This is a genomic window from Polaribacter sp. Z014 (assembly GCF_023555435.1).
Classification (GTDB): Bacteria; Bacteroidota; Bacteroidia; order Flavobacteriales; family Flavobacteriaceae; genus Polaribacter.
On sequence record NZ_JALCZP010000005.1, the window covers coordinates 57,672 to 115,342 of the forward strand.

Annotated in this window: 54 protein-coding genes (2 of these 54 cut by a window edge); 23 read left to right on the forward strand and 31 right to left on the reverse strand. The window is 30.7% G+C overall.

The annotated features are described in order from the left end of the window. Together MPF19_RS08495 and MPF19_RS08500 are read right to left on the reverse strand one after the other, a co-directional pair. Positions 1–109, reverse strand: the 5' portion of a protein-coding gene (locus MPF19_RS08495) for a DUF8845 family protein (RefSeq protein ID WP_203394395.1). It extends 506 nt beyond the left edge of the window; 109 of the gene's 615 nt are visible here — the first part of the coding sequence; it begins with the start codon at positions 107–109; its stop codon lies off the left edge, out of view. A 4-nt stretch (positions 110–113) separates the two neighbouring features. Continuing rightward, a complete protein-coding gene (locus tag MPF19_RS08500; protein ID WP_249987763.1) occupies positions 114–608 on the reverse strand; it encodes an RNA polymerase sigma factor in 495 nt (164 codons plus the stop codon). Between the two features lie 119 nt (positions 609–727). Between MPF19_RS08500 and MPF19_RS08505 the strand changes: the two genes are divergently transcribed. From MPF19_RS08505 to MPF19_RS08525, 5 genes are all read left to right on the forward strand, one after another. Next, a complete protein-coding gene (locus MPF19_RS08505; protein WP_249987765.1) occupies positions 728–1,621 on the forward strand; it encodes a MerR family transcriptional regulator in 894 nt (297 codons plus the stop codon). Positions 1,622–1,682: 61 nt separating this feature from the next. Next, positions 1,683–3,149, forward strand: a complete 1,467-nt coding sequence (gene crtID, locus MPF19_RS08510) for a bifunctional phytoene desaturase/3,4-desaturase (protein ID WP_249987766.1) — start codon at positions 1,683–1,685, stop codon at positions 3,147–3,149. A gap of 1 nt (position 3,150) precedes the next feature. Beyond that, the gene (locus tag MPF19_RS08515; RefSeq protein ID WP_203394399.1) at positions 3,151–3,996 is read left to right on the forward strand and encodes a phytoene/squalene synthase family protein; all 846 of its coding nucleotides are present in this window, start codon (positions 3,151–3,153) and stop codon (positions 3,994–3,996) included. Then, complete coding sequence (locus MPF19_RS08520) at positions 3,996–4,442, forward strand: sterol desaturase family protein (RefSeq protein ID WP_203394400.1); 447 nt, start codon at positions 3,996–3,998, stop codon at positions 4,440–4,442. The genes MPF19_RS08515 and MPF19_RS08520 overlap by 1 nt, the downstream gene beginning before the upstream one ends. Then, positions 4,442–5,119 carry a lycopene cyclase domain-containing protein gene (locus MPF19_RS08525; RefSeq protein ID WP_249987768.1) on the forward strand — a complete coding sequence of 226 codons (678 nt, stop codon included), beginning with the start codon at positions 4,442–4,444 and terminating at the stop codon, positions 5,117–5,119. Before MPF19_RS08520 ends, MPF19_RS08525 begins: the two co-directional genes overlap by 1 nt. Positions 5,120–5,131: 12 nt before the next feature. On the opposite strand, the gene MPF19_RS08530 is transcribed toward MPF19_RS08525, so the two are convergent. Next, positions 5,132–6,097, reverse strand: a complete 966-nt coding sequence (locus MPF19_RS08530) for a D-2-hydroxyacid dehydrogenase (RefSeq protein ID WP_249987769.1) — start codon at positions 6,095–6,097, stop codon at positions 5,132–5,134. Between the two features lie 7 nt (positions 6,098–6,104). Beyond that, a complete protein-coding gene (mqo, locus tag MPF19_RS08535) occupies positions 6,105–7,466 on the reverse strand; it encodes a malate dehydrogenase (quinone) (RefSeq protein WP_249987770.1) in 1,362 nt (453 codons plus the stop codon). Between the two features lie 389 nt (positions 7,467–7,855). Between mqo and MPF19_RS08540 the strand changes: the two genes are divergently transcribed. Continuing rightward, entirely contained in the window at positions 7,856–11,857 is a 4,002-nt protein-coding gene (locus MPF19_RS08540; RefSeq protein WP_249987772.1) for an Ig-like domain-containing protein, read from the forward strand. Between the two features lie 608 nt (positions 11,858–12,465). Here the strand turns inward: MPF19_RS08540 and MPF19_RS08545 are convergent. The 3 genes from MPF19_RS08545 to MPF19_RS08555 are packed head-to-tail and all read right to left on the reverse strand — an operon-like array spanning position 12,466 to position 14,767. Next, the gene (locus MPF19_RS08545) at positions 12,466–13,377 is read right to left on the reverse strand and encodes an alpha/beta hydrolase (RefSeq protein WP_249987773.1); all 912 of its coding nucleotides are present in this window, start codon (positions 13,375–13,377) and stop codon (positions 12,466–12,468) included. Between the two features lie 10 nt (positions 13,378–13,387). Continuing rightward, a complete protein-coding gene (locus tag MPF19_RS08550; RefSeq protein ID WP_249987774.1) occupies positions 13,388–14,116 on the reverse strand; it encodes an esterase family protein in 729 nt (242 codons plus the stop codon). A gap of 30 nt (positions 14,117–14,146) precedes the next feature. Further along, a complete protein-coding gene (locus tag MPF19_RS08555) occupies positions 14,147–14,767 on the reverse strand; it encodes a GDSL-type esterase/lipase family protein (RefSeq protein ID WP_249987775.1) in 621 nt (206 codons plus the stop codon). A 308-nt stretch (positions 14,768–15,075) separates the two neighbouring features. Between MPF19_RS08555 and MPF19_RS08560 the strand changes: the two genes are divergently transcribed. Beyond that, positions 15,076–15,864, forward strand: a complete 789-nt coding sequence (locus MPF19_RS08560; protein ID WP_249987777.1) for a metallophosphoesterase family protein — start codon at positions 15,076–15,078, stop codon at positions 15,862–15,864. A 6-nt stretch (positions 15,865–15,870) separates the two neighbouring features. Next, positions 15,871–16,467: a hypothetical protein gene (locus MPF19_RS08565; protein ID WP_203394407.1), complete on the forward strand. Its 597-nt coding sequence runs from the start codon at positions 15,871–15,873 to the stop codon at positions 16,465–16,467. A 106-nt stretch (positions 16,468–16,573) separates the two neighbouring features. On the opposite strand, the gene argH is transcribed toward MPF19_RS08565, so the two are convergent. The 12 genes from argH to MPF19_RS08625 all read right to left on the reverse strand — a co-directional run bounded on the left by argH (position 16,574) and on the right by MPF19_RS08625 (position 30,256). Further along, entirely contained in the window at positions 16,574–17,848 is a 1,275-nt protein-coding gene (gene argH / locus MPF19_RS08570; protein ID WP_249987779.1) for an argininosuccinate lyase, read from the reverse strand. Between the two features lie 146 nt (positions 17,849–17,994). After that, positions 17,995–19,062, reverse strand: a complete 1,068-nt coding sequence (locus tag MPF19_RS08575) for a M20 family metallo-hydrolase (protein WP_203394439.1) — start codon at positions 19,060–19,062, stop codon at positions 17,995–17,997. A gap of 2 nt (positions 19,063–19,064) precedes the next feature. Beyond that, a complete protein-coding gene (gene argB / locus MPF19_RS08580) occupies positions 19,065–19,841 on the reverse strand; it encodes an acetylglutamate kinase (protein ID WP_203394409.1) in 777 nt (258 codons plus the stop codon). Positions 19,842–19,927: 86 nt separating this feature from the next. Next, on the reverse strand, positions 19,928–20,866 hold the full coding sequence (locus tag MPF19_RS08585; protein ID WP_249987781.1) for an N-acetylornithine carbamoyltransferase: 939 nt from the start codon (positions 20,864–20,866) through the stop codon (positions 19,928–19,930). Between the two features lie 45 nt (positions 20,867–20,911). Further along, positions 20,912–21,676 (reverse strand): glutamate 5-kinase, encoded by a 765-nt coding sequence (gene proB, locus MPF19_RS08590; protein ID WP_249987782.1) that lies wholly within the window; start codon positions 21,674–21,676, stop codon positions 20,912–20,914. A gap of 103 nt (positions 21,677–21,779) precedes the next feature. After that, entirely contained in the window at positions 21,780–22,976 is a 1,197-nt protein-coding gene (locus MPF19_RS08595; RefSeq protein WP_249987784.1) for a glutamate-5-semialdehyde dehydrogenase, read from the reverse strand. 90 nt (positions 22,977–23,066) lie between these two features. Next, entirely contained in the window at positions 23,067–24,197 is a 1,131-nt protein-coding gene (locus MPF19_RS08600; RefSeq protein ID WP_203394413.1) for an aspartate aminotransferase family protein, read from the reverse strand. Between the two features lie 4 nt (positions 24,198–24,201). Beyond that, positions 24,202–24,993: a pyrroline-5-carboxylate reductase gene (gene proC / locus MPF19_RS08605; RefSeq protein WP_249987786.1), complete on the reverse strand. Its 792-nt coding sequence runs from the start codon at positions 24,991–24,993 to the stop codon at positions 24,202–24,204. A 247-nt stretch (positions 24,994–25,240) separates the two neighbouring features. Next, complete coding sequence (gene argC / locus MPF19_RS08610) at positions 25,241–26,224, reverse strand: N-acetyl-gamma-glutamyl-phosphate reductase (RefSeq protein WP_203394415.1); 984 nt, start codon at positions 26,222–26,224, stop codon at positions 25,241–25,243. 108 nt (positions 26,225–26,332) lie between these two features. Beyond that, positions 26,333–27,508 carry an argininosuccinate synthase gene (locus MPF19_RS08615; RefSeq protein ID WP_249987788.1) on the reverse strand — a complete coding sequence of 392 codons (1,176 nt, stop codon included), beginning with the start codon at positions 27,506–27,508 and terminating at the stop codon, positions 26,333–26,335. Beyond that, positions 27,505–28,122 (reverse strand): GNAT family N-acetyltransferase, encoded by a 618-nt coding sequence (locus tag MPF19_RS08620; RefSeq protein ID WP_203394417.1) that lies wholly within the window; start codon positions 28,120–28,122, stop codon positions 27,505–27,507. The genes MPF19_RS08615 and MPF19_RS08620 overlap by 4 nt, the downstream gene beginning before the upstream one ends. A 646-nt stretch (positions 28,123–28,768) precedes the next feature. Continuing rightward, positions 28,769–30,256, reverse strand: coding sequence for an NAD(P)H-hydrate dehydratase (locus MPF19_RS08625; protein WP_249987790.1), 1,488 nt, complete (start codon positions 30,254–30,256; stop codon positions 28,769–28,771). A gap of 214 nt (positions 30,257–30,470) precedes the next feature. Here MPF19_RS08625 and MPF19_RS08630 point away from each other — a divergent pair, with 214 nt between their 5' ends. From MPF19_RS08630 to MPF19_RS08690, 13 genes are all read left to right on the forward strand, one after another. After that, a complete protein-coding gene (locus MPF19_RS08630) occupies positions 30,471–30,884 on the forward strand; it encodes a DUF2141 domain-containing protein (RefSeq protein ID WP_249987791.1) in 414 nt (137 codons plus the stop codon). A 29-nt stretch (positions 30,885–30,913) separates the two neighbouring features. Further along, entirely contained in the window at positions 30,914–32,275 is a 1,362-nt protein-coding gene (locus MPF19_RS08635; protein WP_249987792.1) for a 2TM domain-containing protein, read from the forward strand. Continuing rightward, complete coding sequence (locus MPF19_RS08640; protein WP_249987793.1) at positions 32,275–32,598, forward strand: 2TM domain-containing protein; 324 nt, start codon at positions 32,275–32,277, stop codon at positions 32,596–32,598. The genes MPF19_RS08635 and MPF19_RS08640 overlap by 1 nt, the downstream gene beginning before the upstream one ends. Before the next feature lie 2 nt (positions 32,599–32,600). Further along, positions 32,601–32,888: a 2TM domain-containing protein gene (locus tag MPF19_RS08645; RefSeq protein ID WP_203394422.1), complete on the forward strand. Its 288-nt coding sequence runs from the start codon at positions 32,601–32,603 to the stop codon at positions 32,886–32,888. Positions 32,889–32,892: 4 nt separating this feature from the next. Beyond that, positions 32,893–33,204, forward strand: coding sequence for a 2TM domain-containing protein (locus tag MPF19_RS08650; RefSeq protein ID WP_249987794.1), 312 nt, complete (start codon positions 32,893–32,895; stop codon positions 33,202–33,204). 163 nt (positions 33,205–33,367) lie between these two features. Further along, positions 33,368–34,123 (forward strand): LytR/AlgR family response regulator transcription factor, encoded by a 756-nt coding sequence (locus MPF19_RS08655; RefSeq protein WP_249987795.1) that lies wholly within the window; start codon positions 33,368–33,370, stop codon positions 34,121–34,123. A 166-nt stretch (positions 34,124–34,289) separates the two neighbouring features. Then, positions 34,290–35,312, forward strand: coding sequence for a PDDEXK nuclease domain-containing protein (locus tag MPF19_RS08660; RefSeq protein ID WP_249987796.1), 1,023 nt, complete (start codon positions 34,290–34,292; stop codon positions 35,310–35,312). Positions 35,313–35,585: 273 nt separating this feature from the next. Next, entirely contained in the window at positions 35,586–36,614 is a 1,029-nt protein-coding gene (locus MPF19_RS08665; RefSeq protein ID WP_249987797.1) for a DHH family phosphoesterase, read from the forward strand. A 43-nt stretch (positions 36,615–36,657) separates the two neighbouring features. Beyond that, entirely contained in the window at positions 36,658–37,839 is a 1,182-nt protein-coding gene (locus MPF19_RS08670; RefSeq protein ID WP_249987798.1) for a winged helix-turn-helix domain-containing protein, read from the forward strand. A 377-nt stretch (positions 37,840–38,216) separates the two neighbouring features. Then, positions 38,217–39,788 (forward strand): helicase HerA-like domain-containing protein, encoded by a 1,572-nt coding sequence (locus MPF19_RS08675; protein ID WP_249987800.1) that lies wholly within the window; start codon positions 38,217–38,219, stop codon positions 39,786–39,788. A 43-nt stretch (positions 39,789–39,831) separates the two neighbouring features. Beyond that, positions 39,832–40,398 carry a hypothetical protein gene (locus MPF19_RS08680; RefSeq protein ID WP_203394429.1) on the forward strand — a complete coding sequence of 189 codons (567 nt, stop codon included), beginning with the start codon at positions 39,832–39,834 and terminating at the stop codon, positions 40,396–40,398. 208 nt (positions 40,399–40,606) lie between these two features. Then, complete coding sequence (locus MPF19_RS08685) at positions 40,607–40,975, forward strand: cupin domain-containing protein (RefSeq protein ID WP_249987801.1); 369 nt, start codon at positions 40,607–40,609, stop codon at positions 40,973–40,975. Positions 40,976–41,083: 108 nt separating this feature from the next. Beyond that, positions 41,084–41,590: a GNAT family N-acetyltransferase gene (locus MPF19_RS08690; RefSeq protein WP_249987802.1), complete on the forward strand. Its 507-nt coding sequence runs from the start codon at positions 41,084–41,086 to the stop codon at positions 41,588–41,590. Positions 41,591–41,820: 230 nt separating this feature from the next. Here MPF19_RS08690 and folD read toward each other — a convergent pair whose 3' ends face one another. The 11 genes from folD to msrB all read right to left on the reverse strand — a co-directional run bounded on the left by folD (position 41,821) and on the right by msrB (position 53,120). Next, positions 41,821–42,696 (reverse strand): bifunctional methylenetetrahydrofolate dehydrogenase/methenyltetrahydrofolate cyclohydrolase FolD, encoded by an 876-nt coding sequence (folD, locus tag MPF19_RS08695; RefSeq protein ID WP_203394432.1) that lies wholly within the window; start codon positions 42,694–42,696, stop codon positions 41,821–41,823. A gap of 79 nt (positions 42,697–42,775) precedes the next feature. Further along, entirely contained in the window at positions 42,776–43,036 is a 261-nt protein-coding gene (locus MPF19_RS08700) for a four helix bundle protein (protein WP_502925148.1), read from the reverse strand. A 151-nt stretch (positions 43,037–43,187) separates the two neighbouring features. Then, the gene (gene ffh, locus MPF19_RS08705) at positions 43,188–44,516 is read right to left on the reverse strand and encodes a signal recognition particle protein (RefSeq protein ID WP_203394433.1); all 1,329 of its coding nucleotides are present in this window, start codon (positions 44,514–44,516) and stop codon (positions 43,188–43,190) included. Between the two features lie 234 nt (positions 44,517–44,750). Then, positions 44,751–45,293 (reverse strand): DinB family protein, encoded by a 543-nt coding sequence (locus tag MPF19_RS08710; protein ID WP_249987803.1) that lies wholly within the window; start codon positions 45,291–45,293, stop codon positions 44,751–44,753. A gap of 262 nt (positions 45,294–45,555) precedes the next feature. Then, a complete protein-coding gene (locus tag MPF19_RS08715; RefSeq protein ID WP_249987806.1) occupies positions 45,556–47,652 on the reverse strand; it encodes a hypothetical protein in 2,097 nt (698 codons plus the stop codon). A gap of 17 nt (positions 47,653–47,669) precedes the next feature. After that, positions 47,670–49,193 (reverse strand): phage tail-like protein, encoded by a 1,524-nt coding sequence (locus MPF19_RS08720; RefSeq protein ID WP_249987808.1) that lies wholly within the window; start codon positions 49,191–49,193, stop codon positions 47,670–47,672. A 145-nt stretch (positions 49,194–49,338) separates the two neighbouring features. Beyond that, the gene (locus MPF19_RS08725) at positions 49,339–50,034 is read right to left on the reverse strand and encodes a hypothetical protein (RefSeq protein WP_249987810.1); all 696 of its coding nucleotides are present in this window, start codon (positions 50,032–50,034) and stop codon (positions 49,339–49,341) included. Positions 50,035–50,148: 114 nt separating this feature from the next. After that, the gene (locus MPF19_RS08730) at positions 50,149–51,282 is read right to left on the reverse strand and encodes a hypothetical protein (protein WP_249987812.1); all 1,134 of its coding nucleotides are present in this window, start codon (positions 51,280–51,282) and stop codon (positions 50,149–50,151) included. A gap of 3 nt (positions 51,283–51,285) precedes the next feature. Further along, positions 51,286–51,999, reverse strand: a complete 714-nt coding sequence (locus MPF19_RS08735) for a hypothetical protein (RefSeq protein ID WP_249987813.1) — start codon at positions 51,997–51,999, stop codon at positions 51,286–51,288. Position 52,000: 1 nt separating this feature from the next. Further along, positions 52,001–52,528: a T9SS type A sorting domain-containing protein gene (locus MPF19_RS08740; RefSeq protein ID WP_249987815.1), complete on the reverse strand. Its 528-nt coding sequence runs from the start codon at positions 52,526–52,528 to the stop codon at positions 52,001–52,003. Between the two features lie 112 nt (positions 52,529–52,640). Further along, the gene (gene msrB, locus MPF19_RS08745; RefSeq protein WP_249987817.1) at positions 52,641–53,120 is read right to left on the reverse strand and encodes a peptide-methionine (R)-S-oxide reductase MsrB; all 480 of its coding nucleotides are present in this window, start codon (positions 53,118–53,120) and stop codon (positions 52,641–52,643) included. A gap of 187 nt (positions 53,121–53,307) precedes the next feature. On the opposite strand from msrB, the gene MPF19_RS08750 reads away from it, so the two are divergent. Continuing rightward, on the forward strand, positions 53,308–54,120 hold the full coding sequence (locus MPF19_RS08750) for a M48 family metallopeptidase (protein ID WP_203392116.1): 813 nt from the start codon (positions 53,308–53,310) through the stop codon (positions 54,118–54,120). Positions 54,121–54,204: 84 nt separating this feature from the next. Continuing rightward, positions 54,205–55,512, forward strand: a complete 1,308-nt coding sequence (locus MPF19_RS08755) for an MFS transporter (protein ID WP_249987819.1) — start codon at positions 54,205–54,207, stop codon at positions 55,510–55,512. Between the two features lie 54 nt (positions 55,513–55,566). On the opposite strand, the gene MPF19_RS08760 is transcribed toward MPF19_RS08755, so the two are convergent. Beyond that, on the reverse strand, positions 55,567–57,671 hold the 3' portion of the coding sequence (locus MPF19_RS08760; RefSeq protein WP_249987822.1) for a TonB-dependent receptor. 109 nt of this gene lie beyond the right edge of the window; only the last 2,105 of its 2,214 coding nucleotides appear in the window; the start codon falls outside the window, past its right edge; it ends in the stop codon at positions 55,567–55,569.

Here is a 57,671-nt window from a genome sequence, read left to right on the forward strand (position 1 = left end):
TAGATGACGACTTAGATTTTGTCATTTTATAGATATCAACAGAAGAAAATTTATTTTCTTCTTCAGGTTGATTTTTCCAAGTTGTTTTATATTTTTCTAATAAATCCATGCTGTTATGGGTTTAAGATGTTTTTTAATTTTTCTTTTGCTCTGTTCATTTTTACCCTTGCATTTACAGAAGATATTCCTAACGTTACAGAAATCTCTTTATAAGGTTTGTCTTCCAAATACAAGAAAATGAGTGCTTTGTCAATATCATTTAACTGATGAATAGCTTTGTACAACGCTTTTAACTGTATTTCTTCTGTATCATCATAATGGGTTGCTTTAATTTTGTAAGCAAAATCAGTAATGTCTTGTGTTTTAACTCTTCTAGTAGACTTTCTATACAACGAAATTGCCGTATTTAAAGCTACTCTATACATCCAAGTACTAAATTTAGAATCTCCTCTAAACTTCGGATAGTTTTTCCATAGCTGAATAGTTATCTCTTGAAATAAATCATTATGCGCACTTTGGTTTGTAGTATAAATTCTACAAATTTTATGTGCTATATTTTGATTTTGTTCAAAATCCGCTAAAAAATTCTTTTCTAAAACTTTCTGCACTTGTTAGTTTTGGTTAGTTACTTATAAGTAGCTTAAATGTATGAATTGTTACAATTTTTATAAAATATATTTTATTCTTTCTTTTTTATCTAACTTTGTTGAACTTTAAATAAAATAGATTGAACAATATTAAGCAAAATTTTACTATCAAGGACCTAGAAAATATTTCTGGGATAAAAGCACATACCATTCGTATTTGGGAAAAAAGGTATAATTTATTGGTGCCTAAAAGAACGGATACAAACATTCGCTTTTATACTAATGAAAACTTACAGAAACTTCTAAATATTGTTTTGTTAAATAATAATAATTTTAAGATTTCTAAGATAGCTAAAATGTCTGAGGAAGAGCTTGTTTTACAATCTAGAGAATTGGCTTTTACAATTTCAATAAATGATGAAGCTATTAATTCTTTAAAATTAGCGATGTTTCAGTTTGATAAACTATTGTTTAACAATACTTATAACAAGCTTCTGCAAAAAAAAACATTTAAACAAATTTTTAAAGAAGTGTTTGTGCCTTTTCTAAATCATGTAGGTGTACTGTGGCAAACAGATACTTTAAAGCCAGCTCATGAGCATTTTATTTCGAATTTAATAACTCAAAAAATTTTAATAAACACAGAAAAAATTCAATATAACATAACTAACTCTTCAAAAACCTATGTACTGTTTCTTCCGGAAAATGAAATTCATGAAATAGGACTTTTATATTTAAATTACGAACTAGTTTTAAGAGGGTTTCAAACCGTATATTTAGGCCAAAGTTTACCTTTAAATAATTTAGATTATTTTTTAGAGAGTGAAAATGAAATTTGTTTTGTAACCGCATTAACTATAAGACCTTATGATGACTTAATTGAAGCGTATTTTAATGAAATTAATACGATTACTAACACTTATGGTAAAACATTTATAGCGGTAGGGCAAAAGGTAAACAAGGTAAAAGAGCTTGCATTAAATTCAAAAATACATCTATACGATTCTATTTCAGATTTGTTAAAAGTCTTATAATATTTAATTGTGGTTGTATTTTTGTTTAATAATAATGTATATTTGTTAAACAAAATAAATAGTGATGAAGAAAATATATATCATTGGTTCAGGTTTTTCAGCTTTGTCGGCTTCGTGCTATTTGGCAAAAGAAGGTTACAATGTTACTGTTTTAGAGAAAAATGACACTTTAGGAGGTAGAGCAAGACAATATAAAAAAGACGGTTTTACTTTTGATATTGGTCCGTCTTGGTATTGGATGCCAGATGTTTTTGAACGTTTTTTTGCTGATTTTGGTAAAAAACCATCTGATTATTATATTTTAGATAAATTAAATCCAGGGTACGAAGTTTATTTTGGAGAGAATTCTTCCATGAAAATTTCTAGTGAATTAAAGGAAATTTACGAACTCTTTGAAAATGAAGAAAAAGGAAGTGCAAAACATTTAAAAACCTTTTTAGATTCTGCAAAATCTAATTACGATACAGCTATAAAAGACTTGGTATATCAACCAGGAGTTTCGCCTTTAGAATTGGTAAACACGACAACAATTGCAAGGGTTTCTCAGTTTTTTTCAACCATAAGAAAACAAGTTAGAAAAAATATAAAAAGTACTAAGCTAATTAAGATTTTAGAGTTTCCGGTATTGTTTTTAGGAGCAAAACCCAATAATACCCCGGCATTTTATAATTTTATGAATTATGCAGATTTCGGACTTGGAACTTGGCATCCGAGAGGAGGAATGTATACTGTTATTGAAGGTATGGTTTCTTTAGCAGAAAGTTTAGGAGTAACCTTTAAAACGAATGCTAATGTTGATAAAATTATAACGGATACTTCTAATAATGTTACTGGTTTATTGGTAAATGGAAAAGAAATTAAAACTGATTTAGTTTTAAGTGGTGCAGATTATCATCATACTGAAACTTTGTTAGATAAAAATGTTAGACAATATTCTGAGAATTATTGGGATAAAAAAACATTTGCTCCATCCTCTTTATTGTTTTATGTTGGTTTTAATAAAAAAATAGAAAATGTAAGTCATCACACGCTGTTTTTTGATACCGATTTTGATGCACATGCAAAAGAGATTTATGATACTCCACAGTGGCCAACAGATCCTCTTTTTTATGCAAATTTTACGTCTATTACAGATAAAACTTCTGCGCCCGAAGGAAAAGAAGCTGGTTTTTTCTTAATTCCTTTAGCTCCCGGAATTGAAGATACGGAGGGGTTGAGGGAAGAATATTTTCATAAAATTATGGATAGATTTGAGAAATTAACAAATCAAGAAGTAAAAAAACATGTGTTGTTTAAAAAATCATTTTGTGTCAATGATTTTAAAAGTGAATACAATTCTTATAAAGGAAATGCCTACGGAATGGCAAATACACTTTTGCAAACTGCATTTTTAAGACCAAAAATAAAAAGTAGTAAAGTAAATAATTTGTATTTTACAGGACAATTAACCGTTCCGGGTCCAGGAGTGCCTCCAGCTTTAATATCAGGAAAAATTGCATCAGCATTAATTTTTAAAAATCAACAATAATATGAAAGAATTATTTGACAGTGTTTCTAATGATTGTAGTAAGTTGGTTACTAAAAAATATAGTACTTCCTTTTCTTTGGCTGTAAATATGTTATCTCCAAAAATTAGAACAGATATTTATAATATTTATGGTTTTGTACGTTTTGCAGATGAAATTGTAGATACTTTTCATGATTATAATAAAGAACTATTAATGGAGCATTTTGAAAGAGATTATTATCTTTCAAAGGAACACGGAATTAGTTTAAATCCTATTTTAAATTCTTTTCAACAAACGGTAAATAGATATAAAATTCCGGATGAAATGGTACAAGCATTTCTAAAGAGTATGAAAGCAGATTTATATAAAACTGAATACCAAACCAAAGAAGAATATGATGCTTATATTTATGGCTCTGCGGATGTTGTTGGTTTAATGTGCTTAAAAGTTTTTGTTGATGGTGACGATAAAAGGTTTGAAGAATTAAAGGATGCTGCAATGCGTTTGGGTTCTGCTTTTCAAAAAGTAAATTTTTTACGTGATTTAAAAGATGATTATGAAGTCTTAAATCGTTCTTATTTTCCAAATATTGATTTAGGTCAATTAGATGCTGCTTCAAAGCAATTGATCATTGATGAAATTGAAGCCGATTTTGATTTTGCTTACAAAAACGGAATTCTTAAACTACCTGTAGAGGCTAAATTTGGGGTTTATATGGCTTATAGATATTACAGAAGATTATTAAAAAAGTTAAAGAAAGTTCCATCAGAAAAAATTATGGATACTAGAATACGTATTTCAGACCCAATGAAGATTAATTTACTAGCAAGAAGTTATGTGAAATATAAATTAAATATTATAAAATAATGTTTGCAATTATAACACTTGGCGTTTTTTTATTAATGGAAGGGGTAACTTGGTGTACGCACAAATTTGTGATGCACGGTTTTGGATGGTATCTACACGAAGATCACCATCAACCAAAATATAATGGTGTTTTTGAGAAAAACGACGCATTTTTTGTGGTTTTTGCAACACCTAGTATTTTGCTTTTTTACTTTGGAACTTATACCCAATACACTTATTTATTTTTTATAGGATTGGGAATTTTGTTTTACGGAATTGCATATTTTTTAGTACATGATGTTTTAATTCATCAACGTTTTAAATGGTTTAAACACACCAATAATCGTTATCTAAAAGGATTGAGAAAAGCTCATAAAATTCATCATAAACATTTAGGAAAAGAAGAAGGAGAGTGTTTTGGAATGTTATTTGTTCCTTTTAAATATTTTAAAAAACCAAAAATATAGTGTATTTATATCTGCTTTTAAATCTTGGTTCTATTAGTATTCCGTTATTGTATTCTTTCGAAAAAAAAATGCGATTTATTAAACATTGGAAAGCGGTTTTTCTTTCTTTAATACTTATTTCTATCGTTTTTTTAATTTGGGATGCTATTTTTACAGCCAACGGAGTTTGGGGGTTTAATCCAGATTATCACTTAAATTTCTTGCTTTTTGGAATGCCAATTGATGAATGGATGTTCTTTATCTGTATTCCGTATGCAAGTTTATTTATTCATTATTCACTGGAGTATTTTAAACCTAAATTGTTAATTTCAGAAAAGTTTACGAAGTCTATTACACTCTTTTTTATTGTAATTTTACTGCCAGTAATTTTTCTGAATACAGACAAAGCATATACTTTTGTAAATTACATCTTTCTGCTTTTTGTTTTGGTGATTGGTTTTTTCTTCGGATTAAAACAATTGCAAAGATTCTATATTTCTTTCCTTATCATTTTAATTCCTTTTTTTATTGTAAATGGAGTTCTAACAGGTACAGGAATTGATGAGCCTATCGTATGGTATAACAATGCAGAAAATCTTGGTATTCGTTTGTTAACAATACCTATTGAAGATGTGGGCTATGCTTTTACTATGATTTTTGGTAATGTTTTATTGATTGAAAAGTTTAAGAAAATCTAAAAAATACTACTTCTAAGAATTCACCACATTTACGGGGTTTCCATTTAAAAATGCTTCTAAATTTAGCACTGCAGTTTGCATTAATCTGGTACGAGCTTCTTTCGGTGCCCAAGCAATATGTGGTGTTATAATGCAGTTTTTTGCATTTAATAATGGATTATTTTCTAACATAGGTTCTGCAGAAATTACGTCTACCGCAGCGCTTGCTACTTTACCTGAATTAAGTGCGTTCTTAAGGTCTTCTTCAACTACTAATCCACCTCTAGAGGTGTTAATAATTAATACGCCATCCTTCATCTTTGCAATATTATTTTTATTAATTATTCCATCTGTGCTTTCCGTAAGCGGACAGTGTAAGCTAATAATGTCTGCTTTTTCAAACAAATGATCTAATGGAACATAACGGCAATTGGCTGTTTCAAGTTCAGGATATTTAGTTCTGCTATGTACCAAAATATGTAATCCAAAAGCTTCTGCTAATTTTGCAGTTGCTTGTCCGATACTACCAAAACCAATAATCCCAATAGTTTTTCCAACCAATTCTATTAAAGGTGTTTCTATAAATGAAAAATCAGCACTATTTATCCATTTTCTATTTTGAACAGCTGTATTATGTTTTCCTATATTATGGCACATTTCTAGCAATAAGCCCATGGTAAATTGTGCAACCGATCGGGTGCTATATGCAGGAATATTTGTTACTGTTATTCCTAATTCTTTCGCATAACTTACATCAACTACATTATAACCAGTAGCTAAAACTCCTATATAGGTAACGTGTGGCACTTTCTGAAGAATACTTTTTGTTAAGGGCGTTTTATTGGTAAACACAACCGTTGCTTTGCCAATAGCTTTAATAATAGTTTCTTCATCTAAACTAATTCTATCATATATTTTTAAAGAACCAAACTGTTCTATTCCTTGCCAATTAAGATCGCCAGGGTTTAATGTATATCCATCTAAAACTACTATATTCATAACTTTTTTAACTTTTAAAACTTCTATTAAATACTTCCTTCATTACGGAATATGAAGTAGAAGCTCCTGGAGAAGCACCTAAAAGGGCTGCAATTTTTTTATCTTCAGAAACTATAATTTCCGTTCCAAATTCTAGTTTACCAAATCCTTTTTTATTGCGTTTTATAATTTGAACACGTTGTCCTGCAACAACCGTTTTCCAATCATCATTATCTGCTTCAGGGTAGAAAGCTCTTAACTCATCCATTCTATCTTTAAAGGATAAACGGACTTGTTGAATAAGATATTTTACAAGCGGTAAGTTTTGGTATCCGGCACCTAATAGACTCATAATATTATCAAATTCTACAGACCTTGGCAAATCAAACATAGAACCATGTTTTAAAAACTTTGTTGTAAAACCAGCAAAAGGGCCAAATAACAATTCTTTTCTTCCGTTTATCATTCTAGAATCCATGTGAGGTACAGACATTGGTGGAGCACCACGTCCGGCTTTTCCATAGGCTTTTGCATGATGTCTTTCTATAATTTCTGGATTGGTGCAACGCAACCAAAGGCCACTAATAGGGAAACCTCCATATCCTTTCGCTTCTTTAATATTCGCTTTTTCTAGTAGAGGTAATGATCCGCCTCCAGCACCTATAAAAAGGTAATTGGATGCCAACATCCAATGTTTACCTACATTTTGTCCTTTTATACTCACTACCCAACGGTCTCTTTTAGACTTTTGAATGTTGTACACATTGCTATGATTCAATAATTCTACGTGCTCTTGTTTTTTTAAATAACGAAATATTTGTTCTGCTATTTCACCAAAATTAACATCATATCCCTTTTTAAAATAGGTGGCTGCAACACTTTCTTTTGCAGAACGCCCCTCCATCATTAATGGTAGCCATTCTTTTACTTGTTCGTTATCTTTAGAAAAAAGCATGTCCTTAAAATTAGGGTGTTCTTTCATAGTAGTATAGCGTTTCTCTAAAAAAGCAATGTCTTTTTTACCTCTAACAAAACTAAGAAGAGGAACTTCACTAATGCATTTTGATAGATTGTTGATATATCCTTTTTCTGCACAGTCTTTCCAGAAATTATAAGTTTCTGTAAATTGTTGAGAAATACTAATTGCTTTATCAATATTTACAACACCTTTTTTTTCTGGAGTATAATTTAGTTCACAATTTCCAGAATGTCCGGTTCCAGCATTGTTCCAAGCTTCAGAACTTTCTGAGGCCATTGTAGGTAATTTCTCTATAATGGTTATTTTCTTTCCTGGAAATTTTTCATATAATAATATGGCTAATGTGGCAGTCATAATACCTCCTCCAATTAGTACAAATTCGGAGTGTTTTACAGATACAATTTTTGGCATTTTTCTATTTTTGAGGATGCAAAGATACTTTTTTATCTATTTTTTTTCACCTCATTTTTAATGATAATTTGGCAATTTTTGGGTGATTAATTTAGCTAATGTGTAAAGAATAAATAGCCTAAGTTTTTTTAGAATTAAAGACTTATAAATATTAGGTTTTACGAATTAAGAAAACCTTAGTTTTCGTTAGTTAATAACTTATATATCGTTTATAATAAAATTACACCGTAAATATTAAGAATTCCATATTAATTTAACCATATGTTTCTTAATTAAACTGTTCTGTGGTAATCTGATTTCATAGTTTATAATACATTTAACAACACTTAACCCAATTCTTAATTATTATGAAAAAAAAAAATACGAGATCAAAACTATTTCTGTTAGTAATGAGTATCATTACTTTTTCCTTAACGGGATTTAGTCAATCTGTTAGTATTGACGGAGATTCACCTCTGCGTAAATGGGACAAAATTGTAACAGTACTTACATTACCAAATACCATAACAGAATCAACAACAAGTTTTAGAAATAACCGGATGGATGTCATTTTTACGGCACCCGATGGTAGTGAATTACATGTTCCAGGTTTTTTTGCAGCAGATGGAGATGCTGCCAACACAAATGCTAAAACAGGAAATCAATATAAGGCATATTTAAGACCAAATATTATTGGTAATTGGTCGTATCAAGTACTTTTTTATACAGGTACAGATGTAGCTATAAAAACGGTGGAAGAATTGCCAGCACCCTTACATAATATAAGTGGTACTTTAGGGAACGTAATTATTTCTAACGCAAGCTTACCAGATTTAAAAGTAAAAGGAAGATTACAATACCAAACTACAGGTACAAGTAATGAACGTCGTTATTTAAAATGGGCTGAAACAGGGGAATACTTTTTAAAATTTGGACCTGATTCTCCAGAAAACTTATTAAACTATGATGATTTTGATCATGATGTAGTTAACAAAAATACTTGTGGCCTTTGTACGGAACATTCCTATAATCCACATGCAAGCGACTGGAATACAGGAGACCCAACTTGGGATAATGGAAAAGGTAAAAATTTAATTGGTGCTGTAAATTATTTAAGAGACCAACAAATGAATGCAATGTCTATGTCTTTATATGGTGGTGATGATAAAAATATTTTTCCTTGGGTTACTTCAACAAGTAAATACGAATATGATGTTTCTAAATTAGAACAATGGGAAATTGTATTTGATCATGCAGAAAAAAATGGGCTAATGCTACATTTTAAATTAGCCGAAGCAGAAAACTGGAGTAAATTAGATTTAAGTCAGTTAAAAATATACTATCGTGAAATGGTTGCAAGATTTGGTCATCATTTGGCTATTGAATGGAATATTTCAGAAGAGTTTGGAGGTAAAGACAATACCGATGCTTCTGTGGCAATTCCAAGAATTGATTGGTTGGCAAGTATAGATCCTTGGCAATCTCACAGAGTTTTTCATACATATCCAGGTAAACATGAATTGTATTACAATTACTTACTAAGTAACAATGCTAAAATTACAGGAGCTTCTATCCAAAGTTCCAAAGGAAGTGATTATGATGATGCTTATGACGGGAAATCAGGTTATAAAACATGGATAAATAATTCAAAGAACAATGGCACTCCATGGGTAGTTTCTAGTGATGAGCAAAACTCTGGTAGCATAGGAATGTTTACTACAGCAGATATCAATAATAATGAAGTAATTCCACAGGCCAGAAAAAAGATTTTGTGGAAAGGTTTAATTGCTGGTGGAGCAGGTGTTATGTGGTATGGAGGATCTCAAGGAGATTTTAAAACAGAAAATTTTGAAAGATTTTCAACAATGTTTGGTTGGACTAAAATAGCTGTTCAACAATTCTTTAAAGGGAACGGAATTGAATATTGGAAAATGGAAAACAATGATGCATTAGCCAGCGGTAATTTGAATAGATGCTTAGCCGAAATAGGAAAAACATACGTTATTTATTTAGAAAACGGAGGAACAACAAACATCGATTTAACGGGACAATCTGGTACATTTGATGTAAAATGGTTCAATCCAAGATCTGGAGGTAATTTAGAAGAAGGATCAGTAACAACAGTTACTGGCGGCGGAAATGAAAGTATTGGTACACCTCCAAGCAGCGCCACTTCAGACTGGGTAGCCTTAGTTCAATTACCTAATAATACAAATATAACGGTTGTTGGGTTTAGTATTATTCCAGAAAGTAAAGAACTTCATAAAAACACAACTTTGGCCTTAGGAAAAATATTTACTCCGGCAAATGCAACTAATAAAACAGTTGTTTGGACCTCTAGTGATGATTTAATTGCTATAGTTGATAATGAGGGAGTTGTAACTGCAATAGCAGAAGGTACTGCTACTATTACAGGGATTACTGAAAGTGGTAGTTTTTCTGATACTTCTGTAATAACTGTAGTGTATTACCCTGTTACAGGTTTTGAAATTACTACCGCTGCGGCTAGTGTAATTATAGGAGAAACAATAAATATTTCTACTGCATTTACGCCTGCAAATGTATCTAACCAAACAATAACTTGGAGTTCTAGTGATGAAACTGTGGCAACTGTAAATGAAGGTGGAGAAGTTAAAACCATTAAAGAAGGAGCTACAACAATTACTGCAAATACGCAAGATGGTAGTTTTTCTGATACTGTTTTGGTTACGGTTGAATTAAAGCCGGTAGCTGATTTTGGTTGCTCTTTTGAAGAAGAAAACGGACTTTTAGTTATAGAGGCAGAAAGTGCTATAAATTATGTTGCCGCAGGTTTTAAATTAGAAACAGGAACTGTTGGTACTACTTCTCCTACAGGAACCGGATATTTAAGATATGTTGGCCCAAATCACTTTAATAGTCAAGTAGAGGAAAATATGATAGGGTATAAAATAAAAATTAATACTCCTGGTACATACCGTTTTCAGTGGAGAAATGTGAGAGACCCTCAAGCAACTTCGGGAGATGCTGCTAACGATGCTTGGGCTTTTATTAAAGGAGATGGAGTTCGTTTCTTTGGGAAAAAAGCAGGTACGGAATATACTTTAACCAAACCTACAAAAATGTGGGTGCAAAAATCAGATTTTGTTTATGATACAAATGGCGAAACAAATGTTAATGGAGCTACGGTAAATAGTATGACCATTTGGGCTGCTTTTGATACTGCTGGAGAATATACATTTGAATATGGAGGTAGATCTAAAGGACATAGTGTAGATAGATTGGTTTTATACCAGGCCAGTCAAGGTGCTGCTGCTAAAAATATTCTTACTCCAGAATCTGTACAAATAGGAGAAGATTGTGGTTCGGGAACTGATTGTAAAACAATTACTATGAATGCTTTAGATTTTCCTATTACTTTGATAGATGGTTTTGTTCAAGCGTACAAAGACAATGGAAACAATGCAATGGCTATTAATGCTGCACAGCATAAAAATATTTTTGCAGCAGTAAATAAAGCTTTCTCAGGAGAAGATGGTACTTACAACCTTACCATAACTACATTGGCGGAATTAGATGGTGAATCTACTTATGTGTTAAAAGTTGGAGGTGCTGAAGTTGGAACGTATCAAAACCCAGAAACAACTGTAGATTATACTCCCACAACTAAAACATGGGAAGATGTGGCTGTAAAAAATGGTGATATTATTCAAGTAGAATTTAGTTCTCATTCTAATGGAAAAATCCCTGAAAATGGAGGTTTTGCATTCTCTAGAGGAAGATGGACTAAAGTTGAATTTTCAACTTGTGATGCTGTAGTAGATCCGCCACAAACACAAGAAGTAGTTCATTTTAAAGATTTTCCAGAGGACTTTGGTAATGCGTCAAATACCTATTCTTTTAATTTTACGTATACAGCAAATGAAACAAGAGACATTAATGTTACTATAAAAACACCTGATAATTTAAATCTACCGAGTAATGCAAAAACGGTAAGTGTTAGTCCAGGGGTTGATCAAAATGTAACAATAGCAGTAACTTTACCTACTAAATTAGAAGCAGCTGAAAAATACAAATTTGTTGTTGCCATGCGTCCAACAGGAGGTAAATATGCTGACAACCTTTTTCAAGAAATAAAGTTTGCAAATGTTATAGAGGGAAGTGTATTATCTGTAGCCGATCAGTATTCAAGCAAAGACATTAGTGTATTTCCAAACCCTATTGGTAATAACGATTTAATAATTAAATTGAATACAATTAATGATACAGTGACTTATCAGATTTCAGATATTATTGGAAGAATTATTTTGTCGGATACATCTACTGCTGATAAAATTATTATTCCTTCTAAATATTTTAAATCTAAAAACTTATACATTTTAAGAGTTAAAGATTCTAAGGGAAAACAGTTTGTTAAGAAACTTTTCAAATAGTTTTATTTTAATATTGATGATCAATTGGTTGAGGTTGTTAATGTTTTTATAATCACTAGGATGAAAAAACCACCATAAGAGATGTACTTATGGTGGTTTTTTTTTGATCTAAAGTTGTAACTTTTGGGGTATGGGTAGAAATTGTAAATACAGTATTGCTAGTTTTACTAATAATACTAACGTTGGTATATTAAAATTAGTAGTATATCTTATATTTAAGGAATATTTTCTATCGTAATTATTGATAAATTATTATCAAATAGCAAATAGGTTTGGGAGTTAATTGAACCGTAACGGGTTGTAAATAAGATAAGTAATGTTAAATTATTTTTTTCTTAATAAAAGATAGAAAATCTAATTATATCCTTAGCTGTGATTCTATTTTATATTGAATTAGTAAGGAAAAAGAAATGAAAATAATCAGTCATTTTGATGTTTATTTGTTACAAGAAGGTATAAAATTAATCGACTTTTATTTATTTAAAACTTCTTTAATTTTTAGTTTGTACTTGATAACAATCAATGTAACTCTATTTAAACTAGAAACCCAATAGCATTCTAATTGAGAGAGTCATAGAGACTATATTTTAGAAAAAACAGTTTAAGACCTAAATACTTTTCAACCAATCAGACATTCTATCTAACCAAGTATGTAAATATCCTTCTTGGTTAATAGCTAAAGAAAATCCGTGTTTTCCTGTCGGATAAATATGCATTTCTACTTTTACCCCTTTGTCATTTAATGCTTTGTAAATCTGTAAACTATTCTCTACAGGAACTGCTGGGTCATTAGAAGCATGCACTAAAAAAGTAGGAGGAGTGTTTTCTGTAACATGTAATTCGTTTGAATATTGTACTATTAATTCTTTAGAAGGATTTTTACCCAATAAGTTTTTACGAGAACCTTTGTGGGTATAATCATCTTTCATAGTAACTACAGGATAAATTAAAGCCATAAAGTCTGGTCTTGCAGAAATGGTATCAAGAGCTTCTTCTTTAAAATCGTTGGGTGTATTAAATTGAGTTCCTAAAGTGGATGCTAAATGTCCTCCTGCAGAAAAACCTATTACACCAATTTTATTTGGATTAATTCCCATCTTTTTAGCATTAAAACGAACCCATCTTATAGCTCTTTGCGCATCTTGCAATGGTGCTTTATTTGAGGTGATTAAAGATTTAGAGTTTGGTAGTCTGTATTTTAGAACAAAAGCAGTAATACCCTTACTATTAAACCATTTGGCCATATCTGTTCCTTCCCAATCATAGGCTAAAAAATTATATCCTCCTCCAGGACAAATAATAATGGCTTTATCTGTTGCGTTGTTTTTTGCAGGTGCATACACTTCTAATGTAGGCTTTTTAACTTTAAAAATTTTAATGATAGCTCCTTGTTCTAAGGATTCTTTTTCTGAAGTTTCTATGCTATTAGGTATGGTTTTCCAAAGAGGGATAATTTCATTTTGCGCTAGTAATTTTCCAAAGGATATCATCATAAAGAAAAAAATAAGTCTTAGTTTCATAATTTTAATTTTAAAAATAAATGTTTACCATTGTTCTCCAATAGCAAGCTCTGTGTGCTTCTTCTTGCCATTCAAATAAGTGGTGTGGAATTCCTTTTTCCTGTAAAATATTAGATAATTTGTAATTACTTTCTAAAAAAGAATCTTCTTTTCCGATGGCTAATATAATATCTATTTTACTTAATTGCTCAATTAAATTTGGGTCGTTTAAATTTTTTAAGTATTGGTTAGGCATATTAAAATAGACAAAATCATTATGAAAGCCACTTAATAAATCTTTAAAGTATCCACTAGATTTTGTTAAATCGTACCGACCACTCATTCCTACAACTTTAGTAAATAAATTAGGATGACGCATGGCAATATTTACGGCATGATAGGCGCCTAAACTGCAACCGGCAGAAATAACATTTTTATTTGAATTGATTAAATTAGCGAGAGGTAACACTTCTTCTATAACATAGTTTTCATACTGAATATGCCTGTAAATACGATATCCTGGGTCTTTAAAACTATTATAAAAAGATTCTAAATCTACACTATCTACACAAAAAACTTGTAAATTTCCATTTTTGATTTTCTGCTCTAAAGAAGCTATAATTTTCCAGTTTTCATAATCATAAAACCGTCCCATTCTCGGAGGGAAAAACAGCACTTTTGGGCCTGCATACCCAAATACAAGCAATTCCATTTCTTTTTCAAGATTAGGACTATACCATTTATGATATTCTCTTTTCACTGAAAATTAATTTTCCATCAAGGTACTCTTTTAATACATTTTTTCGAATATTTTTTGAGGAAAAATTTTAGGATACATTAGAAGTGTTTTTGTTAACAGTTTGTAACCTTTGGCATTAAAGTGTAGTCCATCTTCTTCAAAATATTTGCTATTGGGTTTTCCTTTTTTATCTAATAAAGCATCATAAATATTCACAAAATGAAAATTATCATCTTTAGACATTAATTTTTCTATGTTGTTATTTGTATAATGAATACTTTCTAGTAAATGGTTTCTTGCTACACTAGGTTTTATAGAAATATAGGAGCATTTTATATTGCCATATTTAGTTCTAATTTTTAATAATATATTTTCTAAAAATAAGAGAACTTCTTCCGGATGTCTTCCATCACTTAAATCGTTATCACCGGCATAAATTACAATAGCATCTATTTCTTCTATGTTTTCAAAAATACGATCAAAAAACCAAGTACAAGCCGCTAAAGTAGAGCCGCCAAAACCTAAGTTAACAGGATTATGCTCTCTAAAAATAGTGGTTAAATCATCCCATAAGGTTAGGGTAGAGCTTCCATAAAAAATTGTTTTGGGATCATATTCTAATTCTTGAATATGATTTTCTAATCGTTCTAAATCTGGATGATACCAAAACATGTATATTTTTTTTAGGGGTTAAGAGTTAAAGATAAGGGATAAAATTAAAATGTGAGTAATTTTCTAAAAATAAAAACAATGTAGTAAGTTAATCTCTACCTATGTACAACGATAATTAATATAAATCACTAAGATAAAATGTTGTTTTATCAATTTTATTTTTCAAGTTTTACTGCTTGTTGTTTGATTATTAAGATGTAAAATTAGTACTAAAAAGTTTATTTTTATTTATTGTAAGTTCCTACTTTTTTATCGTCTATAAAATGAATAATTTTGCTTATAACTTCTTAAAATAGAGATAAAATTAAATGAAACCTTTAAAAATTATAGTATTATTTGCTATTGCATTTACTTTTTTTAACTGCGATAATCTTTTTGAATATAGCGTTTATGATGCAAATGTAAAAACAGCGAAAAGAAACACGACTGAAAAAAATTTAAAATTATTAGAGAATATTAAATTGGAGTCTCAAGACTTTAAATTCGCTTTCGTTACAGATGTTCATTATTATTACAACAACCTTAGTGCTGTTGTAGACGATATTAACAAAAGAGATGATATTACATTTGTTATTTTTGGAGGTGATATTGCAGATCAAGCATTATTAAAAGAGTTTGATATTTTTTATGATATCATGGAAAAACTTAAAAAACCTTACTTAACGGTTATAGGAAATCATGATTATAATGCAAATGGAAGTATTGTTTACCAAGAAATGTTTGGTGATCTTAATTATTCCTTCGTGTTTAATAATAACAAGTTTGTTCTTTTTGATGATATCATTTGGGAAAGTAATAAAGATCCAGATTTTGATTGGTTAGCATCAGAATTAAGCGATCATGCTAAGTATAACCAAGTATTTCAAATTGCCCATATTCCTTTTACAAGCCTGCATTTTAAAGGTGAGATGAGAGATAAATATGAGGCTATATTAAAAGATAATAATGTTTCATTAGTTATAAACGGACATAATCATAGCTATTTTTATGAAGAAGGTAAGCCCACTTATTTAACAGTGCCTTCGCTTAAAGAACCTGAATATGGTATTATAAGCGTAAAAGATGATACTTTTAATATTGAAATGATAGAATTATAAATTGAGATGAAGATTAAAAACGTATTAATAGTATCCCTTGTATTTTTAGTTTTTACTAAGTTAAATGCACAAGAAGCCAATTTAAGTAAAGAGAAGTCTTGGTATGTACCAGATTATGTGAAAATGCAATTTGGCGGGAATATTGGGCTTGTCTCTGTTGGGGCAGGGTATCAGTTATTCAATAAAGTATTGTATTCAGAATTATTATATGGGTATGTTCCGTCATCCGTATCTAAAGCAGATAGAATACATTTAATTACAATAAAAAATACTTTTCCTATTTTTAGAAAAGAAATAGGAAAAAATTTAACGATAACTCCTATAGCTGGTTTTACTACCACTTATGATATAGGAACCATGTCTTTTACTACGCTACCTGGCATATATCCTGAAGGATATTATGTACCGAATGCTTTTCATTTTACATTGTATGGAGGTGGTTTAATTCATAAAGATTTTAAGAAATCAAAAATAATAAAAGGGTTAGATTTTTATATTGAAATAGGAACAGTAGAAACGTATTTATGGTATACAATTACATCAAAAGATGTTGGTGTAAATGATGTATTTAGTGCAGATGTAGGAGTGAATTTCTATTTTTAAGAAATAAAATATTTAAAGATTCCATAAATAAAAAGCCTTGTCTACAATTTGTAAACAAGGCTTTTTATTTTTAGATAGTCAATTTTAATTGTATAGAACAATATTTTTACTTCGGATATTTCTCACGAATCTTATCTAAACTCAAATTATGAATACTTCCAACATGCGTATGTTGTTTTCCTAAATCTGGTTTGTAAGTTCCTGCTTGAACTTGTCCGCCAATTTTTTGATAGGCTTCTCTAAAAGACATACCTTCAACTACTAGATTATTGATGCTATCTACCGTAAATAAATACTGATATTTTTCATCATTTAAATCAATGTCTTTTACAATTACTTGTTGAATAGAGTAGTTAAAGATGTCTAAAATATCTTTTACATCCTCAAAAGCATTGATGATGTTTTCTTTTAATAATTGAAAATCTCTGTGATAACCCGTTGGTAAATTATTTGTAATCATTACCATTTCTGTATGTAGAGCCTGAATTTTATTACATTTTCCACGAATCAACTCAAAAACATCTGGATTTTTCTTGTGTGGCATAATGCTACTTCCGGTTGTTAATTCATCAGGAAAAGTGATAAAACCAAAATTTTGACTCATATACAAACAAACGTCCATAGCAAAACGAGACATGGTGTTACACAATCCACCTAAGGCGGAAGCAATAGAACGTTCACTTTTTCCTCTACTTAACTGTGCAGCCACTACGTTGTATTTCATGGTTGCAAATTCTAATTCTTTGGTCGTTAATTCTCTGTCAATAGGAAAAGAAGAACCATAACCAGCAGCAGAGCCTAAAGGATTTTGGTCTACAACTCTAGATACCGCATTTAACATATAAACATCGTCAATTAATAATTCTGCATACGCAGAAAACCACAATCCGAAAGATGATGGCATGGCAACTTGTAAATGCGTATACCCTGGTAATAAGCTTTCTTTATGTGTTTCAGCTAAACCTAAAAGGGTATCAAATAACGTTTTAGTTTTATCATTTATAACAGCTAAATTTTCTTTATAATACAATTGAAGTGCAACTAAAACTTGGTCGTTTCTAGAACGAGCTGTATGAATTTTCTTACCAACTTCACCTAATTTATTAGTAAGTTCCCATTCAATTTTAGAGTGTACATCTTCAAAAGATTCTTCTATTACAAAGGTTCCTTTTTCAATATCGTCTGCTAATTCTTGCAATCCTCTTTTTAAATCTTTCAATTCATCGGCAGTAATAATGCCAATAGATTCTAGCATTATTGCGTGCGCTAAAGAAGCTTGAACATCATATTTTGCAATATGCATGTCAATTTCTCTATCGTTACCCACTGTAAATTTTTCTATTTGTTGATCTATTGAAAATCCTTTATCCCAAAGTTTCATATTTTTCTATTTATCCTGCAAGGTCTTAAAGACCTTGTAGGTATTATTACATTATTAATTTAAAGACTTACAAGAATTTTGAAACCTCGCAAGATATTTTTTATACCTACAAGGTTTTAGAAACCTTGCAGGAAAAACATTATTATTTATACAATTACACGTTTTAATAATTCTACATAAATTTGAATTCCCTCTTCAATTTCTGCCAAATATATAAATTCATTTGCAGAATGAGAGCGAGTACTATCACCAGGGCCTAATTTTAGAGATTCGCAACTTAAACAAGCTTGATCTGATATTGTAGGAGAACCATATGTTTCTCTGCCCATGGCAATTCCAGCTTTTACTAAATCGTGATCTATAGAAATAGAAGAGGAATTTAGTTTTAAACCTCTAGGAGTAATTGTGGTACAAGGTGATTTTTCTTGTAAAATATCTGCAATTTCTTGATTAGAATATGCGTCGTTTACTCGTACATCAATTACTAAATTGGTATGTGCAGGTACAACATTGTGCTGAGAACCAGCAGAAATTTGAGTTACCGTCATTTTTACATCACCTAAAGCTTCTGAAGTTTTTTTAAATTTAAAATCTTTAAACCATTGTAAAACTTCAATGGTATTGTATATTGAATTGTTATCATTTGGATGTGCCGCATGACTTGGAGTTCCTGCTACATCAGCATCAAAAACAACCAAACCTTTTTCTGCAACGGCTAAATTCATTAATGTAGGTTCTCCAACAATAGCCACATCTATATGCGGAATTATTTTTAACATGCTATTTAACCCGTCCGGACCAGAATCTTCTTCTTCTGCAGATGCTACAATAACCAAATTATATTTTAGATTTTCTTGTGCATAAAAATTGGTAAAGGTTGCCATTAAAGACACTAAACATCCACCGGCGTCATTAGATCCTAAACCATATAATTTTCCATCTTCTACTATAGCTTTAAACGGATCGTTTGTATAGGCTGTATTTGGATGCACCGTATCATGATGAGAATTTAACAATAAAGTTGGTTTGCTATCATCAAAATATTTGTTGGTTGCCCAAACGTTATTTTTTGTTCTTATATACGGAATGTTTTCTTCTATAAACCATCCTTCAATCAATTTTGCTGTCTTGTCTTCTTCTCTAGAAAATGATTGGGTTTCAATCAGATTTTTTAAAAGAGAGATTGCTTTTTCTGTTAATTTTTCAATACTCATCATTATAATGTAATTGTTGTAAAATTATTGTTTTCTTTTGTCAACATAGAAGTATTACCAATATTAACTCTTGTTACTCCATTATTTAAAGCATCAAAACAATTGTCTAATTTAGGAATCATTCCGTCAGTAATAATTTTAGCATCTAATAACTCTTTATAAGAATTTGTATTGATGCTTTTTATAACAGAATTTTTATCGTTAAAATCTTTTAAAACTCCATTTAATTCAAAACAATAATAAATTGATGTTTCATAGATTTCACTCATTCCAACTGCAATGGTACTTGCTATGGTATCTGCATTGGTGTTTAATAATTGTCCATTTCCATCATGCGTAATAGCACAAAAAATTGGTGTAAAATCTGCTTTTATTAATTTATCAATAGAATGTGAAGCTATTTTTTTTACATCACCTACAAAACCAAAATCGACTTCTTTTACCGGTCTTTTTTCTGATTTTATACTGTTGATGTCTGCTCCAGTTAAACCAATAGCATCTACCTGTAAAGCTTGTAGTTTAGCCACCACATTTTTGTTTACCAAGCCGCCATAAACCATGGTAATAACTTCTAAAGTTTCGGCATCTGTAATACGTCTACCATTCACCATTTTAGATTCTATACCTAATTTAGAGGCAATATGAGTAGCACGTCTTCCACCTCCGTGAACAAGTATTTTCTTTCCTTCTAAATTAGAAAATAATTTTAGAAAAGCATTTAAAGAAGTTTCATCTTCTATAATGTTTCCTCCAATTTTTATGATTGATAGTTTTTCCATTTTTATTAAGTTTCAGTCATTGCGAGGAAGAATGACGAAGCAATCTATTAATCAAATAACAGATTGCTTCGTGCCTCGCAATGACTTTAGTTGTTTTCTAATATTTTTTTCAACACCAACTGAGCAGCATACGTTCTATTATTTGCTTGTTCAATAACCAAAGAGCTATCAGAATCTAAAACGGCATCATCAACAACCACATTTCTTCTAACGGGTAAACAGTGCATAAATTTTGCAGCACCAATTTTATCTTTGGTAATCATCCAATCCAAATCGGTTTTTAAAATTTGTCCATAATCTTCATAAGAACTCCAATTTTTGGTGTACACAAAATCAGCATCTTTAAAAGCTTCTTCTTGGTTGTGATAAACAGGAGTGTTCTTAGTAATTTCTGGGTTTAAATTATAACCTTCCGGATTTGCAATTACAAACTCAACATCCATTTTCTGCATCGCTTGAGTAAAACTATTGGCAACAGCATGTGGTAAAGCTTTAACGTGTGGTGCCCAACTTAATACTACTTTTGGTCTCTTTTTAGTCGTATTTTCAGAAATAGTAATCGCATCCGTTAATGCTTGTAACGGATGACCCGTTGCGCTTTCCATACTTACAATGGGTACGGAAGCAAATTTTACAAAAGATTTTAAAACCTCTTCAGATTCGTCTTTTTCTTTATCTGTTAATGTAGGAAAAGCTCTTACAGCAATAATATCACAATATTGAGAAATTACAGCAGCACCTTCTTTTATATGTTCTGCAGTGGTACCGTTCATTACAGTTCCATCTTCAAATTCTATTCCCCAAGCATCTCCGGTTACATTCATTACAATAGGATCCATACCTAAATTTAAAGCTGCTTTTTGTGTACTTAAACGCGTACGTAAGCTAGAATTGAAAAACAACAATCCTAAGGTTTTATTTTTTCCTAAATGATTGTTATTTAATGGTTTTCTTTTCAATTCTTTGGCTTCTTGAATCCAATTGTCAATATGTTCTATGTCGTTTATGGAGGTGTAATTTTTCATTGTGTTTTTTTTGCAAAAGGTTTAAATCCCTTGTATTGTGTGGTGTTATTTTATTTTTGTAAACGGAATTTTATTTTCAAAAGCATTGGTCATAAAATTATCTTCCAAACCGTTTACAATCCATGTTTCTATGTTTGCATTTTTTGCAAGTGCGGCTGCTTCAATTTTAGAACCCATTCCACCACTTCCGTGAGTAGATTTTGTGCTCACCACTTCTTTTAGTAACTCTTCAAAATTATCAACTTCTAAAATAGTTTCTGGAGCATTATTTTTAAAAGACTCTTTGGTGTAAATTCCGTTGGTGTTTGTGGCAATAATCAACAAATCAACATTTAATAAAGTAGCAGTTAAAGCCGCCAATTTATCATTGTCACCAAATTTTATTTCATCAGTGGCAACAGTATCATTTTCATTAATAATAGGAATGTAATTATTATGAATCAATACATTTATAGTATTTACAATATTTACTTTACTGTCTTGTTTTTCAAAATCAGAGTAGGAGAGCAGGCATTGAGAACTCAATAAACCATATTCTCTAAATATTTCTTGATAAATTCTAATTAAATGTGGCTGACCAATAGAAGCCAAAGCTTGTTTTACAAAAACTTCTTCGTGTTTACCTTCTAATTTCACAAACTGTTTAGCTACCGCAATTGCTCCAGAACTAACAATAATAAACTCGCAGGTATCTTGTAGTTTTGCAATTTGATTTGCAAGATCTTCAATTTTTCCTCTCGAAATATTATCGGTTTCTTTTGTAAGGGTGTTAGAACCTATTTTTAGTAAAATGCGTTTCTTTTTTTGCATTGTGTTTAATTACGAGTTTTACTTCTTAATTTTTCTATTTATTTTTTTCTTGATAAGTTGTAAATGGTTAAAGTTTTTACCACCAATCGGCACAGTAAAACTGTTAATTTCGTACTTGTCCATTTCCATGAACGTACCATTTATTGGTTACCAAGTGTTGCAAACCGATTGGTCCGCGTTGGTGCAATTTGTCTGTGCTAATTGCTAATTCGCCACCCAAACCTAATTGACCACCATCTGTAAAACGAGTAGAAGCGTTATGATACACAACAGCCGTATCTACGTTTTCCATAAATATTTTTGCTTTCTCAATATCCTTTGTAATAATAGCAGATGAATGTCCGCCAGCATATTTATTTATCATGGCTATAGCATCAGAATTTGAAGCAATTTCACCAATCACAATTTTATAATCTAAAAACTCTTCATACCAAACTTCGTTTGATGAAATCTGCTCTAAGTTATGATTTTTAGCCACAGTTACATCACCCAAAACCTGAATTTTTGCTTCATTTAATTTTGAAATCAATTTATTGATAAATGCTTTTTTATTCGGAAGGTTTTTATCAATTAACACTTTGTCAACGGCGTTACATGCAGAGATTTTAGATTTTCCGTTGATAATTACTTCAACAGCAATATCTAAATCGGCTTCTTTTTCTACGTACACAAAGTTGTTTCCTCGTCCGCTAATTATAACGGGGCAAGTAGCATGTTTTTTTACAAAAGCAATTAAACGTTCTCCACCACGAGGTACAATTAAATCTACCTTTTGCGTTGGTTTCTCTAAAAAAGCCTGTGTTTCTGTCCTATTGAATTGTAAATATTCTACCCAATCTGTAGCAGCATTGTGCTTTTTTAAAGCCTCGTGCCATAAGGCTACAATTTTTAAGTTAGAATTTAACGATTCTTTTCCACCTTTTAATAATATTTTATTTCCAGATTTAAACGCAATTCCTGCAGCTTCAACGGTAACATCTGGTCTCGATTCATAAATAATAAGAATGGTTCCAAAAGAAGCCGTTTTATTATACACTTGCATTCCGTTATCATGCTTAAAACTAAAACGTTCTACACCCACAGGATCTTCTTGAGAAGCCAAATGTTTAGCCGCAGCAATCATTTCATCAACTTTAGTGTCATCTGCTTTTAAACGATCGAACATAGAAATGTCATCTCCTTTATAAGCCTCTAAATCTTTTTTGTTGATAGCTATTATTGCTGCTCTTTCTTGCTCTAGCAGTTCTGCCATTGTTAGTAAAACAGCGTTTCTAGTTTCAATTGATAATAACGTATTCATATTCTTATAGTATTCAGTTTACAGTTGCAGTTTACAGAAAAACTTTGCGAACTCCGCGAAAAACTTTGCGTCCTTTGCGTTTAAATTTATTTATTCCCCTAAAGCATCAACCAAAGCTTCAAAAAATTGATTGATATGCTCTTTCTTTATTGTTAATGGAGGTAAAATTCTCAATAAATTTTTATTCATTGCGCCTCCTGTAAAAATTTGATAATCGTAAATTAATTTCTTGCGTAAATCTCCAACTTCAAAGTCGAATTCTAAACCAAGCATTAAACCTTTTCCTTTAATATTTTTTATCTGCGGAATTGTCTTAGCTATTTTTATAAAGTAGCAAGACATCTCGTTTACATTATCTATTAAGTTTTGTTCTTCAATAACATTTAGTACCGATAAACCAGCAGCACACGCCAAATGATTCCCTCCAAAAGTAGTGCCTAACATTCCAAATTTTGCTTCAATGCTTGGGTGAATTAAAATGCCACCAATCGGAAAACCATTTCCCATTCCTTTTGCAATAGAGATAACATCTGGAGTTACATTATAATGCTGAAAAGCAAAGAATTTACCAGTTCTACCATAACCAGTCTGCACTTCATCCGCAATAAAAAAGGTATTGTTTGCTTTACAAAGAACATCTACTTGTTCAAAAAACGCAGCAGTTGCTTGGTCTAAACCTCCAACTCCCTGAATAAACTCTACAATAACGGCACAAACATCACCTTTTTCTAGTTCTGTTTTTACAGCTTCAATATCGTTTAAATTTAAAAAGGTAACTTTTTGTTGTGCATTAATCGGTGCAATAATATTTTTATTATCGGTGGCAGCAACCGCAGCAGAAGTTCTACCATGAAAACCATTTTTAAAGGCAATTACTCTAGATTTATTGGTTTTAAAAGAAGCTATTTTTAAAGCATTTTCATTGGCTTCTGCACCAGAATTACATAAAAACAATTGGTAATCTTTACAACCGGAAAGCGCTTCTAATTTATCAGCTAATTCAACCTGTAAAGGATTCTGAATAGCATTAGAATAAAAGCCTAATTTTTCAACTTGATTTGTGATTGCTTTTACATATTTTGGATGTGCATGCCCAATAGAAATTACAGCATGCCCACCATATAAATCTAAATATTCCGTTTTGTTTTCGTCATAAACATAAACACCCTTAGCTTTTACAGGGGTAACATCGTATAGTGGGTAAACATTAAATAATGGCATAATATTAGTTTTTTATTTGGTTGATTTTCTCAAAAGATTTATTAATTCCTGTAATTAAAGAAGAGCTTAAACCTTGGTGTTCCATTTCGTTTAATCCCTCTATAGTACAACCACCAGGAGTGGTAACTCTGTCTATTTCTGCTTCTGGATGTCTGCCAGATTCTTTCAGTAAAGTAGCTGCTCCAAAACAAGTTTGCATGGCTAATTCATGCGCTACATCCGCTTCAAAGCCTAATTGAATAGCACCTTGAGTTGTTGCTCTAATTAAGCGCATCCAAAAAGCAATTCCGCTTGCACAAATAACGGTAGCTGCTTGTAATTGTTCTTCCGGAATTTCCATAGAAAGCCCTAAGCTATTAAAAATAGTTTTAGCCAATTCTACCTTTTCTTTCCCTTTTGTATTCGGAGAAAGACAGGTCATAGATTGTCCAACAGAAGCGGCAGTATTTGGCATAGAGCGAATAATAAATTTATCACCCCCAACAATAGCTTCTATTTTTGCAATAGAAAATCCTGTAATTACAGAAATTAAAACATGATTTTCTTTTAGAAGTGGTTTTACATTGTTTAAGATATTTTCTAAATGTCTTGGTTGCACTGCAAAAATTAAAATATCAGAATTTTTAATAGCTTCCTCGTTATCAGAAGTTAAAATTACTTCACTAAAGTTGTTAAAATCTTTAATAGAATTTGTATTTCTTTTTGTTAAGTATAAAGAACTAACTACTTTATTTTTTAATAAACCTTTGGCGATAGATTGTCCTAAACTTCCTGCTCCAATTATTGCTACTTTCATAAATATTTTTTTTAGGCGTTCCCTAAAGGTCGCGCTTTACACTGTATCTTTTTATGCTGAATTAAGTTCAGCATCTGATTTTTCTATTTAAATCAATTTAATTTACCTAAAGATACTGAAACAAGTTCAGCATAAAAAGGATGCCGTTTCAATCGCTAACGCAAGCTAGTAAATAGTCAACAACATATTTTATATTATAATTACGAGGAATCTTTTTGGAAATAAATCCTTAGCTATCGCCCTACGATTAAAAGTAATTTGCTTTTATTTTTAACCCTAGTGTTTCCTCAAAACCATGCATTAAATTCAAATTCTGAATTGCCTGACCAGAAGCACCTTTTAATAAATTATCAATAGTACTAGTAATTAATAATTTATTGCCGTGTTTTTCTAGTTGTATCAAACATTTGTTGGTGTTTACTACTTGTTTCATAAAAATACTTTCATCAGAAACAAAAGTAAAAACCGCATCTTTATAATATGCTTTATACATTTCTTTTGCTTCTTCCAAAGTACCATCAAACTTTGTATAGGTTGTTGCAAAAATTCCTCTAGAAAAATCACCACGATTTGGCATAAAATTAATTTCAGAATTAAAACTTGGTTGTAACTGATTTACCGTTTGGTTGTATTCTCCTAAATGTTGATGATTAAATGCTTTATAATGAGAAAAGTTATTATCTCTCCATGTAAAATGTGTGGTTGCAGATAAAGATGTTCCTGCACCAGTTGCACCCGTAACAGCATTCACATGTATATCATTTTGTAACAATCCGTTTGCGGCTAGAGGTAAAACCGCCAATTGTATTGCAGTCGCAAAACAACCTGGATTCGCGATGTAATTCGCTGTTTTTATAATTTCTTTATCTAGTTCTGGTAAACCATAAACAAAATCTTTTCCTTCAAAATTCTTATCAGCAAGTAATCTAAAATCGTTACTTAAATCAATGATTTTTGTGTTATCAGAAAAGCTGTTTTTTTGTAAAAAAGAAGTGGAGTTTCCATGACCTAAACATAAAAATAAGACATCAACATTTGCATTTATTTCACTTGTAAAACTGATATCCGTATCACCAATTAAATCTTGATGCACTTTATATAATTTGTTACCAGCATTAGAAGTACTGTAAACAAAATTGATATTTGTTTTTGGGTGATTTAATAATAATCTAATTAATTCACCTGCTGTATAACCAGCTCCTCCTATAATTCCTACTTCTAAATTTTTCATTTTGATGGTATTTATTATCTAAATATCCTGCAAGGTCTTTTTTTGACCTTGTAGGTATTCTTAATTTATACCTACAAGGTTTTTGAAACCTTGCAGGATGAGTCGATATTAACTATTTACTTGTCTGTATATTTTATTCTGATTTCCTAAGATTTTAATAAATCCTTTTGCGTCATCTGCTGTCCACGCTTTGTTTTCTTCACCATACGTACTAAAAGCACTAGACATTAAATCATGGTCAGAGATAATTCCGTCTAAAGAAAAATGATAAGGTTTTAAAGAAACTACCACGTTACCAGAAACCATTTTCTGAGAACTTTGTAAAAATGCTTCCGTATCTCTCATTACAGGATCTAAATACTGACCTTCATGTAAATGCATTCCGTAGAAACTAGATAAATATTCTTTGTGTTGTAATTGCCATTTTGTTAAGGTGTGTTTCTCTAACAAATGGTGTGCTTTTACAGTAATTAAAGCAGCTGCAGCTTCAAAACCAACTCTACCTTTTGTACCAACAATAGTGTCTCCAACATGAATGTCTCTACCAATTGCATACGCAGAAGCGATGTCGTTTAATTTTTCGATATTCACTTCAGGAGCATTTTCTTGTCCGTTTAAAGCAACAAATTCACCATTTTTAAAAGTCAAGGTAACTTTTTCTTCACCTTCTTTTTCTAATTGAGAAGGATACGCTTCACTAGGTAAAGGCAATTCAGATTTTAAAGTCTCAACACCACCAACACTTGTTCCCCAAAGACCTTTGTTTACAGAATACTTCGATTTTTCCCAAGGCATATCAATCCCTTCAGATTTTAAATAATCTATTTCTTCTTGTCTCGTTAATTTCTGGTCTCTAATAGGTGTAATAATTTTGATGCCAGGAGCCAAGGTTTGAAAAATCATATCAAACCTTACTTGGTCGTTTCCTGCACCAGTACTTCCGTGTGCAATATATTCTGCACCAATACTCTTTGCGTATTCTACAATTTCAATTGCCTGAATAATTCTTTCTGCACTTACAGAAAGTGGATACGTAGCGTTTTTTAATACGTTTCCAAAAATTAAATACTTTACTACTTTGTTATAGAAAGTAGAAACAGCATCAATATTTTTATAAGTAGAAACTCCCATTTTATAGGCATTACTTTCTATATGTTTAATTTCTTCGGATGTAAATCCGCCAGTGTTTACACTTACAGCATGTACATCATATTCTTTTGATAAACTTACGGCACAGTAAGAGGTGTCTAAACCACCACTATAAGCAATTACTAATTTTTTCATTTTTTATCTTTTTTTAGAAACAAGTTCTGTTTAATATTCTTTAATTTTTGAAAAACGCTTTCTTTAACTTCTTGAGAGGCTTCTTTATTATTGTTTTTTGGATCAAACAACATTCCTGTACACAAGCACATTTTTCTTTCTGTTCTTGTTAAAACATCGTAATTTCTGCACGTTTGGCAACCATCCCAAAAAGATTGGTCGTCTGTTAATTCAGAGAAAGTAACGGGTTTGTAACCTAAATCGCTATTTAGTTTCATTACCGCTAAACCAGTGGTAATACTAAAAACTTTTGCATCTGGAAACTTTGTTCTAGAATGCTTAAAAATTACTTGTTTAATAGATTTTGCAAGCCCTATATTTCTATAATCTGGATGTACAATTAAACCTGAGTTGGCAACAAATTTACCATGTCCCCATTGTTCTATGTAGCAAAATCCTGCAAATTTACCATTGTCTAATGCTATAACAGCATTTCCGTTTTCCATTTTAGTGGCAACGTATTCTGGTTTTCTTTTTGCGATACCGGTTCCTCTAACTTGAGCAGCGTCTTCTATTGTTTTGCAAATAATATCTGCGTAAACAGTATGTGATTTGTTAGCAATTACAATTTCCATTGCATTGTGTGTTTTATGTTGTTAAAGTTGTTGTTTGTATTTCTTGAATGTAGAACCGGACTCACCTTAATTCTATAATTAATTGATTACCCCAAAAGGGCGAAAAGAAAAACTACGTCGTAAATTGTTATTGTTTAAAATAACGTAAGGATGTAAGTAAGTTTTGTAAGAATTGTTCACGATAAAAAAAATAAAAGGATAAATACTATAATAAGTTAACTTGTTGCTAAAGTAGAATATTAGCGACGGCGGTTGCGCAAGCGCAAGCTGGGACTTATTGTTGTACATAATTTATTTCTTCTTGAAGTAATCATATGGCTAAAGTATATATTTTTTTAAAAGTATTATCAAAAGTGTATCGCTTTTTTATAAGTTTTATTAAATTTAAACAAATTTGAAGTTTGCGTTAAAAATAAATCAACAAATAGCGTTAAAAATCTTTTTTCTGTAATTTGTTTTAATGATAAAGTCTCTATCTTTTAATTAATAAGTCCTTATTTAATTTGAAAGCTAGAATTCATCCTAAAAAAAATACAACTTGGAAATCTTTGATTTAAAAAATGAGGCCTGTGTTGCATCTTTGTTTTATTAAAGTACCTTTTTTATAAAGCAGATAAAACTAAAATAAAGTTAGAAAAGAAAAATACTAATCGTTTTCTATTTTTAAATAATTGATAATGTCTGAAGCTATTAATGCATTTTCTCCTTTTTGCTTGGTAGCATCATCTCCTGCTTTTCCATGAAAATAAACGCCAATTAAAGCAGCTTTAAGAGGCAGGTAGCCTTGCGCTAATAAGCCTGTAATTATTCCTGTAAGAACATCTCCGCTTCCTCCAGTTGCCATTCCGGGGTTTCCAGAAGTATTAAAAAATAAAGTTCCTTCCAGATTACAAACACAAGTATTTGCACCTTTTAAAACAACAATACATTTGTGTTCTTTTGCAAAATGTTTTTGTTTTTTAAAACATTCTTCAGTAGTTTTCCAAGGACCCACTAATCTTTTAAACTCTTTTGGGTGTGGAGTTAAAATTGAGTTTTTAGGAATGTTATCTATTAATTCTCTGTTTTCGGAAATAATATTTAATGCATCAGCATCTAGTACCAATGGAACTTTTATCGATTTAAAAAGTTGTTTTAAAACTTCTTTTGTCAAGGTGTTTTTTCCAAGTCCCGGACCTATTCCTATAGAATTATAAGAAGAAATATCTGGTAATTTTGAAATATAGGTTTTCTTTTTATCCGTTAAACACATGGCTTCTGGAGTAGAAATTTGAAGAATTTCATAGCCGCATTTTGGAATATATGTGGTTAAAAGTCCGGTGCCGGCTTTTAAGCAAGCTTTAGAGGCTAAAACTGCAGCTCCTATTTTTCCGTAAGAACCTGCAATAATTAAGGAATGACCAAATGTGCCTTTATGAGCATGTTTTTCTCTTTTTTTTACACTTTTAGTAATGGCGCTATCTAATACAAAAATATTGGTAGGTTGTTGTTGTATAAAATTTTCATCTAGACCTATATCTATTACTTTACAGTCTTTTATGTATTGGTTACTTTCTTGAAAGAAAAATGAACGTTTTGGTCTTTGAAAACTAATGGTTAAATCAGATTTTACGATGAAATTAGAATCAGGTAGTTTATCGCAATATAAACCGGAAGGAATATCAACAGAAATAACATGTTTTTTAGCATCATTTATATATTGAATAAATTTAGCAGCTAAACCTTCAACTTTTCTACTTAACCCAGAACCAAAAATAGCATCAATAATAATGTCAAATTTTGAAAAATCAAAGACATCATCTTCAGATGCTATAATTGTTACTTTGGTAAGTTTGTTAAAATTAGTTTTACAATCAAGAGATAGATTGTTATTTATTTTTATTAAAACGGTTTCTACATAATATCCTTTGGCTTGTAATATTCTTGCAATGGCAAAACCATCACCGCCATTATTACCAATACCACAAACAACGGCAATTTTTTGATTTTTGCAAATATTGTTTTCAATGGCACATACAAAGGCTACAGAAGCTCTTTCCATTAGATCTAAAGAAGAAATGCCTTCTTGATTAATAGTATGAGTATCGGTCTCTTTTGTTTGCTTTGCCAATATTATTTTCTTGAGACCTAACATAATTCAGGTTTTTTTAAGTAGTTCAATTTACATTTTTTTATGAAGAAAATTGCTTTTAGATTTAAAAAAGTATCAAATTTTATGTGGAATTACAATTCATCCTAAAAAAGATACAACTCGGTAATCTTTAATTTAAAAAACTAGGGTTGTATTGCATTTTTGTATCATAATTAATTTATGCTGAACTTGTTTCAGTATCTAAAAACAATATATTATGAAACTTATTTTAGCAATTTTAGTAACAGGAATGATATTTATTACAAATGCAATAACTGCACAAAACAAAACAATTACAGCAACGGTAGTAAATGTAACTTCAGATGCAGGTAAAGTAGGATTTGCTTTATACAACAAAACTAATTTTAGAATGAAACCTTTACAAAGTGCAACTTCTAAAATCACTGAGGGAAAAAGTACTATAACTTTTACAAACGTGGAAGCAGGAGAATATGCTATCATTTGTTATCATGATAAAAATGATAATGATAAAATGGATTTTATGCCAAACGGAATGCCTTTAGAAAATTATGGTGCTTCTCATAATAATATGTCTTTTGGTCCACCAAAATTTGAGGATGCAAAATTTAGGGTTATTGATAAAAATGTATCTTTAGAAATTAAATTTTAATAAGTTTATAGCCTACTTAATTCCATAAAATGAAAACATCAAACCAAAATTTTTTTGATAAAATAAAAAATGATTTTATTGTTTGTACAAAACTTACTGTAGTTATAGGGATTGTTTTTATAATTATAAATCAACAATTTAGTTTTAAAGGAATTGGGTTAACGTTTTTAATTTCTGGGATGTATTCTTTTACTTTAGGCCTTGGAAACGGCATTATAAATGAATACTTAAATACAAAATGGGATTGGGTTAAAGAAACCAATAAAAGAGTTTGGGCAGGCATTATTACTACCGTTTTATATACAGTTATTGCCGTTTTAATAATTCATTACATTCAATATATAGCGCTCTTTGGTTATCAGTTTAAAAATTTCTTTCAAGGAAAATTAGTTTGGGTGCATTTATTTGCTATCATATTTTCTTTGGGTGTAGCTGCTTTTTTTCATGCAAAAGGTTTTATGGATAACTGGAAATCTGCCATGACCCAAGAAACTACAAAACAAGAAATTGTAGCAAAAACAGAAACTGCAAAATTTGAGTCTTTAAAAAATCAATTAGATCCACATTTTTTATTTAATAGTTTAAATGTCTTAACGAGTTTGATTGGAGAAAATCCTGCGCAAGCAGAAAAATTTACCACAAAACTATCTAAAGTTTACAGATATGTTTTAGAGCAAAGAAATAAAGATTTAGTGCCTATTGAAGAAGAATTAAAATTTGCAAAAACCTACATGCAATTATTAGAAATGCGTTTTGAAGATGCAGTGAAATTTAATATTCCAGATTCAATTAGTAATAACGACTTAAAAATTGTGCCACTTTCTTTGCAACTTTTGTTAGAAAATGCGGTAAAACACAATGTAGTTTCATCTTCTAAACCCTTAGCAATTAGTATTTATGAAGAAGATACTTACTTAATAATAGAAAACAATGTAAATCCGAAAGAAGCAATAGGAAAAAGCACCAAAGTAGGGTTGCAAAATATTGCCGATAGATATGGATTGATCACTCATAAAGGAGTGAAAATAGAAAATAATAACAAAACTTTTAAGGTGAGTTTACCTCTCTTATATAAAATGAACGACATTATGTACACAGACGATTTAGAAAATAGCAAATATGTAAAAGCAGTAGAAAGAGTAGAAAAATTAAAAGAATTTTATCAGAATTTAGCCGCTTATTGTATTGTAATTCCTTTTTTAATTTTTATCAATTTAAGATTCTCTTCAGGGTTTCACTGGTTCTGGTTTCCAATTTTTGGATGGGGAATTGGATTGGCATTTCACTTTTTAGAAGTTAATAATTACAATATTTTCTTAGGCAGCAATTGGGAAGAAAGAAAAATTAAAGAAATGATGGATGAAGAGAATCAATCTAAAAATAGACGATAATGGAACGCGAATTAACACAAGAACAAAAATATATTTTAGCAAAGAAAAGAGTTGAAAAGATAAGTAAATTCTATAAGCACTTGGCAACCTATGTTATTGTAAATATCTTTTTAAGTGCCATTTTTATTGTTGGAGATATGAATGATGGAGTTACATTTATGGAAGCTGCTTCTGATTATCATAATTATAAAATTTGGATGTATTGGGGAATCGGAGTTGCATTTCAGGCATTAAATACTTTTGGTTTAAGTTTGTTTCTAAATAAAGATTGGGAGCAAAAGAAGATTCAGAAATATATGGATGAACAAAATTATAGAAGATAATCATGGAGACAAGTTTAGCTCAAAAACAACAGTATATTAAAGCTCAAAAAAGAGTGAAAAAGATAAAAGGGTTTTATACACATTTAAGTATTTACTGTATTGTGATTCCTATTATCATTTTTGTAAATTTAAAGTTTGAACCTCATTTTCATTGGTTTTGGTTCTCTTTATGTGGTTGGGGAACAGGGCTTTTCTTTCATTGGTTATCCGTTTTTGGATTGAATTTAATAGGTTTAGGAAAAGATTGGGAAGAAAAGAAAATTAAAGAATTTATGAACGAAAAGAATTAAAACGATGCAACAAGATTTTAGACAAGAGGACAAGTATATAAAGGCTAAAAAACGTGTAAAAGCCATAAAAGGATTTTACGTCCATTTAATGGTGTACTTTTTAGGAAACATTTTTATTAGTGGAATTGTTATCTTTGGCTTAATACAAAGTGGTTACACTATAGTAGATGCTTTTTCTAATTTCGGGGTTTATTCTACCTGGCTTTTTTGGGGAATAGTAATGTTTTTTCATTGGATGGGTGTTTTCGGTTTTAAATCTATTGGTTTTGGAAACGATTGGGAAGAAAAGAAAATTAAAGAATTTATGGAAAAGTAGTTTTGTTACACAGAGATTCACGGAGAAAAAGCTGAGATTCACAGAGTTTTTTTACAAATTAGAATAAAAGACCAGTTTTATAGCTTTTTTTCTTTGCGCACTTAGCGAAAACTCTTTGCGAACTTTGCGTTAATTTTTAACCTTTTTTACAAACCACAAACTTATGAACGTATTAATAATTGAAGATGAAAAGCCTGCAGCAAGAAGACTAAATAGAATGTTAGCTGCTTTAGATTTAGAAGTTCAGCAAATGTTGCACTCTGTAGAAGAGTCTTTAAATTGGTTACAGAATAACGAGCATCCAGATTTAATCTTTTTAGATATTCAACTTTCTGATGGATTGTCTTTTGAAATTTTTGAAGAAATTGACGTAAAATCTGCCATTATTTTTACCACTGCGTATGATGAATATGCGTTAAAAGCATTCAAATTAAATAGTATTGATTATTTACTAAAGCCATTAGATGAAGATGAACTTAAAGTTGCGGTAGATAAATTTAAAGAGCATCGGCCAAAACAAACAGATGTTCAAGTTAATCTAGATGATATTAGAAAATTATTGGTAAACCCGGTAGATAGAAAGTTTAAAAAACGAATTTCTATTAAAGTAGGGCAGCATATAAAAATTATTCCTATTAATGATGTTGAGTGTTTTTATAGTGAAAATAAATCGACGTATATTCATACCAAAGAAAATAGAAATTACTTGTTAGATAACTCTTTAGAAACATGGCAAGAACAATTAAATCCGGAGTATTTTTTTAGAGTCAACCGAACTTTTATTGTGCATATAAATGCGATAAAAGATATTATTGCATATTCTAATTCTCGTTTAAAATTGATGTTACATTCTTATTCTGAAACTGAAATTATAGTAAGTAGAGAACGTGTAAAAGATTTTAAAAACTGGATTGACTGATGCAGTAAGTTTTATAATTTAGTTTGTTTCTAAAAGAATAAAACTCGTACTTCGCTAACTATGAATATAAAACATTTAAACGTTCCATATTCACGTTAACGTTTTGCGCAAGCTGAAAAAAGGAAGAAAAACAGTATAATAAAACATAAAATTATACTTTTACAAAATGGAGAAAAAATCTAGTTTAACTAATCATCAAAGTGACTTAATAGAAAGTATTAAATCTATTATTTCAAATTCACGAAAAAAAGTTGCAACTAAGGTAAATCATGAATTAATCCTGACTTATTGGAAAATTGGTGAACAAATTCTTTTGAATGAGCAGAAAGAAAGTCTTGATATGAAAACAGCAAATCAAGTAATTCTAAAACTTTCTAAAGAATTAACAAATGAATTAGGTCGTGGATTTTCTCGTTCTAATTTATTTAATATGAGAAAACTACATCTTGAATATAAAGATATCCAGACACTGTCTGGACACTTAAGTTGGTCTCATCTCTGTGAATTATTAATAATAGAAAATTTAGAAAAAAGACAGTTTTATGAAACTGAGACAAAAAATTCTAAATGGTCAATAAGAGAATTAAAAAGACAAATAGATAGTTCTCTTTTTGAAAGATTATTACTTTCTTCTGGAAAAGCTAATAAAGAAAAAATAATAGAATTATCTAAAAAAGGACAAGAATTAACTAAACCAGAAGATATTGTAAAAAGTCCTTATGTTTTTGAATTTCTGGGAATTCCAGAAAACAAACCAATGCTAGAAAAAGATTTAGAAGCAAAGTTAATTAGACATATTGAGGATTTCTTATTAGAGTTAGGAAAAGGTTTTATGTTTGTTGGATCTCAACAAAGAGTAACAATTAATAATACTCACTATTACGTAGATATGGTTTTTTATAACAAAATATTAAAATCATATATATTAATAGAACTTAAAACTACTAAGCTAAAAACATCAGATGGAGGACAATTAAACACTTATTTGAATTATTACAAAACTGAAGTTAATGATGATAATGACAATCCTCCTATTGGAATAATTTTATGTACCGAGAAAGATGAAATTACAGCTGAATATATTTTAGGCGGATTTGAAAATAATGTATTTGCTTCAAAATACACTTACATATTACCAAACAAGGAAGATTTAATTAAAGAATTAGAAGAAGTAATTAAAAATGAATAGCCAGTGCCCAACACCGTGTATTAAAAATTGCTAAATTAGTGCTTAACCAAAAGTAGTTGCTTTTTTACTCACTTCAATTTTCCAGTGGAAAATAGCCGCTAATTAAAAACGCAACTTTCAATACACAACAACGTTAGCGAAGTGTCTTTAGAATATTTTTTCAACAAAACCTTCCAAAACTTCCGCCTCCATTAAACTTTAAATTCTTCCTTCCACACCACAATAATAACCTAACTTTGCATCCCTTTAAAAAGGAAAATATTGCTATAATAAATGGCAATTGCAAAAACACAATCTATGAATATTTACAAACAAATAGAAGCAGAAATTTTAGCTGCATCAAATATTGTTATTACAGCACATAAATCTGCAGACGGAGACTCAATCGGATCCTCTTTAGGCTTACTTTATTTTATTGAAAAATTAGGAAAAAAAGCAGTGGTTTGTCATCCAGACAAAGCACCCGGTTTTTTAGATTGGCTAGATACTTCATCAATTATTTTAATGGATGAAAATCCTGAAGAAGTAACTGCACAAATGCAAAAAGCAGATTTAATTTTCTGTTTAGATTACAATGCAACCAATAGAGTAGGATCAGAAATGCAAGTATTGTTAGAAGCAACAACTTGTAAGAAAATAATGATAGATCATCATTTAAACCCAGAAGAGTTTCCTACAATCACTGTTTCAGAAACAACAGCATCGTCAACATCACAATTAATTGTAGATTTAATAGAGCAATCAGGTCATTTAGATTTGTTAGATGAAAAAATAGGAACGCCTTTATACTTAGGTATTTTAACAGATACAGGAAGTTTTAGATTCAATTCGGTAAAACCGAGAACACATGAAGTTTTAGCCAAAATTTTAGCTGCGGGAGTAGAGCATCATTTAATTCACGAGAAACTAAGTGATAATAATACAGAAACTCGTTTGCGTTTGCAAGGATATGCAATGAGCGAAAAATTAGAGATTTTGTACGATTATAATGTGGCTATTATATCTTTGTCTAAAGAAGAGTTGGCAAAATATCACTATAAAAAAGGAGATACAGATAGTTTAGCAAACTTAGTTTTATCCATAAAAGGAATGAAAGCTGCGATTGTATTTACAGAAAGAGATGGAATTATGAAAATTTCTTTCCGATCTAAAGGACCAGAAAATCCAGTAAATATGTTGGCAAAAGAACATTTTAACGGAGGAGGACATGCAAATGCTTCTGGTGGAATGAGTGATTTAACTGTTGATGAAACTTTAGAGAAATTAAAAGGATTGATTCCTCAGTATTTTCAAAAACAGTAAGAATAGCTTTGTAAAATAGATTAAAAAAAATACGAGACTCAGCATGAAAGAAATACTTTCTCCAATAGAAGCTCAAAAGATAGTTTTGCTTTCTCAACGTGTTTTGCCTGGTGAGTTAAAAGGTGCGTCATTAGCTAGTACACTTGCCAGTATTGAACATCTTGGTTATGTGCAGATAGATACCATTTCTGCTATTCAACGTGCCCATCATCATACATTATGGAATAGAAATCCAGAATATCAACTTTCTGATATTGATACGTTAATTGAAACCAAACAGGTTTTTGAATATTGGTCGCATGCGGCAGCATATCTGCCAATTCGTGACTATAAATATTCGCTTCCCCGTAAACAAGCCATTTTAAAAAACGAACAAAGTCATTGGTTTCAGAAAGATGTGAAACTCATGGATGCCATACTAAAACGCATAGAAAACGAAGGGCCTTTAATGGCAAAGGATTTTGTTCACACAGCTAAAGTTGGGGAATGGCAAAGTAAACCAGCAAAGCAAGCTTTAGAGAATTTGTTTATGCAAGGAGATTTGATGATTTCTAATCGTAAGAATTTTCATAAAGTATATGACCTTACGGAACGCGTTTTACCAGAGAATATTGATGTGAAATGCCCTACTCAGCAAGAACATATTCGTTTTTTAATTACTAGCTATCTAAGAGCCAATGGTATTGGTCAAGCAAGTGAAATTGCCTATTTACTTAAAAAGACCAAAACACTTGTTTCTTCTGAATTGAAGGAGATGTATGCTAACAATGAATTACTAGAAGTGCATGTTAACGGACAAATATATTACGCTTTACCTAATGTTTTGAGTTTGTTAAGTAAGCCCATAAATAGTCAACTAAAAATTCTTTCTCCTTTTGATAATTTATTGATTCAGCGTAAACGCATACAGCACTTATTTAATTTTGATTTCAAAATAGAATGTTATACTCCAGCTGCAAAACGGAAGTATGGTTATTTTTCATTACCCATTCTTTGGGATGGTAAATTAGTGGCAAGAATGGATTGTAAGGCCGATAAAAAGAGTGCTACGCTTCATATTCATCATTTATTTTTTGAAGAAAACTTTTCTTTTAATGATGACTTTAAAGCTGCTTTTATTAAAGAGATAGGGGTGTTCAAAAGCTTTAATAATTGTACAGATGTTGAAGTCCATAAAACAACACCAAGCTCATTATTAGAGACCATTAAATCTATTTTTCAGTAAATATCAGCGATTATTTTGGGTACAACTACTGCATTTGCGACTATTTAGGTATTCTGGATTGCGAGTGTAAATACCGGATTAGGAACTTGGAGTACGGCTGTAATTTTATTTCCAATCGTTTGGGTAGAAATGATTATTGGAGCTTGGATAGCATCTAAACTTTATTTAAAAAAAGATTAAAGAATTATTGAGGAATTAAAACATGTAAACGCATCAGCAACCAATCAGTTAATTAAGGGGGGAGAACTTAAATTAGATCAATTCTTGAAAAATTAAAGAAAACTCACGTTAATTTTTTCTAAACAAATTCAAACAAACTCTTTAAATAATTTCCTAACAATTAAACTTTGATTATTTTTATCAAAATTTAGTTTTAAATGAGTCAGAAGGAAGAGTTTTTCGAATATATTAATAACGGTTACAAAACCAAAGGCGATTTTATAGCATTAGGTGCAGCAATGTTAGGGGAAGAAACCATAACAGATGCCATCGTTAAAATTCCACTTAAAACCTTGAATAGGCATGGTTTAATAGCAGGGGCAACCGGTACAGGTAAAACAAAAACGTTGCAAGTTTTAGCTGAAAATTTATCAGATAAAGGTATTCCGGTGTTGTTAATGGATATTAAAGGAGATCTTTCTGGTTTGGCACAACCAAGTCCTGGACATGCAAAAATAGACGAACGTCATGCAAAAATTGGTTTCCCATTTACGGCACAAAAATTTCCAATAGAAGTTTTAACCATTTCAGAGCAAGACGGAACAAGAATGCGTGCTACGGTATCGGAATTCGGACCTGTTTTATTATCAAGAATTTTAGACTTAACAGAAACTCAAAGCGGAATTGTTGCCATCATTTTTAAATATTGTGATGACAATAAATTTGCGCTTTTAGATATTAAAGACTTCAAAAAAGTTTTACAATATGTTACCAACGAGGGGAAAGAAGAAATTCAAGCAGAGTATGGCCGAATTTCATCATCATCTACCGGAGCAATTTTGCGTAAAATTGTAGAAATAGAACAACAAGGAGGAGATTTATTTTTCGGTGAAAAATCTTTTGACGTAGAAGATTTAACCAGAGTAGATGAAGACGGAAAAGGAATTATTTCTGTATTGCGTTTAACCGATATACAAGACAAACCAAAGTTGTTTTCAACATTTATGTTGCAATTATTAGCTGAGGTTTATGAAACTTTTCCGGAACAAGGAGATAGCGGAAGACCCGAGTTAATTATCTTTATTGACGAAGCACATTTAGTGTTTGAAGAGGCTTCTAAGGCCTTATTAAACCAGATAGAAAGTATTGTGAAATTAATTCGTTCTAAAGGAATCGGATTGTATTTTGTAACGCAAAATCCTAAAGATGTGCCAGAAGATATTTTAGCGCAATTGGGATTAAAAATTCAGCATGCATTAAGAGCTTTTACGGCAAAAGATAGAAAAGCAATTAAGTTGGCGGCAGAGAATTATCCTTCTTCAGAATATTATGACACCAAAGAAGTTTTAACGCAATTAGGAATTGGAGAAGCATTTGTTTCCGTTTTAAACGAAAAAGGAATTCCAACGCCGTTGGCAAGAACCATGTTGCGTGCTCCAATGAGTAGAATGGATGTTTTAACAGATAAAGAGTTGAAAAATGTAATAAATAATTCGCGTCTTTTTTATAAGTACAATGAAAACTTAGACAGAGAAAGTGCGTATGAAATGTTAAATGCCAAGATAGAAAAGATTAACAAGGCAGAAGAAAAAGCAATACAAGCAGAGGCAGATAAAAAAGAAAGAGAAAAAATAGCAAAGGAAAAAGAGAAGGAAAGACAAAGAGAAGAAAGAGCAACAAGAAGTACAACAAGAAGAAGAAGTACAGCTCAAAACCCGCTTATAAAAGTATTAACAAGCGCCACTTTTATTAGAGCGGCATTTGGTATCTTAAAAAAAGTATTAAAATAATATTTTCATAATAAACGTTTAAACAACGACTTAAAACAACAAAATGATTAAAAAAAATATCTCACCAATTATAGTAATCGCATTTTCTCTATTTATAATTAGTTGTAGTAACAGCAGTAAATTTAAAATTGAGAAAGGAAAAGTTGGTGAAGTAACTACTAAAACGACTATTAATCAATTAAGTACTATTTTTAAAAATGATTCTATCGTTAAAAATTTAAGCGAAGGAGCACAAGGTGATAATTACTTTCAGGAAGATGATGAATATTATATTTTTGAAAAAGGAGGGAAGCTATTGCTTACCATTTTGCCAAAAGAACAATTAGATTCTACGTCTACTATAAAAAGTATCGAAATTCATGATGCACGTTTTAAAACAGCATCTGGGATTAATGTTAACTCAAGTTTTTCAGAGATAAATGCCAATAATAATATTAACAGAATAGAAACGACTTTAACATCTGCAACGCTTTTTTTAAACGACTTAAATGCAACGATAGCTATAGATAAAGAAGAATTAGGTTTAAAAGATTTTACAACTCAAAAAGTTACAAAAGAGCAAATTCCAGATTTGGCAAAAATGAAAACCTTTATCGTTTGGTTTAATTAGGGCGTATTTTGTGCGTTTTATTTTAAACACAAAACCGCGCTAGGAATTTATCTTGAGCGAAGTCGAAAGGCTTTATCTTTTTATGCTGAAATAATTCAGAATTCTAAAAAACATTTATTTAATTAATACTATTTTGTTATTGTAATTAAATAAGTGTTTTTTGCATAAAAAGGAAGCCATTACAATCGCTTACGCAAAACTAATCTTTATGAAGAAAAAATATACCATTCAAAAATCACCATTTGTAGTTCCAACTACAGACGGTAAACTAATAGAAGAACACTTTGGTAATGCAACCGATGGAAATTCTGAAATAAGTATTGCACACATGATTGCGCCTTCTGGTTGGAGTGAACCTTTTCAAACCCCAAAATTTGATGAATACACCTACATTATAAAAGGAAAAAAACAATTTATTATTGATGGCGAAACAGTTGTTTTATCCGCAGGTGAATCTATCAAAATAGAAAAAAATACCCGAGTACAATACTCAAACCCTTTTACAGAACCATGTGAATACATGGCAATTTGTTTGCCTGCATTTTCTATAGATATGGTAAATAGAGAAGAAAATTAACTTTACTTTTCCTTTATTAGAATAAAAGTAAAGTTAAAAGCAAGAAATAGAGTTGTAATAAACACTGTTTGTTGGCAGTAATAACTTAACAAAAAAACATATAGAACTATGGTGGAATTAAGGAACTATCAAATAGAAATAGCTAAGCAGTATGCTGAATATAGAAATAACCCAATTATATTTGATAATGGATATGATAAAGTTCCTAATCCTTTCACGTTAAAAGACGCTAAAGAGTTTATAAATCTGCAACTTAAAAAAGAACTTCCACAAAGAAAATTAATATATTGGAAAGGTCAATTCGTAGGAGAAATAGGAATTGAAATTAAGGAAGATGTATTTAGATTAAGTGCAGAAATGGGATATTTTATTGGAGAGCCTTTTTGGGGAAAAGGAATTGCTTCTAAAGCAATAAAACTAATGACAGATTATGTGTTCAATAATTTTAATATTATAAGAATTGAGGCTGGCGTTTTTGATTTCAATAAACCATCTATGAGAGTGTTAGAAAAAAATGATTTTAGTTTAGAAAGCATTAAAAGGAACGCTGTTATCAAAAATGGGAAAATTATAAATGACCATATTTGGGTTAAATTAAAGGAATTAAAAGAATAATAGTATTGCCAACACCGCGTATAATGAATTGCTGGTTTTAGCCAATTTACGAAAGTCCTCGCTGTGTAATATTTACTAACTTTAGTGCTTGATATACACAACGAATCATACACAGCAACGATGGTCTTTATTTACAAACGCTTTAAAAAGATAAAAGCTCTTCTAATTTTCCGTATTTCAGAAAACTAGAAGAGCTTTTATAAATTTTATTAACATAAGTTCTTAAAAACTTAGTTATTTCTGTGACAAGCTAATAAAGTGTTTTTTAATAACATTGCTATGGTCATTGGGCCAACTCCACCAGGAACAGGTGTAATAAAATCAGATTTTTTAGAAACTTCATCAAAGGCAACATCACCTACTAATCTAAATCCACTTTTTTTACTAGAATCTGGTAAACGAGTAATACCAACATCTATAACAGTTACATGATCTTTTACCATATCTGCCTTTAAAAACTCTGGAATACCAATAGCAGCAATAATAATATCTGCTTGTAAAGTTATTTCTTTTAAGTTTTTAGTTCTACTATGGCACATGGTTACAGTTGCATTACCAACCTTTCTTTTTTGCGATAATAAAATACTCATTGGGCTACCAACAATATGACTTCTACCTAAAACAACCACGTGTTTTCCAGAAGTTTCAACATTATATCTATCTAATAATTCTAAAATTCCGAAAGGAGTTGCAGAGATAAAAGTAGGTAAATTTAAAGCCATTTTTCCAACATTCGTTGGATGAAATCCGTCTACATCCTTATCAGGGTTTATAGCCATTAATATTTTTTGTTCATCAATATGTTTAGGCAACGGAAGTTGTACTATAAAACCATCAATGTCTTTATCAATATTTAAAATTTCAATTTCATTTAATAAATCTTCTTCAGTAGTGTCTTCTGGTAATCTAATTAAACTAGATTCAAATCCAACACGTTCGCAAGCTTTTACTTTTGCGTTTACATAAGTAATACTTGCTCCGTCGTTTCCAACAATTACAGCTGCTAAATGAGGAGTGTCCGCTCCATTGTTCTTTAATTCTCTTACTTCTAAAGCGATTTCTTCTTTAATATCTGCAGATGTTTTTTTTCCGTCTAATAAAATCATATATTCAGTATTCAGTGGCAGTTTTCAGTCACAGTTTGTACGCTGTGAATTTAACTGCAAATATTTAATTATTTTTAATTTAATTAATTTTAACTCCAAATTTCTCTGGATTATTAATCCTGTAATTTATTAACTTTCCTATTTCTTTACTTTGATTAGAAAAATTATTGTAATCATTATCGGAAATATATTTACAAGCTAGTGCAAAATTTAACCAAGTACTTGTTTTCAAATTTTCACCATCAGAATCTGTCAATTTACTTATGAAATGTTTTGAATATCTCCTTTTTCTATACGCTTCAGCAATATTTGCACAAACAGAGCGAGAACTTCTTCTTATTTAATCTGTTAATGAATATTTTTCTTCTTTCGGAAAAGATTTAGACAATTCAAAAATTTTCATAGATAAATCAAAAGCCTTTTTTATAAGCCAATAATTCTTTAAAATACATAATTTAACTGAAAACTGAAACTGAAAACTGAGACTCTTTTTATTTCATCCCTTGCATCATTTGCATCATCTTTTTGCCACCACCACCTTGCATCATCTTCATCATTTTGCTCATCTGGTTAAATTGCTTCATCAGTTGGTTTACTTCGTTAACAGAAGTTCCAGATCCTTTTGCAATTCTCTTTTTTCTACTGGCATTTATAGTTGTTGGTGTGCTTCTTTCTTCTGGTGTCATAGAGTGTATAATGGCTTCAATACCTTTAAAAGCGTCATCATCTATATCTACATCTTTCATTGCTTTACCAGCACCAGGAATCATACCCACTAAATCTTTCATGCTACCCATCTTTTTAATTTGTTGAATCTGACTTAAAAAGTCATCAAAACCAAATTGATTTTTAGCAATCTTTTTCTGTAATTTTCTAGCTTCTTCTTCGTCGTATTGGTCTTGTGCTCTTTCTACTAAAGAAACAACATCTCCCATACCAAGAATTCTGTCTGCCATTCTATCTGGATGGAATACATCTATAGCATCCATTTTTTCTCCAGTACCAATAAACTTAATAGGTTTATCAACCACAGATTTAATAGATAAAGCGGCTCCACCACGTGTATCTCCATCTAATTTTGTAAGAACAACTCCATCAAAATTTAAGATATCGTTAAAAGCTTTTGCTGTATTTACCGCATCTTGCCCTGTCATAGAATCTACTACAAATAAAGTTTCTTGCGGACTTACAGCTTTATGAATGTTAGAAATTTCATTCATCATTTCTGTATCCACAGCTAAACGACCAGCAGTATCAATAATAACTACATTTTTACCGTTTGCTTTTGCATGCTTTATAGCGTTTTGTGAAATTTCTACAGGATTGTTGTTCCCTACTTCTGCATACACTTCAACACCAATTTGTTCTCCAACAACTTGTAATTGATTTATTGCTGCAGGTCTGTAAACATCACAACCTACTAATAAAACTTGTTTAGACTTTTTATCTTTTAGAAAGTTTGCTAATTTTCCTGAAAAAGTAGTTTTACCAGAACCTTGTAAACCAGACATTAAAATTACGGTTGGAGAACCACCTAAATTAACACCTACAGTTTCACCTCCCATTAAATCGGTTAGTTCATCTTTAACTAACTTTACCATTAATTGCCCAGGGTTTAACGTTGTTAATACGTCTTGACCTAATGCTTTGGTTTGAACTCTTTTGGTAAATTCTTTGGCAATTTTAAAGTTTACATCGGCATCTAATAACGCTCTTCTAACTTCTTTTAGCGTTTCTGCAACATTAACCTCTGTAATTTTACCATGACCTTTTAGGGTGTGTAAAGCTTTATCTAATTTATCGCTTAAATTATTAAACATAATTCGTCTTCTTTTTTAGGAATCACAAATATAAGAATTAGAATAGTTTTTTATTGAATCAGAATTAGAAAATATGTAGTTAAAGATATTTATTCATTGATTTGATATCAATTAAAGGAAAATAGCTGAAGTAAAAACGTTGTTTCTAATTAAAATATTGAATAATATGTATTTAAAATAGAAGGTTTAATTTTTATCACGAAGTAAAATGGAGTCATTTATAACCTAGTAAGGTTAGCAATAAGTCTCTTCACTATAAGTCATTATTAATATTTCGGTATGATGTTCTGTGTGATATGCTGTCCACATAATAATTTCTCTAATAGTCATTTTACCCATTAAAGGATGCGGAATTACCAATGTGTCTAAATTTACATCACTAATTTTTTTGATTTTAAATTGTAGTTTTTTACTCTGTATTTGCAGTCTTGTTAATAGACGTTCTCTATCTTTTAGCAAGGGTTTCTTTAACTTGTTGTTATACGTTTTTACTTTATCCTTACTATCAAGTAATTTTTGATGGTAGTTGTTTACAATCGTTTTATAATCTCTAGGCTCTCTATTGCATAACCCAAATTTGTATTTTAAAAAAAAGCGAGGGTAACTTAAGGCGTTATTTAAAAGTTGCAAGCTGTTTACTAAATGCAATATTTGTTGGCCAACAGTCCATTTTCCATCGGGGCCTTTTTCCCAATTATCATCTGGTTGCTCTTCTAACCATTTACATAAAACCTTGTGTTTTTCTTCTAATAAATCTGCAATTGCCTCTTTTTCCATTTATCGTGAATTATAAAAGGAAGATACAAAAAACATCTAAAATAGGCACTCTAATTTAAATTGAAAACAATTTTACTCGGTTAGAACTCTAAGTTTTCTATAAAAATTGTTATTTCCTACAATTTGCGTATCATTTAGAACTAGAATAAAAAAATAGCGGTTTTTATTTGTTTTCTTAGGTAATTATAAAATGAGATAGATATCGCTTAAATACTAGCATGAACATTATTGCTTTCGAAAAAATATTTTGTAAAGTTAAAAGTTATTCAACCTTTACCGCTTCTCTTGTAGCTGTAACTTTACTTAATAATCTTTTTAAAATTATTAAAATTGTTTCTTGATTTTGTAAAGTACCATCATTAAAAGTATTTGTTATAGTTTCATTTATAATTAAAGTAGGTGTTGTTGTGTTATTCATAGAACTTTTTATAGCTTCAATTTTTGCTAATAATCGTTCTGTAATTTTCAACATTTCTAGTTGATTGGTTTCTGTACCAATATCTATTAAATCGATATCTAATCTAACAAAATTAATATCTTCTTCTGGTATTAACTCCTTATATAGGTTAGGTCCGTTTGATAATATATCAACTTGCACTTCTATACCATTTGTGGGCACTGTAGTAGGTACTAAAAAATGAGCTTTAAAAACGGTTGTTACTGGCGATAAAGAATAAATTACTGAGAAGTCATCATTGTTTATAATTGATACATCATTAGTGGTACTTTGATTCCATTTTAAATTTACAAATTTGTTGGTACCTGTATTATCTATATAACCGTGTTCTAATGTTGCGCCGTTTGCGACGCTAATACTGGCAGTTGTTTTAATGCCTTTAAATTTTGTTGAAGTTAGTAATTTTGTAGATTTTATGGTTATTGTTTTTGTTCCTGTATCTACAGTAAAAACTGCGGATGCAGATGCAGCTCCATCTACCACAAGGTTGTAGTCTCCAATATTTAATAAAGAATTTTCGTTTACAATTAGTAATTCATTTATAGTTGGTATCTCTAGATTTGTTTGGTTTAATTGTTTCCAATATTTTGCATAATCATATAATTGCCCTAAATTATCTATTGTTGAATACCCTGCTACAACGGTAGAGTTTTTCTCTGTTATATTAGTATCTTCAAACATTGTCCAATCAAATGTTAATTCACCTATTCCTTTTAATTTTTGAATAGCTCTTGATGGAACCATATTGTAATGATAAAAATTAAGATTAAATTCATCATCTATATTATTGTTTTTACTTCTTCTATCATACTCAACAGTTGTACCGCCTACTAAATGATTAACAACACCTGTAAGAACATCTGTAGTAGATATTAAACCACTTGAATTTGATGCTTCAAAATAAGTCCTATCATCTGTAAAAATATATCCATTTCCATCTATTCTATTTCCATTGTCAGTATCTCTAATAAACATTATAGCATCTTCAATAGGAATATTATCTTCATCTAATATTGTTGGTGCAACCTCTTTTGAAATTTGCCAAGTACCTTTAGAACTTCCATGACCAATAAGATGTTCTTCAACAATTACATTTGTTCCATCGGATGAATTGATAATTTTTCCTTTTCTATCAGACCAAAGGCCTAAATCTAATCTATTACCTCTGTCACCTCCAGAATAATCTCTAAATTTATATTTTGCTGATGCAGAAGAAGAACTAAAACTAATTCCTTCATCGGCAATAGTAGGAGTGTAGCCATCAAATTGAAGTGGAGTACCAACCATTGTCATGGCATATTTTACCATTTTAAAATTATTGGCTGTTAAATAATTACAGAATTGCCTTATTTGATATTGTGGATCTGGTGTAGATAATAACTCAATTCTACCGTCTTGAATATTTACCGTTGAATTTGGATAAAATTTAATTGAAGATGAGCATTCTACACCTCCTCCTTGCATATTAAATGTACCAGAATCAGTAACATCTAATGAGAAATTAATACAACAATCATTTTTATCATAAGTTGTTCTAATTGCTGTTCTTTGTAAATATGAAGTGAAACCATTAATTGTTTCAAAATCGTTTATATTAAGTGTACCAATTACAGATATTATACTTCTTGGGGCTGCTGATCCTACAAGTAACATTTCTTTTGAAGCATCAATAGTTAGATTTCCATTAATTATAAGTTGTCTGTCACCAATATCATATATTGTATATTCACTATCAGTTCCCAAACCTACTTGTACCAATGTTACTCCAGATATACCTGCTATTGCAGATAAATCGGTATCTGTATCCGTTTGGGTAATTATTGTAGCACTAGTTAAAATAAATGTAGCTTGTGTACAAATTGTAAATGCAAAAAATAAAAAAGATAGTATTTTTTTTTTCATTTTGATATTTTACTTAATTAAAATGTTAAAGCAACACATGCAGCTAAGGTAATAGGTTGTGTTGTCTGGCTTGTGTTGTTTGTTTGAGTAGCAATGTCTTCTACATTTACGTCAGTCTTATTATATCGTATCACTTTCCAGTCTCCGTTTATTATAAGAGATACATATCTAAAATTGTCATTTGTAGTATCAGCATGGTCATTACCATCAAAAATAAGTTCGTTATTTACAGAATTAAATGTAATAGGTTTCCAAGTATTATTGGCTCTTAAATAGGCGTTTTTATTATTGGAAGCGTACAGTAACATACCATCTGTTGGTGTTGCTATTTCAGTAGGTGTGGTTTCAGTAGGCAGAAGCAATGCCCTTTTTTGAGTATTTGTGAGGTCTAAAATAGCTTCATCATTTGGCATCGTATTACCAATACCAACATTCCCTTTACCTGTCATTACTATTCTTGCAGTAGAAGAAGTAGGAGCGGAGAGACCATCATTTCCCCAAACAGTAAGCGCTAAATTAGCTCCGGAAGCGGCTGAACCTGCTACTAAATCTACTCTTCCTGTATTTGCCGTTGTACTATTACCATGAAGATCTATACTTGCACCTTGGGTGTCGTTAAAAGTATCGTCGTTACCAGCAGTAATACGCAAACGACTATCAAATTGACTAGAACCATTTGCTTCTAAGCCTAATACTGCACTGTTTGTTCCGCCGCCAGAAAATGCACCGGGATTATCAATTCTTAAAACTTGTCTGTTTGCGGTGGTATTTCCTGTACCAAATCTAATAATATCTTCATCTGTATTTTTTTCTACTTTAATTGAAGTATCTCCGTCCGCATCTTGTAATGTGTTTGCTGAATCCCATTTTGTACCCGTTGCGGTTGCTGTTAGAATTTGTCCTGGAGTGCCTGGGGTATTATGTTCGTCAAGTAGAAATCCGTTTAAAGCAAGAGTGCCAATTATATCTACTTGTGTAGCTCCACTATTTTCCACTATATGAATAGCTTCCTCTCCACCAGCAACAAACCCCATTTGATCAACAAGGTTAGGTCTAAACATACCTGTGTTTGGATCATTTTTAAATCGATAAGAAGGGTAATTAACAGTTCCATTTGAATTAAGTATTCCTTGAGCGCCAATTGCTCCATCAACCTCTAGTTTATTTGTGGGATTATTTGTTCCTATTCCTAAACTACCAAAACCTAAAGAATTTACTTTCCAAAATAACCCTGGGTGCTCAGTTGGTACACCATCTGATCCAGCAAAAAATACAGAACCTTCTGTACCTGTATGTGTTAAATTTACCCAAACACCATCATTATAAATTTTAATTATTGTAGGCGAAGTATTTGTATCATACCAAACATCTCCTTCAAGTGGTGTTGTTGGAGCAGTATCCCTAGACGTTACACTATTGTTAATAGCTGTTTTTAAAGTTCCTTTATTATCTATTACCCTAATTTCTTGAGCATAGGTTTTTAGTGCAAAATTTGCACAAATAATAAGTAGTATAAATTTTAGGGTGCTTTTAGAAAACATGTGTTGTAAATCTTTTATTTTAAATAAAAGTGGTGTGTTTTGAATAGTAATTTGAAATTTTAAAAAGTTGGTTAGTTTCTAACCAACTTTTTAAATATTTGATATTTCTTTAAGTGAGAAATAGTATCTATACTAGAAAGAATGATTATTTAATCCAGTGTACTTCAACCACATCATCTGCTGGATATAATGTCCATCCTTGACTTGTTGTAACAGCACTTTTATCTACTAAAATCAAAACCCCAGCTGCAAGTGTGTAATCTACACCAGCCAATAATTTTGCACCGTTTCTATAGGCGGATACTTTAGAATTATCAGCAGGCATGTCTGTAACAGTATTAGTTCCTATTGTAGCAGCAATACCTGAAGCTTCAAAAATTTGTTGACCAGAAGTTACTTGCAATAAATCTGATACTCTAATTTTTTTAAGTTCACCAGAATCTTCATCACGAATAAGTACTGTCCATCCTGTAGAGCCAGCTGCAGCGTCATCATCATGATCAGAATCATTTAACTCTGCATTTGTGTTTGTAGAAGCAGTACTAAAAGTAGTAACTAATTGTAAGTTGTCCAAAGCAAATACTTTATCAGCAGTATTAATATAAGTATTATCAGATAACGTACCACCTAATTGCCAAGTTGTAGTTGTAACATCAGCTGAAGTGTTTGTAATTGATGTAATTCCGTTATTTGATTGAAGATACTTAATTGTACCTTTATTATCAATTACTCTAATTGCTTTCGTGTCTTTTGTTTGATCTGCAGTAGATTGTGCATTCATAGCAGTACCTGCCATCATTATTAAGCCTAATACGGCTAATTTTAAATAATTTGTTTTCATAATTTTAATTTAATTTACTAATTGGTTTAATTTTTACTAATTTTAATTGATTTTACTATTTTAATTTTTTACTATTTTGATTTATTCATAGTTAATTTAGGGGGGGGTTTTAGGTTAATATAATTGTACTATTCTAATTTTATCGGCTTGGTAGCATTGTGCTTCGGGTTCTAATTTTATAGTGTTGTCATCAACCCTTGTAAAATCTATGCGAACTCCGTTTCTATACACGTCTATTTTGTCTACACTAGTGATGGTAAATGGGGTTGTAAATTCTAACTGTCCGTCTACGGCATAAACTACGAGTTGTTTTTTTTGTGTAATAGAAGAAATTGGTTTTTGTTTTAAAACACCTGTGTTTTTATCTGCTACTACTATTTGGTCTTCATTATTAGTGCTTTCTTGCAGGCCTTTTATAGCTAGTGTATTTGTAGGGTTTGTGGTAATTGCTGTAGGTTCTATTAAATTACCTCCTAATTTTATAGTATTACCATCTTTATAGAGTCCGTTAGTTGCATCGGCAGGTATGGTAACCCAATAGCCTTCATTAAAAACTTCTATACAACCGCAGTTCTCATTCCAAACTTGGTCTCCAGCAACTGGGGTTGGAAAACGAGCATTTCTTGCAGCGTTGTTAGCCACTACTACCAAACCTAACTCGTTGGTTGGGTCAAAATCATCATTAACAGGTACCCAATTTGTACCATTCCAAATCATTAAAGTTGGGTTGTTGTTATCGCCAAATGAGGTTAACCAAATAAGGTCTCCCTTTTTGTAAGGAGGTTCTAACTCATTAAGACTGTTTACAATAAATACATTTGCTGTACCGTATTGTGGGTGTGGTATGTATAATATTTTTTGAGTGTCTAAAAACACATAACCTTGATTGTTACTAAACACATTTAGCTCTACATTTAAGTGTTTTATTTTACCGTCCCAATAAATATCTTCAAAAGTAAAACTAATAGGGTCTCCTTCACCAACAATTACAGAAACCATTCCGTTTTCATCAGTAGTAATTATATGTTCTTCTATGTATTCTATACCGGCTTCATTTGTAATTGTAAAACGTAAAGAAATATCTTCTAAACCTAAAGGAACACTATTTTCTGAAACATTTGTACCAGGAATTTGAATTTCTTCGGTATTTAAAATTAATGCTTGATAATTAAACCCAGGAGTTTGTCCTAGTACAATTGTACTGGACAGTAAAAATAAAAATAATAAAAATTTATTTTTAAAAGTCATTAGTTAAAACCTTAATTGTTCAATATTAAAAAGTAATCCAACCGAGAAAGCATTCGTATGTAATGAATACTCTTCTTCTATATTAGTATCTTTATTTTTTTCTTTAAAACTATCTGCTACGTTATACTTTATGTAAATTGATGTAATGTCTGAAATAAAGTATTCTGCATTTAATCCTCTATGGTATCTTAATAAAGTTCTGTCTAACGAACGATCTTTATAAATGTTATTCACTACATTTTTGTATTCACTAGACCCAGAAACAAGCAAGTCGTAAGATAAGTGTCCATGGATATATAACTTAAACTCGCGATGATTTAAAATAGAAAAGTTAACACCCGTTTTTACACCAACATACGTTAAGTTATACGTTAAAGGAATACTTACCTTTCCGCCGTAAAACCCTGTGTTAATTTTATAATTGTTGTAGCTAAAACCTACATCTATTTTTGTTCTAAATCTAAATAGATTTAAATTTTGGTCCCAAAGTCGATCTCTTTTTAGGTTTAAATCAAATTTAACACCGGTTTCTATAAAAACTTGTTGAGATTTTGGGTAACTTAAATCTAGCGTGTTTTCTCCTAAATTATTAACATAATCTTTAAAATAGGCGTTTTCAAAACCAGATTCTATATAGACTCGTTGCGCACTAGTTACATAACTTAATAAAAGAAAGGTAAGGGATAAAATAATATGTTTTAGGGGGATTTTCAACATTTTATTCAGTTTTCAGAAGTTTTTTAGTAAACTTATTAGTACCGCTTTGTATTCGGATGAGATAGGTTCCGAGACTATAATATTTCATGGGAACCAGCAGATTGTCCGTGGGGTTGTATTTTTTTGTAAAGAGTACTTTACCGTTGGTATCATATATAAGTATATGAATAGTATGCTTGGTTTCTCTAGAAAAATTAATTTTAATATAATCTATAAATGGATTTGGAGAAATGACCAAGTTTAATGATTCATCAATAATATCTATATCAGAATTATTAATGTTATAAACTTTAAAATTATTTAAAAAACCTTGTTGCACACTTGTGCTTTTTGCGTTTTTTGTTCCAATAATGCTAGATTGTCCAATACTTTGTTGAATTTCGTAGCTTTTTTTATTATTAGAACTTAAGTACACAGAAGTACTGCCTACAGAAGTTATTGTAGATTTTAAAATCGTTGGTTTCGTTTGCTGAGAATAAACCTCAGAAACAAATAAAACGAGTTGTATGTATAATATTTTTTTAATCAAGTAAAATCCCCTTTTTTATAACATTCCCTAAAAATCTAAAAAAGTATAATTATTTTCAGTTAAAAAAACTAAAACAATCAATGCGAAAGTATGTTTTTTTTTTGAATTTTAATTATTTATTGGCATTAAATTTTAAAGCAATCCCATTAATACAATGACGCTTTCCGGTGGTGTTTTTAGGGCCATCATCAAAAGAATGTCCTAAGTGACCACCACAAGTATTGCATTTTAACTCTGTTCTAGCGTACCCAATTTTATAATCGACATCTAATTCAACATTATTTTTAATAGCTCTGTCAAAAGAAGGCCAACCAGAACCAGAATCATATTTGTACTCAGATTTATATAGAGGTGTTTTACAAGCAGCACAAACATAAGTACCAGTAGCTTTGTTTGTGTTAAAAGAACTAGAAAAAGCTCTTTCTGTGCCTGCTTCTCGTAATACATAATATTGTTTAGGAGTTAATATTTTTTTCCATTCGGCATTTGTTTTTTCAATGGTATAGGTTTTTTGTTCTTTGGATGAAGTCTGAGCATTGCTAGAACAACTAATTAAAAAAAGTAGCGTAAGTAAGGAGAATATATTTTTCATAAAAGTATCTTGTTTCTATTTTCGACGAATATTATTTGCAAAAATTACAAATTTAACTTTCTTTAAAGTATTATTTTTTTGATAAAGTTAGAATATGTAATTTTATAAAATTCTAAAAGATACTTTATAGTGACAATTTAAAGTAATATGTGTCTTATTAAGTATTGATGATAAAAAAAATAAATAGATGAAAAAAACAATTATTTTAGTTTTAACGGTTTTCCTTTTTGTAGAATGCAGTACCGTGCCAATTACAGGTAGAAGCCGTGTTAATTTTGTAAGTGATGCTCAGGTATTACCTTCTAGTTTTGCTCAATATAGTAGTTTTTTAGAAGAAAATAAGTTGTCTACAAATAGGGTAATGTCTAACCAAATAAAAGAAGTTGGTAAAAATATTTCTGCTGCGGTAGATCGTTTTATGAGAGCAAATGGTATGAGTAAAGAAGCAGATTCTTATAGATGGGAGTTTAATTTAGTAGAAGATAATACAGTAAATGCTTGGTGTATGCCAGGAGGTAAAGTAGTTTTTTATACTGGTATTATGCCAATTTGTGCAAATGATAATGGAGTAGCTGCTGTAATGGGGCACGAAGTTGCACATGCTTTTGCTAAACACGGTCAAGAAAGAATGTCTCAAGGGCAATTACAACAATTAGGTGGTGTTGCTGTGGCATTAGGTACTTCTGGTAAAAGTTCAGAATCGCAACAATTATGGAATACAGCATTTGGAGTAGGTTCTGGTTTAGGAATGTTAAAGTTTAGTAGAGTGCATGAACAAGAAGCAGACAGATTAGGTTTGGTTTTTATGATTATGGCTGGTTATGATGGTAGAGAAGCTGCTGAGGTTTGGGTAAGAATGAGTGCTAATTCTGGTGGAAGTTCGCAACCAGAAATTTTAAGCACACACCCTTCTAATGAGTCTAGAATTCAAGATTTAAGAAATTATTTGCCGACAGCTAAAAAATATGCGGCACAATACAATGCCAAAGTAAAGAATTAAATAAATTAGAAAAGGAATAGATTTCCTATATTGTGGCCGTTCAAATTAGTATTTGAACGGCTTTTTTTATAAATAAAATATACTATGTTAAAAATAGGAGATAAAAAATTAATCAATGCTTGGGCTTTTTATGATTGGGCAAATTCAGTATATTCTTTGGTTATAAGTACTGCTGTTTTTCCTATTTATTATGCAGGTTTAACTACCTCAGAAGGTTTTGCAAATGCAGATGGTAAAATTGCCTTTTTAGGTACTTTATGGACACCGACAACCTTGTATAATTATGCTATGGCTTTTTCATTTTTAGTGGTCGCTTTTATTTCGCCAATGCTTTCTGGTATTGCAGATTATGCCGGTAATAAAAAGAAATTTTTAAAAGGTTTCTGTTTACTAGGCGCGCTGTCTGTAATGAGTTTATTCTTTTTTACAGGAAAAGAAACGCTTTGGGTGGGAATTCTTTTTACCATTTTAGCAAGTATTGGGTTCTGGGGAAGTATTGTGTTTTACAACGCCTATCTGCCAGAGGTAGCTTTACCAGAACAACAAGACAATGCCAGTGCAAAAGGGTTTATGTTAGGGTATTTAGGTTCTATAATATTATTGCTTTTGTGTTTGGTTTTAATAGAAACTAAAGTTTTTGGTTTTTATGATAAACAACTGGGCTCTCAGTTATCTTTTGTCTTAGTAGGATTGTGGTGGCTTGGTTTTGCACAAATAACCTATGCTAAATTGCCAAACGAAGAAAAAAAAGAAATCCCTAAAGACAATTATTTTTCGAAAGGACTAAAAGAAATAAAAAAAGTAGCCAAAGAATTATTTGCATACAGAGAATTAAAAATATTTTTAATTTCTTTCTTTTTATGGAGTATTGGTGTACAAACAATAATTTTAATGGCGGGTATTTTTGGAACTATTTTAGGTTTAGAAACCTTAAACTTAATTGGTACTATTTTACTAGTTCAGTTTGTAGGAATTTTAGGAGCTTTCTTGTTTTCTAGATTGTCAAATAAAATAGGAAATATCAAAACATTAAAAATTACCATTGCAATTTGGGGAGTTGTTTGTTTTATTGGTTTTAACCTCACAAAAGAGACGCCGAATATAGATATGTATTTTTATGTTTTAGGAGCTTTAATAGGTTTGGTAATGGGCGCTATACAGTCTTTAGCAAGGTCTACCTATTCTAAAATGTTACCAAAAACGGAAGATACTGCATCGTATTTTAGCTTTTTTGATGTTACAGAAAAAATAGCTTTGGTGATTGGTATGGTTACTTTTGGAATTTTAAATTCTATGATATCGATACAATCTAGTGTATTGGCACTAGCTGTATTCTTTTTGGCTGCTTTTATTTCTTTAAGTAGGATTAAGAAAACCGAGTATGTGCATTAATAATATAAAAAGAACCTCAAAGATTTTTAAAACCTTTGAGGTTTAAGTTGTTATCTACAATACGAAATTAATCCCTAAAACAATATTTCGTCCTTGGTTTAAAATTCCATCTGCTTTTAATCTTGATAAATGATCAATATATTTTTTATTCAAAATATTATTTGCAGATACACTAGTAGAGAATTTGATATTATTTATCTTAATATCTCCGCCAAAACCAAAGTTTAATAAATTGTAACTAGGAGAATAGGTTTCAAACTCACTAACTTTATTTTGTGAAAAAGTACTTTTTAAAGTTAAAGAAGCATACCCTTGTTGTAACCAATTCTGAATGTTAAACTCAGTTCTTAAGGTGTTTTTCCAAGAATTAGCAGGGATTAAAGGTAAATAATTTCCATTATCTTGTTCGCCAATTACGGTTTCAAAAGTACTTTCTAAATGCAACCAGTCTAAAGGATGTGGGTGTAAGTGAAAACCAAATTCACCACCATATAATTTAGCGTCTTCTTGCAGATAATTATAAACAGGATTTCCATCTTCAATAGTACCAGTAGGAGAGATGTAAATATAGTCGTTTATTTTATTGTAAAAACCGTTTGCAAATAGTTCAATATGTTCTGTTTTATATTCTAAAGAAAGATCAAATTGAAAATTCTGTTCATTGGTAAGGTCATTATTTCCTTTCTCGAATCGGTTGGTACCTTCATGCACGCCATTAGAAGTTAATTCTGCTAAATTAGGTGCTCTAAAACCAGAAGCTATGTTTATTCTAGTTGTAATTTTATCAGTTAATGAAGCTTTATAGCCTAAAGAAGTAGTAAAACTATTGAAAGATTTATCAATAGCTTCAAAAATACGAACATCTCCATCTTCAGAAAGTTCATGTCTTTCAGTGTTTATATTTCTATTATCATATCTAATTCCGGCTTGTAAACTATTTTTATTCCAAGAATAATTTGCAGTGGTAAAAATTCCAAAATCATTTATAGTAGCATCAGGAATTAAGATTTCTTCACCAAAATTGGTGTTTGTTTGATGTAAACCTTGCACTCCAGAAAGAATTTCTACACATCCAATTTTAGGAAAATGATATTTTCCATTATAACTAAATGTTTTTAATTTCATTCTTAAAGCAGCTTCATCACCTTCCTCAAACTCTTGTCTGTCATTAAAAGTATATCCTAAATCTAAATCTAATTTAGAATCACCTAAAAAGAAATGACTGTGAGAACTTAAAATATGATTATCTACAATTTGATAAGGATCTAAAAGAGTTTTACTTGTAGACTGTTCGCCAATTCCGTCTTCTGGTAATCCTAATTGAGATCTGTTAAAATTATAACGAATTTCTGAGGTAAAATTATTTTTAGAATACCCAATTCCTGTTTTAAAATCCTTTTCATTAAAACGAGTATTGGTTATTCTCTCATCTGTTGGGATTTTATAATCTGAATGATTTGCATACGTTGCTCTTGCTAAAAATTTCCAACTTTCCGAAGATAATTTTGCGCCAATAGAAGTATTAGTACCTAAAGTATTACCAAAAAAACGATGACTAAAATTTATTTCTTTATCGTTTTCTGATGCAAATTTTTCTGGATTTAAATATAAAACACCACCCAAAGCATCAGAACCATAAAGTAGAGAGGCAGGGCCTTTTATAACTTCAACACTACTTATTCCTGCGTCATTAATCCCTAAACCATGTTCGCCACCAAATTGCTGGTTTTCTAATCGAATGCCTTGTGTATATACTAAAACTCTATTTCCGCTTAAACCTCTAATTACGGGTTTCCCTATAGAAGCACCTGTAGAAATTTGTGATACTCCAGCAATATTTGTAATTCCTTCGGCGAGTGTTGTCGCTCCTGTTTTTTGAATTGATTTTGCGGATAACCTTTCTATTTTCATTACATTTTCTGACTGTAATTTATTAAAAGGTGCAGAAATGATTACTTCATCCATTTTAAAAGCAGTTTCTTTTAATTGAATATCTAATGATACGTTTCTGGTATTAAAATCAATGATTTTAGAGACTGTTTTAAAACCTAAATAACTAAAATTAATTTTAATTTTCCCATTAGGGATATTTTTAAGTACATAGGTTCCGTCTTCTTTAGAAGTAGTTCCTTTATGCAATTCTGGAGTGTTAATTTGTA

What these genes read in the sequence shown, in the direction of transcription:
- MPF19_RS08515 (WP_203394399.1), top strand. Translation starts at nt 3,151, where the DNA reads ATGAAAGAATTATTTGACAGTGTTTCTAATGATTGTAGTAAGTTGGTT.
- MPF19_RS08520 (WP_203394400.1), top strand. Translation starts at nt 3,996, where the DNA reads ATGTTTGCAATTATAACACTTGGCGTTTTTTTATTAATGGAAGGGGTA.
- MPF19_RS08530 (WP_249987769.1), bottom strand. Translation starts at nt 6,097, where the DNA reads ATGAATATAGTAGTTTTAGATGGATATACATTAAACCCTGGCGATCTT.
- mqo (WP_249987770.1), bottom strand. Translation starts at nt 7,466, where the DNA reads ATGCCAAAAATTGTATCTGTAAAACACTCCGAATTTGTACTAATTGGA.
- MPF19_RS08540 (WP_249987772.1), top strand. Translation starts at nt 7,856, where the DNA reads ATGAGTATCATTACTTTTTCCTTAACGGGATTTAGTCAATCTGTTAGT.
- MPF19_RS08545 (WP_249987773.1), bottom strand. Translation starts at nt 13,377, where the DNA reads ATGAAACTAAGACTTATTTTTTTCTTTATGATGATATCCTTTGGAAAA.
- MPF19_RS08555 (WP_249987775.1), bottom strand. Translation starts at nt 14,767, where the DNA reads ATGTTTTGGTATCATCCAGATTTAGAACGATTAGAAAATCATATTCAA.
- MPF19_RS08560 (WP_249987777.1), top strand. Translation starts at nt 15,076, where the DNA reads ATGAAACCTTTAAAAATTATAGTATTATTTGCTATTGCATTTACTTTT.
- MPF19_RS08565 (WP_203394407.1), top strand. Translation starts at nt 15,871, where the DNA reads ATGAAGATTAAAAACGTATTAATAGTATCCCTTGTATTTTTAGTTTTT.
- argH (WP_249987779.1), bottom strand. Translation starts at nt 17,848, where the DNA reads ATGAAACTTTGGGATAAAGGATTTTCAATAGATCAACAAATAGAAAAA.
- MPF19_RS08575 (WP_203394439.1), bottom strand. Translation starts at nt 19,062, where the DNA reads ATGAGTATTGAAAAATTAACAGAAAAAGCAATCTCTCTTTTAAAAAAT.
- argB (WP_203394409.1), bottom strand. Translation starts at nt 19,841, where the DNA reads ATGGAAAAACTATCAATCATAAAAATTGGAGGAAACATTATAGAAGAT.
- MPF19_RS08585 (WP_249987781.1), bottom strand. Translation starts at nt 20,866, where the DNA reads ATGAAAAATTACACCTCCATAAACGACATAGAACATATTGACAATTGG.
- proB (WP_249987782.1), bottom strand. Translation starts at nt 21,676, where the DNA reads ATGCAAAAAAAGAAACGCATTTTACTAAAAATAGGTTCTAACACCCTT.
- MPF19_RS08595 (WP_249987784.1), bottom strand. Translation starts at nt 22,976, where the DNA reads ATGAATACGTTATTATCAATTGAAACTAGAAACGCTGTTTTACTAACA.
- MPF19_RS08600 (WP_203394413.1), bottom strand. Translation starts at nt 24,197, where the DNA reads ATGCCATTATTTAATGTTTACCCACTATACGATGTTACCCCTGTAAAA.
- proC (WP_249987786.1), bottom strand. Translation starts at nt 24,993, where the DNA reads ATGAAAGTAGCAATAATTGGAGCAGGAAGTTTAGGACAATCTATCGCC.
- argC (WP_203394415.1), bottom strand. Translation starts at nt 26,224, where the DNA reads ATGAAAAATTTAGAAGTAGGAATTATAGGAGGAGCTGGTTATACAGCA.
- MPF19_RS08615 (WP_249987788.1), bottom strand. Translation starts at nt 27,508, where the DNA reads ATGAAAAAATTAGTAATTGCTTATAGTGGTGGTTTAGACACCTCTTAC.
- MPF19_RS08620 (WP_203394417.1), bottom strand. Translation starts at nt 28,122, where the DNA reads ATGGAAATTGTAATTGCTAACAAATCACATACTGTTTACGCAGATATT.
- MPF19_RS08625 (WP_249987790.1), bottom strand. Translation starts at nt 30,256, where the DNA reads ATGTTAGGTCTCAAGAAAATAATATTGGCAAAGCAAACAAAAGAGACC.
- MPF19_RS08630 (WP_249987791.1), top strand. Translation starts at nt 30,471, where the DNA reads ATGAAACTTATTTTAGCAATTTTAGTAACAGGAATGATATTTATTACA.
- MPF19_RS08635 (WP_249987792.1), top strand. Translation starts at nt 30,914, where the DNA reads ATGAAAACATCAAACCAAAATTTTTTTGATAAAATAAAAAATGATTTT.
- MPF19_RS08640 (WP_249987793.1), top strand. Translation starts at nt 32,275, where the DNA reads ATGGAACGCGAATTAACACAAGAACAAAAATATATTTTAGCAAAGAAA.
- MPF19_RS08645 (WP_203394422.1), top strand. Translation starts at nt 32,601, where the DNA reads ATGGAGACAAGTTTAGCTCAAAAACAACAGTATATTAAAGCTCAAAAA.
- MPF19_RS08650 (WP_249987794.1), top strand. Translation starts at nt 32,893, where the DNA reads ATGCAACAAGATTTTAGACAAGAGGACAAGTATATAAAGGCTAAAAAA.
- MPF19_RS08655 (WP_249987795.1), top strand. Translation starts at nt 33,368, where the DNA reads ATGAACGTATTAATAATTGAAGATGAAAAGCCTGCAGCAAGAAGACTA.
- MPF19_RS08660 (WP_249987796.1), top strand. Translation starts at nt 34,290, where the DNA reads ATGGAGAAAAAATCTAGTTTAACTAATCATCAAAGTGACTTAATAGAA.
- MPF19_RS08665 (WP_249987797.1), top strand. Translation starts at nt 35,586, where the DNA reads ATGGCAATTGCAAAAACACAATCTATGAATATTTACAAACAAATAGAA.
- MPF19_RS08670 (WP_249987798.1), top strand. Translation starts at nt 36,658, where the DNA reads ATGAAAGAAATACTTTCTCCAATAGAAGCTCAAAAGATAGTTTTGCTT.
- MPF19_RS08675 (WP_249987800.1), top strand. Translation starts at nt 38,217, where the DNA reads ATGAGTCAGAAGGAAGAGTTTTTCGAATATATTAATAACGGTTACAAA.
- MPF19_RS08680 (WP_203394429.1), top strand. Translation starts at nt 39,832, where the DNA reads ATGATTAAAAAAAATATCTCACCAATTATAGTAATCGCATTTTCTCTA.
- MPF19_RS08685 (WP_249987801.1), top strand. Translation starts at nt 40,607, where the DNA reads ATGAAGAAAAAATATACCATTCAAAAATCACCATTTGTAGTTCCAACT.
- MPF19_RS08690 (WP_249987802.1), top strand. Translation starts at nt 41,084, where the DNA reads ATGGTGGAATTAAGGAACTATCAAATAGAAATAGCTAAGCAGTATGCT.
- folD (WP_203394432.1), bottom strand. Translation starts at nt 42,696, where the DNA reads ATGATTTTATTAGACGGAAAAAAAACATCTGCAGATATTAAAGAAGAA.
- ffh (WP_203394433.1), bottom strand. Translation starts at nt 44,516, where the DNA reads ATGTTTAATAATTTAAGCGATAAATTAGATAAAGCTTTACACACCCTA.
- MPF19_RS08710 (WP_249987803.1), bottom strand. Translation starts at nt 45,293, where the DNA reads ATGGAAAAAGAGGCAATTGCAGATTTATTAGAAGAAAAACACAAGGTT.
- MPF19_RS08715 (WP_249987806.1), bottom strand. Translation starts at nt 47,652, where the DNA reads ATGAAAAAAAAAATACTATCTTTTTTATTTTTTGCATTTACAATTTGT.
- MPF19_RS08720 (WP_249987808.1), bottom strand. Translation starts at nt 49,193, where the DNA reads ATGTTTTCTAAAAGCACCCTAAAATTTATACTACTTATTATTTGTGCA.
- MPF19_RS08725 (WP_249987810.1), bottom strand. Translation starts at nt 50,034, where the DNA reads ATGAAAACAAATTATTTAAAATTAGCCGTATTAGGCTTAATAATGATG.
- MPF19_RS08730 (WP_249987812.1), bottom strand. Translation starts at nt 51,282, where the DNA reads ATGACTTTTAAAAATAAATTTTTATTATTTTTATTTTTACTGTCCAGT.
- MPF19_RS08735 (WP_249987813.1), bottom strand. Translation starts at nt 51,999, where the DNA reads ATGTTGAAAATCCCCCTAAAACATATTATTTTATCCCTTACCTTTCTT.
- msrB (WP_249987817.1), bottom strand. Translation starts at nt 53,120, where the DNA reads ATGAAAAATATATTCTCCTTACTTACGCTACTTTTTTTAATTAGTTGT.
- MPF19_RS08750 (WP_203392116.1), top strand. Translation starts at nt 53,308, where the DNA reads ATGAAAAAAACAATTATTTTAGTTTTAACGGTTTTCCTTTTTGTAGAA.
- MPF19_RS08755 (WP_249987819.1), top strand. Translation starts at nt 54,205, where the DNA reads ATGTTAAAAATAGGAGATAAAAAATTAATCAATGCTTGGGCTTTTTAT.